Below are 57,671 nucleotides of genomic sequence, written 5' to 3' on the forward strand. Positions count from 1 at the left end.
CTGTGCGGCGTTGGCGGGCGCCGAACCCGCCGGTGAAGCGTGGTTCGTGGAGCGCTCATTATCCAGATCGAGGGGATCGAATGCCACCTCTTCGACGATCCAGCCACTGGTATCGGTGATCGGCGACGACTCGCCGCGAACCACGGGGTCGACATCGTCGAGGGTGGCATGATCGTCGTCGATCTCCGACAACGAATCGCCGAGTCCCAGCGGATCGTCGGGAAAATCAACCACCGGCTGACCCAGTTCCGGCTCGCGCCGTTCGGGCTCGACGTCGAGACTCGGCGGCCGGTAATCGATGACCCGGCCGTCATCCAGATCCACGCCGCTGGCCACGGCCGCATCGGCCAGCCCCGACAGCGCCTCGCCCTGTGCCTCCTCTTGCAGCTCTTTCTGCACTTCTTCCTGCATCTCGGCATGAGGCCCGACGCGCGGACAAGTCGGCTGAAGCTCGCCGGAGCCCGGCGCACTCGCTGCACTGACGTCGGGCGCCTCGCTCTCGGAGGTGGCAGCCGAGGCTTCGGGCACCAGCCGTGCGAGGATCTCGCGCGCCTCGGCACGCTGCTGTGCGTCGCCGCGGGCATCGAGATAGGCGGCTTCCTGTTCGGCCGCGTCGTGATCGCCCAGCGCCACGCAGGCAGTAAGCAGCTTGAGACGCAGGTCGTGACGTTGGGGATCGGCGGCGAGGCTCTGTACCAGGCGCTCGCGAGCCTGGTCGTAACGGCCATAGGCGAGATAGATCTCGGCTTCGCTGATGGTTTCCGCTTCGGGGGCCGAGTCGAGCGGCGAGCCTGTCGGCGACGGCTCGGGCGGGGTCGCGGAAACCGCCGAGGCGGGCTCGGACGGCATCTGGCGAGCAGTCGGCGTCTCGACCATCGATGGCTCGTTGCGCCCCGGCGCTCCCCCACCCATGCCACCCATGCCACCCATGGCGGTATAACCCGAGGCCGAGTCGGTGGCCTCCTCGGCGCGCCGGGAACGCCGCCGCACAACCGCCCACAGCGCCAGCAGCAGCGCCAGTGCCGCGCCGGCCAGCAGCATCAGATTCTCGTTGAACCAACGCCAGGCAGCCTGACCGAACGATTCGGCGGACGGCTTTTCAGCCTGAACCCGTGGCATGGGCTCCGCCACCGGCTGAGCGCGGACGGTGGCCTGTCGAATCGCCACCAGCCCTTCCAGCTGCGCACGCAGGCCCTGGATATCCTCACGCAGCGTGCCGACCTGGCCGGCCAACTGGTCGCGTTGCTCGTTTGCCTGGGCCAGAGCCTGGCGGGTGTCGTCGAGCTGCGTCTCGAACTCGGCCAGCCGTTCGCGGGCCTCGACCGGCAGCACCGCCGGGGCCGCATCGGCCTCGCCCGAAACCTGCGGCGCGTCGAGCACGGTGTCGTTGAGCAAGGTCAGCCGCGATTGGCCGTCTTCCGGGCCATCCCCGCCAGTTGCCGCTGCCTCGGGCCTGGTGGCCTCCTCGCCCGCCGTCGCCGGCCGCTGATCGGTCTCGCCGCCGCGCTGGGCCTGCCATTGGCGATTCTGGGCCCGAACGCGCTGACCGGCATTCTCGCCGCTGGCGAGAATCGCCTGACGGTCGGGCACGTCGAGCGTCGCGCCGGCGCTCAACCGGTTGATGTTGCCGCCGGGAAACGCCTCGGGGTTGGCCCGCTGCAGGGCCAGCATCATGCGCTCGATGCTCACCCCTTCGGGGCGCACGCGATCGGCCAGTACCCACAGCGTGTCGCCGCTGGCGACCCGGATCTGCCCGGGCGCGGTGGGCTCGCGAGGCGCGAGCGTCGGCGGCGCTGACGATTCGTCCGCTTGCGCCTGGCGCAGCGGGCGAGTCGTTCCCGGTTGCAACGCCGGCATCTGCGCGTAGCCCGGCGGGTCGAGCAGCAGGTTGACCTCCTGGCGCTGCTGGCCGCCGGGCCACTCCAGCGTCAGCAGCAGGCTGAGATAGGGCTCGCGCACGGCCTGGGAAGTGCTCAGCACCACCGTCAAGCCACCGGACTCGCGGGCGATCGTGGCATTGACGCTTTCCACCAGCGAGGTGCGCGGGATGCCGGCCCGGGCGAAGGCATCGGCGGTGGAAAGACGCGCCTTGATCAGCCCCGGATCGAGCTCGCCGATATCGGTGAGCGGCAACCTGGCCTGCAACGGCGCACCAAGAGTGGATTCGACCCGGGGTGCCGCCAGCCCCAGGGCCAACGCCATGGGGCTGGCCGTCAGCAACGACAACAGCGTGCCCCAGGATAATGTGCGTCTCATCGATGCTCCCCGCGCCAGGCGCCGCGCCACCTCCGCATGAGAGGTAACGTCATTTGTTTGTCTCAATTACCGCTCATTCTTAATTACCATAAATTTGCCCAATGCGGCAGAACATGGGGCAAACGGCAGCACGATCCACCCGCTTTCAACGCAACGACGCCTCCCGAAGGGGGCGTCGCGGTACGGTTCACCAAGCAACGCTAGCTTAGCGTTCGCGCAGAATCGCCAGCATCCGCTTGAGCGGTTCGGCGGCCCCCCACAGCAGCTGGTCGCCCACCGAGAAGGCGGTCAGGTACTCACCGCCCATCGCCAGCTTGCGCAGGCGCCCTACCGGCACGTTCATGGTGCCGGTGACCGCTGCCGGCGTCAGCTCGCGCAGGGTGGCTTGCTTGTCGTTGGGCACGACCTTGACCCAGTCGTTGTGCTTGGCGATGTGATCCTCTATCTCGTCTATCGGCACATCGCGCTTCAATTTGATCGTGAATGCCTGGCTATGCGAGCGCATCGCGCCGATCCGCACGCACAGACCGTCGATGGGGATCGGGTTGGCGCCGTGGCCGAGAATCTTGTTGGTCTCGACGCCGCCCTTCCACTCTTCCTTGCTCTGGCCGTTGTCCATCGCCTTGTCGATCCACGGCAGCAGGCCGCCGGCCAGCGGCGCGCCGAAGTTCTCGATCGGGAAATCGTCGCCGCGCATCGCCGCGGAGACCTTGCGATCGATGTCGAGGATCGCGCTGGCGGGATCGTCGAGCTCGTGCTGAACGCTGTCGCGCAGCGAACCCATCTGGCCGAGCAATTCGCGCATGTGCTTGGCGCCGGAGCCGGAGGCCGCCTGGTAGGTCATCGAGGTCATCCACTCGATCAGGTCGGCCTCGAACAGCCCGCCCAGGCCCATCAGCATCAGGCTGACGGTGCAGTTGCCGCCGACGAAGGTCCGCGTGCCGCGGTCGAGCTGAGCGTCGATCACGTGACGGTTGACCGGGTCGAGCACGATGGTCGCATCGTCGTGCATGCGCAGCGTGCTCGCGGCGTCGAGCCAGTAGCCCTTCCAGCCGGACTCGCGCAGCGGTTGGTAGACCTCGCCGGTGTAATCGCCGCCCTGGCAGGTGACGATGACGTCGAGCGCCTTGAGCGCGTCGAGATCGAAGGCGTCCTTGAGCGGCGGAACCTCGACGCCCACGTCGGGGCCCGGCTTGCCGACCTGCGACGTGGTGAAGAACACCGGCTCGATGCCGGTGAAGTCATCGGTCTCGCGCATGCGATGCATGAGCACGGAGCCGACCATGCCCCGCCATCCCACAAATCCGACTTTCAACATGAAAACGGTCCTCCTCGTGTTCGGTAACTTATGTTCGGTGACTTATGTGCGGTGACTGACCCGGGATTCCGGACAAAACGCTGGGCGAGCAGGCTTCATTCTAACAAATCGGCCCGACGCCCGCTTCGCCGGGGCGATCGCGTCCGGTTAGCCTGGTGATCGACTAGCCTTCGTGAAAGGCCGTCACCACGGCGTCGCCCATCTCGGCGGTGGTCACCTGACGCGTGCCCGGGTAGGCGATGTCGGCAGTGCGCAGGCCCTGGTCGAGCACCCGCCCCACGGCACGCTCGATACGCAACGCCAGGGCGTTCTCGTCGAGGCTGTAGCGCAGCAGCATGGCCACCGAGAGGATCGTCGCCAGCGGGTTGGCCAGCCCCTGGCCGGCGATGTCCGGCGCGCTGCCGTGGCACGGTTCGTACATGCCCTGGCCATGCTCGTTGAGCGACGCCGAGGGCAGCATGCCGATCGAGCCGGTGAGCATCGCCGCGGCATCGGAGAGGATGTCGCCGAACATGTTGCCGGTGACGATCACGTCGAACTGCTTCGGCGCGCGCACCAGCTGCATGGCGGCGTTGTCGACGTACATGTGCGAGAGCTCGACGTCGGGATACTCCGGCGCCAGACGATTGATCACCTCGCGCCACAGCATGGTGACCTCGAGCACGTTGGCCTTGTCGACGCTGCACAGCTTGTTGCCGCGCTTGCCGGCCATCTCGAAGGCCACCCGGCCGATGCGCTCGATCTCGGCCTCGGAATAGACGTAGGTATTGAAGCCCACGCGCTGGCCGTCACGTTCCTCGATGCCGCGCGGCTGACCGAAATAGATGCCGCCGGTGAGTTCGCGCACGATCATGATGTCGAGCCCCGAGACGATCTCGGGCTTGAGGCTCGAGGCCTCGGCGAGCTGCGGGTAGAGAATCGCCGGGCGCAGGTTGCCGAACAGGTTGAGCTCCTTGCGCAGGCCCAGCAGGCCCTGCTCGGGGCGCTTGCCGATATCTTCCAGGCCATCCCACTTGGGGCCGCCGACGGCGCCCAGCAGCACCGCGTCGGCGGTCCTGGCCTTGTCGAGAGTCGCCGCCGGTAGCGGCGCGCCGAAGGCGTCGTAGCCGGCGCCGCCGACCAGCCCCTCTTCGAGGGTCACATCGAGGCCCTGCACGCGGCAGACATCGAGCACCTTGACCGCCTCGGCGGTGATTTCCGGGCCGATGCCATCGCCCGGCAGAACGAGAATCTTGCGACTCATGAGCGTTTCCTAGCGTGCCCGGCGCTTCGCGAGCCCGGGCGTTCGTGAAAGAGGCGCTGTCCCTGCGCGACCGCCATGGCGGTGTCCTAGGACCTGTTGACGTTTCGGCGCGAGCCGCGTTGCTGCGCCAAAGGGCGCCAGGCAAGGCGCGGGGCGCAGGCAATGGTTGTTCCCTTGCCAAGGCCCGCAACGCCGCATGGCGTCCTTTGACGCGCAACCCGAAGGGACGGGGTCCATTGGGTGCAGCACTGCGTTGCTCGTCGCTCATTGGGAATAACCCAACCATGCTCCTCACGCCTTGTTCTGCACCCAATGGACCTCCGTCGCGACCGCGACGAAACGTCAACAGGCCCTAAGTGCGTCCAGCGTTGTGGTTATGTGCCGTCGTGCGGCGCGACAAGAGTCAGCCCGCCTGGCGAAACAGCCACGGCCGCTCGGCGCGATGACGCTGCTCGAAGTCGCGGATCGCGTCCTCGTGCTCGAGCGTCAGGCCGATGTCGTCGAGGCCGTTGAGCAGGCAATGCTTGCGGAAGGCATCGACCTCGAAGTGCAGCACCTCGCCGTCCGGCGTGGTGACGCTCTGTGCCTCGAGATCGACGGCCAGTCGATAGCCTTCGTTGGCTTCGACGGCCCGGAACAGCCGCTCGACGGTGGCTTCGTCGAGAGGAATCAACAGGATGCCGTTCTTGAAGGCGTTGTTGTAGAAGATGTCGGCGAAGCTCGGCGCGATGACCACCCGGAAGCCGAAGTCCTCGAGCGCCCAGGGCGCGTGCTCGCGGGAGCTGCCGCAACCGAAGTTGCGTCGGGCGAGCAGCACGCTGGCGCCCTGATAGCGCGACTGGTTGAGGACGAACTCCGGATTGAGCGGGCGCTGGCTCGCATCCTGACCCGGGTAGCCCTCGTCCAGGTAGCGCAGCTCGTCGAACAGGTTGGGGCCGAAACCGGTGCGCTTGATCGACTTGAGAAACTGCTTGGGAATGATCAGGTCGGTATCGACGTTGGCGCGATCGAGCGGCGCCACCAGGCCCTGGTGCTGTTTCAGTGCGTGCATGGTTCAGGCCTCCTGCGGCTGGGCGTGGAATTCGCGAACGTCGACGAAATGCCCGGCCAACGCGGCGGCGGCGGCCATCGCCGGGCTGACCAGATGGGTGCGCCCGCCGTAGCCCTGGCGGCCCTCGAAGTTGCGGTTCGAGGTCGAGGCGCAATGTTCGCCGGACTCGAGCTTGTCGGCGTTCATTGCCAGGCACATCGAGCAGCCCGGCTCGCGCCACTCGAAGCCGGCCTCGATGAAGATCCTGTCGAGCCCCTCGGCCTCGGCCTGGCGCTTGACCAGTCCCGATCCCGGCACGACCATCGCCAGCTTGATCGAATCGGCCACCTTGCCGCCGCGCGCCACACGGGCCGCCTCGCGCAGGTCCTCGATGCGCGAGTTGGTGCACGAGCCGATGAATACCTTGTCGAGGCGGATGTCGGCGATCTTCTGGCGCGGCGCCAGGCCCATGTAGGTCAATGCGCGGCGAATGCCGCCCTGCACGGTCTCGTCGGCCTCGGCGTCGGGGTCGGGGACCGTTCCGGTGATCGCCGCGACCATCTCGGGACTGGTGCCCCAGGTGACCTGCGGCGCGATTTCGGCGGCGTCGAGCATCACCTCCTTGTCGAACACCGCATCGTCGTCCGAGACCAGCGTGCGCCAGTCGGCCACCGCGGCGTCCCAGAGCTCGCCCGCGGGGGCGTAAGGACGCTTGCGCAGGTAGTCGATGGTAGTGTCGTCGACGCCCACCAGGCCGACCCGAGCGCCGGCCTCGATGGCCATGTTGCAGATGGTCATGCGGCCTTCCATCGACAACTCGCGGATCGCGCTGCCGGCGAACTCGATGGCGTAGCCGGTGCCGCCGGCGGTACCGATGCGCCCGATCACCGCGAGCACGATGTCCTTGGCGGTGACGCCGGTGCCCAACTGGCCCTCGACGCGCACCCGCAGGTTGTTCATCTTCTGCGCCAGCAGGCACTGGGTGGCCAGCACGTGCTCCACCTCGGAGGTGCCGATACCATGGGCCAGCGCCGCGAAGGCGCCGTGGGTGGCAGTGTGCGAATCGCCGCAGACCACCGTCATCCCCGGCAGCGTGGCGCCCTGCTCGGGGCCGACCACATGGACGATGCCCTGGCGGGCGTCGTTGATGCGGAACTCCTCGATGCCGAACGCCTCGCAGTTGTCGTCGAGGGTCTGGACCTGGATCAGCGACACCGGGTCCTTGATGCCGGCGTTGCCTTCGGCACGCTCGAGCAGCGTAGTCGGCACGTTGTGATCCGGCGTCGCCAGATTGGCGTCCAGCCGCCATGGCTTGCGCTTGGCCAGGCGCAGCCCCTCGAAGGCCTGCGGCGAGGTCACCTCGTGCAGCAGGTGACGATCGATGTAGATCAGCGCGCTGCCGTCGTCGCGCTGCTTGACCAGGTGCTGCGACCACAACTTGTCGTAAAGGGTCTGGCCTGCCATGGGTCTCCTCCAGCGTGCTCTTCGAGCCCGGGCGCCGCGGCGCCGTTAGTCGATCTGTTTGTCAGTCGGTCCTGATTCTGAGTAGCGGCACTCTTGCTTGATCTATTTCATGTACTTCACGGGGGCGGTGCCTTGCTGTACCCAAGGTTAATGGCCCCTTACCCATGAATGCAATTCATGTTATTTATTCCTTGAATTCCAAAATGGAATGGTGGCATGGATACTCAGAGTCTGCAGGCATTCGTCGCCGTGGCCGATCACGGCTCCTTCTCGCTGGCCGCCGAGACGCTCTACCTGACCCAGCCGGCAGTCAGCAAGCGCATTGCCACCCTCGAGGATCAGCTCGGCGTGCGGCTGTTCGATCGCATCGCCCGCCGCGTCTCGCTGACCGAGGCCGGCCGACTGCTGCTGCCGCGAGCGCGCGAGATCCTGGTGATGGTCGACGACAGCCGCCGCGCCCTGGCCAACCTGGCCGGCGACGTCGGCGGCAGCCTGACCATGGCCACCAGCCATCACATCGGCCTGCATCGCCTGCCGCCGCTGCTCAAGGCGTATACCCAGGCGCACCCCGACGTGCGCATGGACATGCGCTTTCTCGACTCGGAGCAGGCTTATCAAGGGGTGCTGGACGGCGAACTGGAGATTGCGGTGGTGACGCTGGCGCCGTCGCCGGATCCGCAGCTCACGGTGGTACCGGTATGGGTCGATCAGTTGCGCTTCGTGTGCGGCAACGATCATCCGCTCGCCGGGCAGCGCACGCTCTCGCTAGCGGCGCTGACCGGCTTCGATGCGGTGCTCCCGGGTCACCTGACCTTCACCCGCGGGATCGTGGTCGAGACCTTCGCCCGCGAGGGGCTCAAGGTCGACGTGGCGCTGTCCACCAACTATCTCGAGACCCTCAAGATGATGGTGGCCATCGGGCTGGGCTGGAGCGTGTTGCCGGAATCGCTGATCGATGACGAGGTCACCGTGCTGCCGATCGCGCACCGGCCGATCGAGCGCCCGCTGGGCTACATCGCGCACAAGAGCCGCACACTGTCCAACGCCGCCCGCTCGATGCTGGCCCTGCTCGACGAGGCGGCCGGAAGCTGATCCGGCTCGCCCGGTCACTGCGTTGCCTGGCCGAGTTCGGCGCCGCTGGATTCGGCGACGGCGTCCTCGTCGTGGGCCTCGGCGTCCGCGAGCATTCCCAGCACCTGGGGGATCGACTGGCGCACGTAACGCCCCGGCGCCGGCTCGATCGGCTTCAGCTCGCCATCGCCCGGATTCCGCGCGGGTACTTTCTTGCTGGCATTGGCATACCCGTTGTCGACCATCCACGCCTGCCAGTGCGGCCACCAGGAACCCTCGTTGTGGGTAGCGCCGGCGAACCATTCCTCGGGGGTCGGCGGAAGCTCGTCGTTGGTCCAGTAGCCATACTTGTTCTTGTGCGGCGGATTGACGATGCCGGCGATGTGCCCCGAGCCGCCCAGCACGAAGGTCACCGGCCCCTTGGGATATTGCGTGCCGTAGTAGGTCGAGTTCCACTTGGCGATATGATCGTCGCGCGCCGAAACGAAATAGCTCGGCGTGGAGATCTTGCGCAGGTCGATCCTGACGCCATCGAGCTCGATGCCACCCGGCTCGACCAGGCGGTTTTCCAGGTACATGGTGCGCAGGTACCAGCCGTGGGTCGCCGCCGTCAGGTTGGTGCCGTCGGTATTCCAGTACAGCAGGTCGAACGCCGCCGGCGTCTCGCCCTTGAGATAATTGTTGACAAAGAACGACCAGAACAGGTCGTTCTCGCGCAGCAGGTTGAAGGAGAACGCCATGACCCGGCCGTCGAGATAGCCATCGGCCTCGAGCTGGCGTTCAAGGCCCTGCAGTATCGGCTCGTTGATGAACACGCCGATCTCGCCGGGATCACGAAAATCCTGCAGCGTCGCCAGGTAGCTGACCGAGCGCACCTTGCGCGCCCGCCGGGTGCTGGTCAGGTAGGCCACCGTCGAGGCGGCGAGCGTGCCGCCCACACAGTAGCTCATGAGGTTCACCGATTTCTCGCCGCAGGCCTGCTCGATCGCGCCCATGGCGGCGATCGGCCCCAACTGCATGTAATCGGCCCAGGTCAGGTCGCGCTGCTCGGGGCCGGGATTGCGCCACGAGATCAAAAACACCGTATGGCCCTGATCGACCAGCCAGCGCATCAGCGAGTTGTCCGAGCGCAGATCGAGTATGTAGTACTTGTTGATCCACGGCGGAACCACCAGCAGCGGCGTCTTGAACACCTGCTCGGTGGTCGGCGCGTACTGGATCAACTGGATCAGTTCGTTCTCGTAGATCACGTCGCCGGGAGTGACGGCGATGTTCTCGCCGATATGAAAGGCCTCGCGATCGGTCATCGCCACGTTGAGCCCTTCGGCGGAATTGGCCAGGTCATCGCGCAGCCGCTTGAGTCCGTCGACCAGGTTCTGGCCCTGGGTCTCGCGGGTGATGCGCATCACCTCGGGGTTGGTGGTGACGAAATTGCTCGGCGACATGGCGCTGACATATTGTCGGGCGTAGAACGCCAGGTTCTGCTGCTGTTTGTCGTCGAGAGCGTCGACGCTCTCGACCAGCGACTCGACCCACTGGGCGAAAACCAGGTATTGCTGAAGCACGAAGCGATAGAAGGGATCCTGCCGCCAGGCGTCATCCTTGAAGCGACGATCCTTGGGGTCGGGCTCGACGACCAGCCGCCCGGTATCGCCATCGCCGGCCAAATCCCGCATGGCCTGCTGCCAGATCTGCCACTGCGCCTCGGCAGCATGCAGCTGTGCCTGATAGAGCGCTTCGGGCCTGCCGGCCAACGCTTCGGCGCCAGCACGAACGCTCTGCTGCATGTCCGCGTAGATGGCGGAGGCAGCCTCGCTCGGCCAGATCCGCTCGATCATCTCTCCCATCAGAGTCTGGTATTCCAAGCCGATCGCTTCCAACTGAGCCGTCAGCTGCGGGTCGGCCAATGCCTTCCACTCACTCGGCCACTCTCCACTCGACCACTCTGATGCCATGCAACCTCCTCGGGATTCTGTACGGCGTTTCTATAATGCTCATCGCCAGCGACGGGACGCGCATTGGTCGCCGATGCCGGCGAAGGACGCAGAGCCGACCGGTTGACGACAACGCCCACCAGGCTCGAACAAGCGGGCCGGGTACGAAACCCGGCCCGCTTGCAGCGTCAGCTGGACTTGCGTGACGAGCTGCTGCTGGAACTGCTGGAGGAGCCGGTAGCGGTCGACTTGGCGGATGCCGATTCGGTAGCCGACTTGGCCGACTCGCTCGCCGCCTTGGCGGTCTGGTTGGCCTGATCGGCGGCCTTCTGGCCGGCTTCGCTGAGGCTCTGTTCCAGTTCGTTCCTGAACGACATGCTCAACTCGGTCATGGCCCGCGCATCTTCGATCATCTGCTGGGAGAGCTCGTTCATCAGCTCGGCCTGGCGCGTCGTGAAGTCGCGCAGGTCATCGGCGCTCTGGATCTCCGAGGCGGCGCGCATGCGCTCGGTACCCATCTGAGTGTAGCGCTTCATCGACTCGAGCTGGTACTGGGTCATCTTTTCCATGTTATCCAGCATCATGCCGTTGATCTTGCGCATCGGCTCGAAGAAGCTCTTGGCCTGGTCGGCAAAGCTATTGAACATCTTGTCTTGCTGCATCTCGAATCCCTCCTGGAGGAACGGCGTAGACAGGTTGGCGCGGCTATAGAGCACAGGTCGTATGCTGCGCCGCACAAAGCGTAGCCGGCCACATGCCAACTTGCAATAGACCTACGCTCACGACTTGCGGTTCTGCCGCGAGCTCGCCGACGCAGTGGCGGAAGAGCGATTGGCCGAACCGCCCGCCTTGTCGTCGGTTGACGCCTTCTCGGCGGAAGACGGGCTGCCCGCCTTGCGCAACATATCCAGCATCATCTGCTGGTAATTGCCGAAGTGGGTCATGCCCTGAGTCATGCCCTGCTGCAGGAAGGGCTGCATCAGATTCCACGGGTCGTAACCTTCGACGCCGGCTTCCATCTGCTGCTGAATGCGCGACATCATCTCGCGCTGAAAGGCATCGACATCGGGCAACCCCAGCGCCTGACGAAACTCGGCCGGGGTCATGTCGAATTCGACGTTTATCTTCATGGCAGGACTCAAGTCGGAACGTGTCGATTTGAGTGTAGCAGGCAATCCGCCGTCGCCGGTCGGCAAAAGCAGTGCCAGGAAGTCGGGGCAATGAACGGCCATGGATAGCCAGGCGCCGGTGAGCACCGACGCATGGCCCGGTCAGCTCAGCTCAAGCGCGGCGTCGCCACCGAGACGCCGGTATTCTGGGCGCGATGGCGCAGCAGATGATCCATCAAAGTCAGCGCCATCATCGCTTCGGCAATCGGCGTGGCGCGAATGCCCACGCAGGGATCGTGACGGCCCTTGGTGACGACCTCGACGGGGTTGCCGTGAGTGTCGATCGAACGCCCCGGCCGGGTGATGCTCGAGGTCGGCTTGAGCGCCAGATGCGCGATCAATGCCTGGCCCGAGCTGATTCCCCCGAGCACGCCGCCGGCGTGATTGGAAAGGAAGCCCTCGGGCGTCATCTCGTCGCGATGTTCGCTGCCGCGCTGGGCGATGGCGGCGAAACCGTCGCCGATCTCCACGCCCTTGACCGCGTTGATGCTCATCAGGCCATGCGCCAGCTCGGCATCCAGGCGGTCGAAGACCGGCTCGCCCAGGCCCACCGGCATACCCTCGGCGACCACGCTGATCCTGGCGCCGACCGAATCCTGATCGCGGCGCAGCTGATCCATGAACGCCTCGAGCTCGGGCAGCTTGGCCGGGTCGGGACAGAAGAAGGGATTGTCGTCGACGCCGTCCCAGGACTTGAAGTCGATGACGATCCGGCCGAGCTGACTCATGTAGCCGCGCACCACGATGCCCTGGCTGGCCAGGTACTTTTTGGCGATCGCCCCGGCGGCGACCCGCATCGCGGTCTCGCGGGCACTCGAGCGGCCGCCGCCGCGATAGTCGCGACGGCCGTACTTGTGGTGATAGGTATAGTCGGCATGCGCCGGACGGAACTGGTCCTTGATGTTCGAGTAGTCCTTGGAGCGCTGATCGGTATTCTCGATCATCAGACCGATCGGCGTGCCGGTGGTCTCGCCTTCGAACACCCCCGAGAGGATGCGTACCTGATCGGGCTCGCGGCGCTGAGTGGTATGCCGCGACGAGCCCGGACGCCGACGGTCGAGATCGCGCTGCAGGTCGGCTTCGCTCAAGGCCAGCCCCGGCGGGCAGCCGTCGACGATGGCGCCCAGCGCCGGGCCATGGCTCTCGCCGAAGGTGGTTACGGTGAACAGCTTGCCGAAGGTGTTGCCGGACATGCAGCGATCCTCGAAATGGAGTCGGGCGAAACGGAATCAGACGAAACGGGCGGCATGCTCATCGAGCTCGCCGGCGGTCAGCGCGAACACACCGTGACCGCCGCGCTCGAATTCCAGCCACAGGAACGGCACCTCGGGGTAGGCGGCTTCCAGATGACGATCGGAGTTGCCGACCTCGACGATCAGCACGCCGTCGTCGTTGAGGTGCCCGCGCGCCTCGCGCAGCAGGCGACGCACGATGTCCAGACCGTCGGCCCCGGCGCCCAGCGCCACGGCCGGCTCGTGACGGAACTCGGCGGGCATGCCCGCCAGATCGCGGGCATCGACATAGGGCGGATTGACGACGATCAGGTCATAGCGCCGGCCTTCGAGGCCATCGAACAGGTCGGAGAGTACCGCCCTGACGCGATCGCCGACCTCGTGACGGGTGATATTGATCTTGGCCACCGCCAGCGCCTCGGCGCTGACATCGGCCAGGTCGACCTCGGCGGTGGGCATGTACAGCGCGCTGGCGATGCCGATGCAGCCCGAGCCGGTGCACAGATCGAGGATGCGCGCCGGCGGCGTCTCGGGGAACCAGGCGGCGAAGTCGTGCTCGATCAGCTCGGCGATCGGCGAGCGCGGAATCAGCACCCGCTCGTCGACGGTGAACGGCTGACCGGCGAAGAACGCCTCGCCGAGCAGGTAGGGCAAGGGTTTTCGGGTCTCGATGCGCGCCCGTACCAGCGCGACGATCCGCTTGCGCTCGATGTCGAGCAGCCGCGCGTCGAGCACTGCCGGGTCGACGTCCCAGGGCAGGTGCAGCGCACCGAGCGTGAGCGCCACCGCCTCGTCCCAGGCGCTCGCCGTGCCATGCCCGAAGTGCAGGCGTTGCACATGAAATTCGCTGGTCGCCCAGCGCAGGCAGTCGCGCAGCGTATAAAGCTGCGCGGCGAGTTGCGCATCGTCGAGCGTCAGGGTGGTATCGGCCGAGCGGATTGCGGCCGGCGGGCCTTCGCCCGGATTGGGGGAGGCGTTACGGGGAGCGGTCACGCGTCGTCCTGTGCTGGTACTGGGTAAGGCTGGTTGACGACGATTGTACCTGCCCCGCGCCGCGCTTCACAGTCGCGCCTCAGCCGCTATACTGGGCGCTCGCTTCGCCCCATCACCCGCCATTGGAGAGAGTGTCGCATGAGCCGTCGGCGCAGCCCGCCCGAGGAGGAGGTCGCGCTGTTTCGCCAGGCCCTGAAGGAAGCCGGCGTGCAGCGCCTGATCAGCGATCGCGCCGACCCCGGCAAGCCGCGGCGCGACGACACCCAACGCTTGGCGGCGAGACGCGAAGCAGCTATCTCGGCGGCGGCCGACGCCCCGCAAAGCCGTACCAGCGACGGGCGCGTCGAACCGGTTCGCCCGAGTACGCCGCTGGATTTCGCCGTCGCCGATCTCCCCTACCGCACCCACAGCGCCCTCAAGCGCGGCCAGATCGACTGGCAGGCCGGGCTCGACCTGCATGGCTACACCCTCGACGAAGCCCGCGAGCAGCTCGAACGTTTCCTCCACGACGCACGCGCCGATCGGTTGCGCTGCGTGCTGGTGGTGCATGGCAAGGCCTGGAGCGGAATGGCCGACTACCCGGTGATCAAGAGTCACGTCAATGCCTGGCTGCGCGAGTGGCCCAGCGTACTGGCGTTCTGCTCGGCACGCGACGCCGACGGCGGCACCGGCGCGGTCTACGTGCTGCTGCGCCGGCGCGGCAAGGAGCTCTGAGCCCGCCGCCGGTACTCACGACTATCTATTGCTTATTTCGCTTGTTGCGCGCGTTCGGCACGCCTGCGGGACTCGCCTTCTCGGCCGGAGCCGTCGAAGGCTCGTGCGTCACGCTCGGATGACGTCGCGCTTCGAGCGCTTCGCCGGTCGCCACCGTCAGGTCGCGCTTGCCCTCGTAACGGTCCAGGGCCTGGGCGGCCAGATGACGGCCCAGACAGATCAACGCCTCGGCACGATGAAACTCGTAGGCGCTGCATACCGTCTTGGGAATCTCGACCAGTACGTCCGGCGGATAGCCGGCGATCTTGTACTTGGCCAACGCCGCCTGGGTGATCTCGAACGAGGTCAGCATGATGTCGAGCTTGCTCCAGGCACGCTCGGCGGCGCGGGTGCCGCCTTGGTTTTCACTGGCGTTCTCGCTGGCCGGCTCGTTGTCGTTGACGAACAGGCGCTGGGCGCGGCTGCGCATACCGTTGAGCCAGAACGAGAGGCCCTGCCCTCTAGCATCGCGCTCGGCTTCGCGCTGCTGCTCCTCGGCGGCCTCGGCGGGCGGCAGCAGTTCTTCCAGGGTCACCGGCTTGTGGGTCTGGGCAGTGGCATTGACCGCCAGGATCAGGTCGGCCTGGGCGGAAACGGTGGGAATGATCGGCAGTGGATTCAGCAAACCGCCGTCGACCAGCACCTGATCACCGATATGCACCGGGGTGATGATGCCGGGCACGGCGATGGAGGCGCGGATCGCCTGCAACAGCGGCCCGCTCTGGAACCATACTTCGCGCTGACGACCGATATCGGTGGCTACCGTGGTCAACGGGATCGGCAGGTCCTCGATCCGGGTATCGCCGACCAGTTTCGAGATGCGCATCATTACCTTGCTGGCGCGCATCGCGCCCATCGGGTTCCAGGTCACGTCGACCAGCCGCAGGACGTCGAAATAGTCGAGCTGGGTGACCCAGTCGCGATAGCCCTGGAGCTCGCCGGCAGCATACACGCCGCCGATCACCGCCCCCATCGAGCAGCCGGCGATCGCCACCACGTCGTAGCCGCGCGCCTCGAGCTCCTCGATGACACCGATGTGCGCATAGCCCCGGGCGCCTCCGCTGCCCAGTACCAGCGCGACCCGCTTGCTCATGACCGCCCCCTTCAGGCTCTTTCGGCGCTGTCGGCCGTGTTCGGTTCCTCGCTGTACGCACCGATCGCCGCGGCCACCGCGACCACCGCATCCGGCTCGAGATGCAGATGGTGCCCGCCGGGGAGCACGCGACGCTCGAGTGTGATCAGCGCCTGCCGGGCGCGGCGGGCGAAGCTGCGCTCGCCGAGGATGCCCTGCTCGCCCTCGATCAGCAGGGTCGGTGCCTGGATGGCCCCGAGCAGCGCCAGAGTCTGCTCGGGGCAAAAGCGTACCAGCGAAGGACGCAGCAGCCGGCCATCGGTGCGCAACCGGCAGCCACCCTGGGCATCCCGCTCCACGTTGCGCGCCACCAGCGGTTCGGCGGTCGCCGTGTCGATGGGCGTCACCCCACCGCCGACCCGCGCGGCGATGGCGCTCTCGATGTCGGCATAGCGGGGCGACGAGGAGGGCCGCCGCCGCTGGGCGACCAGCCCCTTGCGCAGTTGCGCCGCGGTGTCCTCGCTGGGCGTGGTCAACGTACCCAAGCCATCGATCAGCACCAGGCGTTCGACCCGCTCGGGCATGGCCGCGGCCACCAGGCAGGCGACCCCGGCGCCCATCGAATGGCCGAGCAGCGTGGCGCGCTCGAGGCCCAGCGAGGCGAGCGTGTCGAGCACGTCGTGGGTATAGTCCCAGATGGCATAGTCGACGCCCGCCGGATAGCGGGCCGAATGACCGTGACCGGCGAAATCGATCGCCACCAGGCGAATGTCCAGCGCCTCGACAAGTCGCGGCGCCAGGCGCGAAAAGCTCGCCGCATTGTCCAGCCAGCCGTGCAGCGCCAACCAGGTCGGCGCGCCGGCCTCGCCCCAGGCCAGCCCGGCCAGCCGGCCATCGGCCAATGAGATCTCCTCGGCTGCTTTCATCGTATTCCCTTCAGCAATTGATCGATGGTGGCGACGAGCGCCTCGCGCGCGGCCTGCGGCGGCTGGGCCTAGCAGGCTAACGGGTTTATCATGCCACAGTTGTCGCGGCCAGCCAGCGCCGCCGTTCCGGCCCATTGTGCCGGCAATCCTGGATTGCCGCCCAGCCCGGGCCCTATCCGACAGGAGCTTCCGTGTCCCGATCTTCCCGCCCCCGTAACACCCGCCTGCGCAACAACCTGTTCTTCGCCACCGTGGTCGCCGCGCTGATCGTCGGCTTCTGGCTGATTCGCTAGGAGCTACCAGCATGAACCTGCTGGATGTCTTCCTGCACACCCTGAACGTCACGCTGCCGGTCTTCGCGATGGTCTTCCTGGGCATTGTGTTCAAGCGCATCGGCTGGATCGACGCGCATTTCATCACCACCGCCTCGATGCTGGTCTTTCGGGCGACCATGCCCACGCTGATCTTCTTGAGCATCCTCCGCGCCGACCTGGACGTCGCCCTGCAGCCCGCGCTGATCGGCTATTTCCTGGGCTTCTCCGTGCTCAGCTTCTTCCTGGCCTGGGGCTGGGCGCAGTGGCGCTGCCCGTTCGAGGATCGCGGCGTCTTCGCCCAGGGTGCGTTTCGCGGCAACTGCGGGATCGTCGGGCTGGCGCTGGCCGCCAGCCAATATGGCGACTACGGCTTGTCGCTCGGCGGGATCATGGTCGGCGGGATCATCCTCATCTACAACGTGCTGTCGGCGGCGGTGCTGGCCTACCACAGCGCCAGCGCCAAGTCCGGCATGTTGGCGATCATCCGCCACGTGACCAAGAATCCGCTGATTCTCAGCGTACTGCTGGCCATTCCCTTCGCCTACTTCGCGATCGACTTGCCCGAGTGGGTAATGGCGTCGGGCAACTATTTCGGCGCCATGTCGTTGCCGCTGGCGCTGGTGTGCATCGGCGGCACGCTGTCGTTCACGTCGGTCAAGCGCAGCAGCAAGCTGGCCCTCGACGCCAGCCTGTGGAAGATAGTCTGGTTGCCGGCACTCGGCGTGCTCGGCGGTTTCGCGCTGGGCTTTCGCGGTGCGGAACTCGGCATCCTGTTTCTGTTTCTCGGCAGTCCCGGCGCCGCCGCCAGTTTCGTCATGACCAAGGCGGTCAACGGCAACGCTCAGCTGTCCGCCAACATCATCGTGATCACCACCTTCGCCTCGCTGTTCACGATCAGCGCCGGCGTGTTCCTCCTCACCGCGCTCGGCTTGATCTGACGCCACCCCTTTACAACGCCTGCAACGCCGCTGCCGTTCATGTGGCGCCTTCGCACCGTTGCATGAACGTCACGTTGGGAGCCGACCGCCGGGCTCTCGCTGCAGTCGCGCATCTTTCATCGAACCGATGACACTCGACCCTCGGCCATGCCCTTCATGCCTGACTAAAGTCGCATCGCCATATGCCGAACCATTCTACCATACTAGACTACAAGACAAGCTTCGGGCCGATCATCAATGACGACTTCACTACATGCGCTCTGGGAAGAAACATCGCCGGACGTCAACGTTCGCCAGCGCCTCTATCAAGCGCTGCGCCAGGCGATCATCCGCATGGTGCTGGCCCCCGGACGGGCGTTATCCGAAAAGGAGATTGCCGACACGTTCGACGTGAGCCGACAGCCGGTACGCGAAGCGTTTATTCGCCTTTCCGAGTCGGGGCTCCTGGAGGTACGCCCACAGCGAGGCACCTACGTGGTGCGCATTTCGGAGGGTGCGGTCATGGAGGCACGCTTCGTCCGGGAAGCCGTCGAGGCTGCCGTCGCCAGATCCGCCGCCGAAAACGGCTTGAGCGGGAACGTGCTCGGCGAACTCGACGAGCTGATCGAGCGCCAGCGTCGCTGTGCCGTGCCGCAGGACTACAGCCGGTTCTTTCAGCTCGACGAGGCCTTTCATCGGGCCCTGGCCCTGGGCGCGGGTCATACCTCGGCCTGGCGCGTCACCGAAGAGGTCAAGGCCCAACTGGATCGGGTGCGCTACTTGAGCATCCCCGAGTCGACGCCCATCCCCAAGCTCGTCGATCAGCACCAACTGATCGTCGATGCGATCGCCCGGCAAGACCCCAGCGCCGCAGAACAGGCCATGTGCATCCATCAGCGTGAAATTCTGCACTCCCTGCCTGAGCTGATGCGGCGCTTTCCCGCGATGTTCGATGCCTCGGCCCCGACGCGTACGCCCAGCAAACGCGAAACGGCATAACGCCGAGCTCGAACGCAAGGGGCTCGCTTTACGAACCCCTGCATTCAAACAAGCACAACATGCATGTCAGGAGAAATCATGAAATCACAGCTAGCCATACCCGCCCTCGCCCTCGCCTTTGCCAGTGGCCTGGCCCATGCCGATTACGAGCTGAACCTGTCCTCGGCCCTGAGCACGCAGGATCCCATCGTTCAGGCCATGCAGGACGCCAAGCAGTCGATCGAGCAGCGCACCGATGGCGAACTGACGCTCAACGTCTTCCCCAACAGCCAGCTGGGGTCCGACGAAGACGTCGTCGAGCAGATCCGCAGCGGCGCCAACATCGCCATCCTCATCGATGCCGGCCGACTGTCGGAGTATCAGCCGGAACTGGGCATCCTGAGTGCGCCCTACCTGGTGGAAGACTATACCCAGTACGAGGCCATTACCCAGACCGATCTGTACAACCAATGGGTCGAAAGCCTCGCCGACAACAGCGGCCTGCGTTTGATGAACTACAACTGGTTCCAGGGCGCCCGCGAGATGCTGACCAAGGAACCCGTCGAAAAGCCCGAAGACCTGCAAGGCCTACGCATCCGCACCATCAACTCGCCGGTCTGGCTCAAGACCATCGAGGCCATGGGCGCCACTCCGACACCGCTGCCCTGGTCGGAGGTCTATTCGGCGTTGCAGCTGGGCTCGATCGATGGCGCCGAGGCGCAGTTGACCGCCGCCGATGGCCAGCGCCTGCAGGAGGTCATCAACAATGTCGCCCTGACCCACCACATCCAGCTGATGAGCGGCATCGTGACCTCGGAGCAGTGGTACCAGTCCCTGCCCGAGAACCTTCGCAGCATCCTCGACGAGGAGCTCAAGAAGGCCGGCGCCGAGGCCAGCCAGGCGACCGTCGACGCCCTGGATGCGACGCGCAAGCGCATGGAAGAAGCCGGCGTGACCTTCACCGAAGTGGATACCGAGCTGTTCCGTCAGCGCGTCGACAGCGTCTACAAGGAACTCGGTTACGACAAGTACCGCGAGCAACTGGTTTCCGGCACCGCCGACTGATCGCCCGTCAAGCCAATGCCGGGCCGGCCCGTGCCGGCCTGCGCGCTTTCAGGTTTAGACAGCCCTGTGCAAACGCTGCGAGGAACCGTTATGTGGCGCTGGTTCGACAAGCTCGAAGATATCCTGGCCATTGTACTGCTGGGGTGTACCTCACTCACGATTCTGGCCAGTGCCACCATGCGCGCGATCGGTCATCCGTTCGCCGGGGGTGCCGAACTGGCCCAATTCTTCTTCATCTGGACGGCCGTATTAGGCGCCGACATCATGCTGCGCCGCGGCGGCCAGGTGCGCATCGATGCCCTGGTCGTGCTTATGCCCCCCAGGGTGTTGCGTGCCATCACCGCGGTCATCCTGGCGATGATGCTGGCGTTTCTCGCGCTGCTGGCGTGGTACGGAATGCCGCTCGCGCTGTCCAACTGGCAGCGCCCGATGGGCTTTGCCGGATTGAGCTACGGCTACGTCACCCTGGCCCTGCCGGTGGGTGCCGCACTCATGTTCGTCTCGCTGCTTCGGCGCGTTCTCGACAAGGGCATCACCCGCAGTCTCGAGCCCGACGACGATGTCGTGGAGGAAACGCTATGATCACCGCCCTGCTGCTGGTGCTCGGGCTGGTGCTGATGGCCATCGGCATGCCCGTGGCCTTCGCGATCGGCATCGCCGGCTTTCTGTATTTCCTGTTGCCGGGAACGTTTCTTCCCGTCGGCATCGGTCCCCAGCGCATCGTCTCCGCTACCCAGTCCTTCCCCCTGTTGGCCGTTCCGCTGTTCATTTTCATCGGCCATCTGATGAATGCCAGCGGCATCACGCCGCGCCTGCTGCGCCTCTCGACCCTGCTGGCGGGCTGGATGAGTGGCGGTCTGGCCCAGGCCAGCCTGGTACTCAGCACCCTGATGGGCGGGGTGTCGGGTTCGGCGGTGGCGGATGCCGCCATGCAGTCGCGTGTGCTCGGCAAGGGCATGGTCGGCGAAGGCTATACGCCCGGTTTCGCCGGGGCCGTGCTTTCCATCGGCGGGTTGATCACTGCCACCATTCCCCCCAGCATCGGCCTGATCCTGTACGGCTATCTCGGCGAGGTCTCGATCGGCCGCCTGTTCATCGCCGGGGTGGTGCCGGGCGTGCTGTTGATGGTCGCGCTGATGATCACCACCTGGCTGGTTTCCCGCCGGCGGGGCTATACCCCGGTCCGCGACAGCCTGCCCAGGTTCGCCGAAGTGGCCAGCGCCACCCGCAGCAGCATCTGGGCCTTACTATTCCCGCTGTGGCTGTTGGTGGGCATCCGCTATGGCCTGTTCACGCCCTCCGAGGCCGGCGCCTTCGCGGTGGTCTACGCCCTCGTCGTGGGCTGCTTCATCCACCGCGAAATGGGCATAGCGGAAATCATCGAGGCGATGCGTGCCAGCGTGCGGGACATCGGCATGATCATGCTGATCATCATGTTCTCGGGGATCATCGGCTATGTGGTGTCCTTCGAGCGCGTGCCCCAGACCATCGCCGAGCTCACGCTGGGGGTATTCTCCAGCCAGACCGCCCTGCTGCTGACCCTGGCGGTCCTGCTGGTATTCCTCGGCATGCTGCTCGAGGCGACGGTGGTGGTCATGCTGCTGGCCCCGATCCTGGTACCGGTGATCAAGACCGCCGGGATCGATCCCGTGCACTTCGGGCTGCTGATGATGACCTTGGTGACCTTCGGCGGCATGACCCCACCGGTGGGGATTTCCATGTACACGGTATGCGGCATCCTGCGCTGCCCCTTCACCGATTACAGCCGCGAACTCGTACCCTTCGCCGTTGCCGTTTTAACCGTCGTGCTCGGCATCATCTTCTTCCCCACCATCGTGCTCTTCCTGCCCAACATGCTCATGGGCTAAGTGCTAAATGCAGCCATCCAAGGGTGAGTGACATGATTTTCAACGACAAGATCGACTTCATGGGGCCGGATTTTCTGCTGGAAACCAACGCGGCCCGGCGCCTTTACCACGACCATGCCGCGCCGATGCCGATCTGCGACTACCACTCGCACCTGAGCCCCGTGGAGATCGCCGACAACCGCCGCTTCGACAACCTCACCGAGCTGTGGCTCGACGGCGATCACTACAAGTGGCGGGCCATGCGCTTCACCGGCATCGACGAGCGGCGCATCACCGGCGACGCCGAGCCCCGCGAACGCTTCCAGGCCTGGGCCGAGAGCGTACCCGACTGCCTCGGCAATCCGCTCTACCACTGGACCCATCTGGAATTGCGCTTCCCGCTGGGCATCGAGAATACGCTGCTCTCCCCGACGACTGCCGAAGAGATCTGGACACGCTCGCGTCAACGCCTGGCGACGCCCAAACTTCACGCTCAAGGGATCCTGGACAGCTTCCAGGTGCGTACCGTGTGCACCACCGATGACCCCTGCGACGATCTCGATGCCCATCGCCGGCATGCCGAGAACGGCTCGCGACTCGCCCTGCTGCCGACGTTTCGCCCCGATGCCGTGCTCAAGATCGAACAGGCGGGCTACGCCGATTACCTGACCGCGCTGGAAGCCGCCAGCGGCGTCGCCATCCGGCGCTATGACGACCTGCTCGCGGCGCTGCATCAGCGCCTCGACTATTTCGCCGCCAATGGCTGCTGCCTGTCGGATCACAGCCTCGAGAAGCCGACCTTCGTCGCGCCGCCGTCGAGCGCCGCGCTCGATCGCATTCTTGACCGACGCAGGCGCAGCGAATCGCTCAGCAAGGAAGAATCCACCGGCTTCACCACGGCGCTATTGCTATGGCTGGGCCGGCAATACGCCGAACGCGGCTGGGTCATGCAGTTGCACCTGGGCGCGGCGCGTAGCGTCAGCCGCCGTGGCCTGGCCGAGATCGGCGCCAACAGCGGCTTCGACGCCATCGGCGATGTGGTCTATGGCGAGTCGCTGGCAATGATTCTCGATGCGCTGGACCAGCAACGGGCCCTGCCGCGCACCGTGCTCTACAACCTCAACCCGCGCGACAACGAGATGCTCGCCAGCCTGGCCGGCAGCTTCCCGAGCGACGGCATTCCCGGCAAGGTGCAGTTCGGCGCCGCCTGGTGGTTCAACGACCAGCGCGACGGCATCGAGCGCCAGCTGACCACGCAGATGCAGTTCGGACTGTTGCGTCACTTCGTCGGCATGCTCACCGATTCGCGCAGTCTGCTGTCGTTCTCCCGTCACGATTACTTTCGACGCATCTTCTGCAACATGCTCGGCCAGCAGATGGCGCGTGGCGAGCTGCCCAACGACATCGACCGCATCGGCCAGCTGGTGCGGGCCGTGTGTTACGACAATGTCCAGCGTTACCTGTTCGAGCGTTGAGCGACGCGCCCTCATTTTATCTATCAGCAATGGATTCATCATGAAAATCAGTGATGCCTACCTCATCGTCACCTCTCCCGGGCGCAATTTCGTCACGCTGAAGATCGTTACCAAGTCGGGCACCTACGGCATCGGCGACGCCACGCTCAACGGCCGCGAAATGGCCGTGGTCGCCTATCTCGAGGAGCACGTCGTGCCGGCACTGATCGGTCGCGATGCCGGTCGCATCGAGGACATCTGGCAATATCTGTATCGTGGCGCCTACTGGCGGCGCGGCCCGGTGACCATGGCGGCGATCGGCGCCGTCGACATGGCGCTGTGGGACATCAAGGCCAAGGCCGCCGGCATGCCGCTCTACCAGCTGCTGGGCGGCAAGAGCCGCGAGCGGGTGATGACCTATGCCCACTGCACCGGCAAGGACATCGACGCCTGCCTGGCCGAAGTCGACGCACACCTCAAGCTCGGCTATCGCGCCGTCCGGGTCCAGACCGGCGTACCCGGCATCGCCACCACCTACGGCGTCGCCAAGCGCGAAGGCGAGCGCTACGAGCCGGCCGACTCGGAGTTGCCCGCCGAGCACGTGTGGAGCACCGAGAAGTACCTCAACCATGTGCCCGCACTGTTCGCCGCGGTCCGCGAACGCTTCGGGCACGACATCCATGTGCTGCACGACGTTCACCACCGTCTGACCCCCATCGAGGCCGCCCGCCTGGGCAAGATGGTCGAGCCCTATCATCTGTTCTGGCTGGAGGACTGCGTGCCGGCCGAGAACCAGCAGAGCCTCAAGCTGATCCGCGAGCACACCACCACGCCGCTGGCCATCGGCGAAGTCTTCAACTCGATTCACGATTACCGCGAGCTGATCGAGAATCAGTGGATCGACTATATCCGCACCCCGCTCACCCACGGCGGCGGCATTACCCACCTGCGCCGGATCGCCGACCTGGCGGCGCTCTACCATATTCGCACCGGCTTTCACGGTCCCACCGATGTGTCGCCGGTGTGCCTGGGTGCGGCGGTTCACTTCGACACCTGGGTGCCCAACTTCGGCATTCAGGAACACATGCCCCACGAAGCGATCACCGACCAGGTCTTCCCCCACGACTATCGTTTCGAGGACGGCCATTTCCTGGTCGGCGAAACGCCGGGGCACGGCGTTGACATCGATGAAGAGCTGGCCAGACAGTATCCCTACAAGCGCGCCAGTCTTCCGGTCAACCGGCTCGAAGACGGCACGCTCTGGCACTGGTAGGAGGTGACGCGATGACCCAAGTGACAACACAGGCCAGCGACTACGCCGATGCCCCGGTCGGCATCGTCCACATCGGCCTGGGCGCGTTCCACCGCGCCCACCAGGCGGTCTTCGTCGAGCGCAACCTGGCGCGCCACGACGGCGGTGAGTGGGGCATCAGTAGCGCCAACATCCGTTCCAACCAGCGTCTGGTCGAGCTGCTGCGCGATCGGGGCCAGCGCTACCATGTCGCCGAATACGCCGACAGCCAGACGCTGACCCTGCGCGAGATCGCCGCCATCCGCGAGGCGCTGTACGCCGGCGAGAATGGTGAGGATCATGAAGCGCTGCTGGCGCGTCTGAGCGATCCCGCGGTGCGTATCGTCACCCTGACGGTCACCGAGAAGGGCTACTACCTGAGCCCCGCCGAAGGCACGCTGATGGTCGACGCGCCCGCCATCGCCCACGACATCGCCCAGCCGCACGCGCCCCGGACGGCGCCGGGCCTGCTGGTCGAGGCGCTGGCCCGGCGCCGCGCCGCGGGCATCGCACCGTTCACGGTGCTCTGCTGCGACAACATGCCGGACAACGGCAAACGCACCCGGCGGGCGGTCGTCGAGCTGGCTGGCGAGCGCGACCCGGCGCTGGCCGAGTGGATCGCCGCGTCGGTGGCCTTCCCTTCCAGCATGGTGGATCGCATCGTGCCGGCGATGACCGAGGCCGACTTCGCGCGTCTGCGCGAACTGGGCGTGGACGACCCCGCCGCGGTGACCTGCGAAGCCTTCATCCAGTGGGTCGTCGAGGACGACTTCCCGCAAGGACGTCCCGACTGGGAACATGAAGGAGTGGAGATGGTCGCCGACGTCGCGCCCTTCGAGACCATGAAGCTACGCATGCTCAACGGCAGTCATTCGCTGCTGGCCTACCTGGGCGCGCTGGATGGCGTCGAGACGGTCTTCGACGCCGTCAGCCGGGCCGACTTCAAAGCGTTGCTCAAGCGCTACATGCGCCAGGAGGCGGCGGCGACGCTGACCATGCCCGAAGACACCGATCTGACGACCTACGCCGACAGCCTGCTGGCGCGTTTCGCCAACGACAGCCTGCGCCATCGCCTGCATCAGATCGCCATGGACGGCTCGCAGAAGCTGCCCCAGCGTTGGCTCCAGGGGGCACGGATGCGGCTCGACGACGCCGGCGATATTTCCTGCACGGCACTCGGCGTGGCGGCGTGGATCCGCTATACCGCGGGCAGCGACCTGCACGGTCGTCCCCACGCTGTCGACGACCCCCTGGCCGACACCTTCGCCGCGCTGCATGCCCGCCATGGCGACGCGGAGGAGAGCCTGATCGGCGCCTTCCTGGCCGAGGACACCGTGTTTCCGCGCGGATTGGCCGACGACGCACGCTTCTCCCAGGCGGTGCTGGGGGCCTACCGCTCACTGCAGGCACGCGGTGTCACCGCCAGCTTGGCGGCGTTGAACGAGGGACAGGGTTGATCGTCGACACCAGGCTTCGTCTCGTTGACCTTGACCGGCCGCGAGCAAGAACAACACGATAAAACGATAACAGGGCGACTCTCGGGTCGCCCTGTTCGCGTGGCTGTCACGGCTCGCGCCGCTCAGCCTTCGCGCCTTCCGTCGTAAAGCCGCTTGAGGCCCAGCGGATTGGCCTCCTTGAGCGCTTCGGGACGCAGCGCGTCGGGCAGATTCTGATAGCACACCGGACGCAGGAAGCGATAGATCGCCGCGGTGCCCACCGAAGTGCTGCGCACGTCCGAGGTGGCCGGGAACGGCCCGCCGTGGACCATCGCGTGGCTGACCTCGACGCCGGTCGGCCAGCCGTTGACCAGGATGCGCCCGGCCTTGTGCTCGAGCGTCGGCAGCAGCGCGCGGGCCGCGTCGTGATCGGCGTCGTCCATCTGCAGCGTGATGGTCAACTGGCCTTCGAGACGGTCGGCGACCCGCTTGACCTCGGCGGCATCCTGACATTCGATCACCAGCGAGGTGGAGCCGAACACCTCTTCCTGCAGTGCCTCATCATTGAGGAAGGCCTCGGCCGAGGTGACGTACAGCCCGGCCTGGCACTGGTTGGGCGTCTCGCCGACCTGGCCGCGGGCGATTTCACGCACCTGGTCGTGGCTGGCCAGCCGCGCCACGCCCTGCTGGTAGGCGTCATAAATGCCCGGGGTGAGCATGGTCTGCGCGGCACTTTCCTTGAGCGCCGCGCCGGCGGTGGCGACGAAGGCGTCCAGCGCCGCGCCCTGCTCGGCGATCACCAGCCCGGGGTTGGTGCAGAACTGCCCGGCGCCCAGGTTGAGCGAGGCGACGAAGCCCTTGGCCATCTCCTCGCCGCGGGCCTCGAGCGCCGCCGGCAGCGGGAACACCGGGTTGATCGAGCTCATCTCGGCGTAGAAGGGGATCGGCTCGGCACGGTTCTGGGCGACCTTGAGCAGCGCCAGGCCGCCGCTGCGCGAGCCGGTGGAGCCGCCGGCCTTGATCCGCGGATCGGCGACCAGCGCGGTGCCCACTTCGCGCCCGGAGCCGAACAGCAGCGAGAACACCCCCTCCGGCAGGTTGCATTGGGCGATTGCGCGCTGGATCGCCCGGCCCACCAGTTCCGAGGTGCCGGGATGGGCGGAGTGCGCCTTGACGATCACCGGGCAGCCCGCGGCTAAGCTTGATGCGGTATCGCCGCCGGCCACCGAGAACGCCAGCGGGAAGTTCGAGGCGCCGAATACCGCCACCGGGCCCAGCGCGATGTGGCGCTGACGCAGGTCGCCCCGCGGCATCGGCTGACGCTCGGGCAGCGCCGGGTCGACGCGCACGTCGAGCCACTCGCCGGCGCGCACCACCTGGGCGAACAGCCTCAATTGGCCGCAGGTACGCCCGCGCTCGCCCTCGATGCGCCCCCGGGGCAGGCCGGATTCGGCCACCGCGCGCTGGATCAGCGTGTCGCCGAGCGCCTCGATCTCGGAGGCTACCGTCTCGAGGAACGTCGCGCGTTCCTCCAGCGAGGTCTCGCGGTAGCGGTCGAAGGCCGCCCAGGCGAGGCCGCAGGCGCGATCGACGTCGTGGGCGGTGCCGCCGGCATAGGCCGGCTCCAGGCGTTGATTGGTGCTCGGGTCGATGGCCTGAATCGGCTCGCTGGCCCCAGCGACGGCCTGCTGGCCGATGAGTAGTTTGCCTTCCAAGGTCATGACTTCCTCCTGAGTTGCGCGGGCCGAAAAGCGGCCCGTCGTGGCTAGGCTTTCGGGTGCTACGATTCCTGATACTTGGCGTACATGTTCCTGGCCCGGTTGAGGTGCTGGTACATCATCTCGCGGGCCGATTCGCCGTCGCGGGCGAAGATCGCTTCGAGCACGTAGGTGTGCTCCTCCTCGACACGGGCCAGGTACCTGTCGGTCGCCGAGGTGTTGATCTCGATGCTCATCAGCTTGGCACGCGGAATGACGCTCTGGCTGAGTTGTTCGTAGAACGACTTGAAGAAGGGGTTATGGGTCGCCGCGGCGATGGCATAGTGGAACTCGTAATCCTCGACGCGCGCCTGAGAACTTGCGGCGCGTGCGCGAACGAACACATCGTGCTTGTCACGCAGGATGCGCCGGTCGTCGTCGTCATGACGCAGCGCCGCCAGCTCCGCGGCGGCCGGCTCGATGTTCAGGCGCAACTCGAGCACATGCAGGATGTCCTCGACCGTGGTCGGGCTGATGCGATTGGCGGGCATCGCCTCGACAATGGCATTGCGCAACACCGTGGTGCCCACGCCGCGGCGGGTCTCGACGAGCCCCAGCGACTTGAGGTGGGTGATCGCCTCGCGGATGACCGTACGGCTGACCCCGAAGGAGTCGCACAGGCCATTTTCCGTCGGCAGTTTTTCGCCGACGGCAATCCCGCCGTTGACGATCAGCGCCTCGAGCTGGTCGGCCACGTGCAGCGAGAGGCTGCCCTCCCGCGAAATGCGTTGTATGTTCAGCGTCTTCAAGCCATTCATTACGTCGTTCTTGCCTGCCATATCGGTTTCCACTGCGCCACGGGTTGAGAAGCTTTCGAGCCTGGCCGTCTGGCACCAGTGCGGATCGCCTGGGACGCTGTCACGGCAATCCGCTCACTGGACCACGCACCGACACGCTCAATCGTCGGGGTGGCCGAAGGTGGCAAACGGTCCACCCTGGTAGATGACCGTCGGATCCTGGGGGTCGATTTCGGGGGCCGCACCCTCGACCTCTTCGCGCCAGGGCTCGGAACTGTCCTTGGGCACCCAGCCCAGGAAGGAGGCCTTGCTGTTATCCCACCACTGTTCGGAGTTGTTCGAGGCCCCGTAGACGACGGTATAGCCCAGCTTCGGCGCCGAGAACGCGCGTAGCGCGAGGCTGACGAAGTCCTCACCGCTCATCCAGATCGCCAGCTTGCGGGTATCGGTCGGCTTGGGATGGCACCAGCCGATGCGCACGCTCAGGGTCTCGATGTCGAACTTGTGATAGTAAAGACAGGCCAGGTCTTCGCCGAAGCACTTCGAGACGCCATAGATCGAGTCGGGGCGATGCGGGACCTGAGTATCGAGCTTCTGCGTGCGCTCGTAATAGCCCGTCGTGTGATTGGAACTGGCGAAGATGATGCGCGGCTTGCCATGCTGCCGGGCCGCCTCGTACAGATTGTAGGTGCCGATAATATTGGCCTGGAGGATGCTGTCCCAGGGTTTCTCCAGCGAGACGCCGCCCAGATGAATGATGGCGTCGCAGCCTTCCACCAACGCACTGACGGCCTGGGCATCCGCCAGATCGCACGTCACCAGCTCTTCATGGCTGGCGGCCTCGCCCAGATCGCCGATATCCGACAGCCGCACCTGCTTCGCCAGCGTTGCGAGCTGCGGCCGGATGAGACGCCCCATCCCGCCGGCGGCACCGGTCATCAGAAGACGATTGATCATGTATTCCTCCCTCGTTCATGGCCATCGCAATGCACAACGATGGCGTTACCTTGTAGGCACATGGCCCGACAATCAAATCAGTCGAAGCCGTATAGCGTTGCCGGGTTGTCGACCAGAATTTTTCGCTGCACCTCGGGACTCGCCCAGTCGAGCAGCACGTCGAGCTGTCCGGCATCGTCGGGATACTGCTCGCGTGGCACGCCGACGTGCGGCCAGTTGGAGCCCCATAGGATGCGCTCGGGGGAATGCGCGATGACCCGCTTGGCGATCGCCCCGATATCCGCGTAGTCGGGGCCGCCGGTCCGGCTGGCTTCGTAGCCAGCGCAGATCTTGAACCAGGCGTTGCCGCGATCGAGCAGCCGCAGGATCTCGTCGACCCGGTCATCGTCTGCCGGCACCGGCGGCATGAACTTGCCGATATGGTCGATGATGTACTCGCCTTCGATGCGTCGCAGGTCGTCGAGATAGTCGTTCAGGTTGCAGCCGTTGAACTGCACCATCAGATGCCAGCCCAGCGGGCGGATGCGCTGCTCGACGGCCAGCATCTCGTCGTTGGTGACCGCGCCGCCCGGCAGGTTCATGATCCGCGCCCCGCGCACGCCCTTTTCGTGCCAGGCCCGCAGGTCGCTGTCCGGCGTATCGGGCGTCACCGCGGCGACGCCGCGGGCGGTTTGCGTGCCCAACTGATCGAGCGCGGCGAGCAAGGCGCGGTTGTCGCGCTGGTAGGCGTTGGGCTGGGTGACCACCACGCGCTCCAGCGACAACCACTGCTGAAGCTTGCGGTAATCCTCGACCGTCGCCAGTTCCGGGATCTTCGGGCCACCGGGCTGGGCCTCATAGCCCGGCAGATAAAGGTGAATGTGACAGTCGGTGGCCCCGGCCGGCGCCTTGAGCCTGGGCGCCGGGCCGTCGAGCGGACGGGTGTTGACGGGAATCTCGGACACTCATGCCTCCTTCAAAGCGAATTGGCGCAATGCATCGCGATTGATCTCGATACCCAGGCCGGGACCGTCCGGGATACGCACGACGCCCTGGTCATGCTCGATCGGCGTTTGCACGACGGCCTGGCGGAACGGGTTCCTGGTGCGATCGAACTCCATGATCGGCTCGATGGGCTTGCGGCGCGGCGGATTGGGCGGCAGTGCCGCCATGAACTGCAAGCTGGCCGCGAGACACACCGCCGTGCCCCACACGTGCGGCACCAGGCGCACGCCGAACATCGCCGCCATGTCGGCGACGCGGCGCATTTCGGTGAATCCGCCCACCCCGCAGACATCGGGCTGGGCGATATCCACCGCGCGACTCGAGAGCGGCTCGAGCATGGCGTAGCGGCCGTGCCAGTTCTCGCCACTGGCCACGGGGATCGGCTGGCCGTCGCGTACCGCGCGGTAGGTGGCGATCTGTTCAGGGAGCACCGGCTCCTCGAACCAGTCGATGCGGTACTGTTCCGCCCGCTTGCCGACCTCCAGCGCTTCCAACAGGTCATAGCCGTGGTTGGCGTCGATCATCAGCCGACGCTCGGGGCCGATCGCCTCGCGCGCCGCGGCAATCGAGCGCAGATCCTCTTCGACATCGAAGCCGATCTTGATCTTGACACCATGAAAGCCTTCGCGGGCGTAGCCGGCCACCTCGTCGGCGACATCCTGGACCCGGTCGATACCGTCGCGGCGAAACGAGCCCGTGGCGTAGGCACGCACGCTGTCGCGAAAGCGTCCGCCCAGCAGCTCGCTGACCGGCGCGCCGTAATGCTTGCCCTTGATGTCCCACAGGGCGATATCGATGCCGCTCAGCGCCGTCACGGTCAGCCCACGCTGGCCCTGGTCGCGCAAGCGATTGTAGAGCTCGAGCCAGAGCTTCTCGGTTTCCAGCGGGTTCTGACCGATCAGCGCCGCGGCGTAGATGTCGACCACCGCCGCATTGGCCTTGGCCGGCCCCAGGCACTCGCCCCAGCCCACCGTGCCGTCGTCGCAGACCACCTCCACCAGACAGTGCTGGCGCCGTTCGAAGCGCATCGAGGCGCTTTCGAAGGCTTGGTCGAGTTTATGGTCGAGGAGGTGCGTGTGTATCTTTTCGATCTTCATATCGGACAGCCAATGATCGTATGGAAGTAAGCGCTATTCGAAGAAACCCGGCAACGTCAGCGAGATCGCCGGCACGTAGGTCACCAGCATCAACACCACGAACAGCGCCAGGTAGAACGGCCAGATGGTGCGTACCGTCTGCTCGATCTTGATCTTGCCGATCACGCTGCCCACGAACAGACAGGTGCCGACCGGCGGCGTACACAGCCCCAGGCCGAGATTCATCATCATGATGATGCCGAACTGGATCGGATCTACGCCGAACTGGGCCGCCACCGGCAGGAAGATCGGCGTGATGATCAGGATCAGCGCCGCCATGTCCATGATCATGCCCAACCCCAGCAACAGCAGGTTGAGCATCAACAGCACGACGTAGGGGTTGTCGGAGATGCTCAGCAACGTATCGGTCAGCAGTTGCGGCACACTGTACAGCGCCAGCAGATACGAGAATGCCGAGGCGCAGCCCACCAGGATCATCACCAGCGACGTAGTGCGCACGGCCTGATAGACCGCCCGCTTGAACGACTCCCAGCGCAGCTCGCGATATACCAAACTAGTCACCACGATGGCGTAGATCGCGCCGAAGGCGCCGGATTCGGTCACCGTCAGGATCCCCGAGAGCACCCCGCCGACAATGATCACGGCAGTCAGCAGTCCGGGTAGCGCCGCCGCGAAGCTGACGATCAGCGCCATCCAGCCGGGGAACGGCTCGCCCCCGTAACCCCGCTTGACCGCCACGATGTAGGCTGCCAACGCCAGGACCAGACACATCAGCACGCCCGGCACGATACCGGCGATGAACAGTTTGGTTATCGAGATGCCGCCGCCCGCGGCGACAGCGTAGAGGATCATGTTTTGGCTGGGCGGAATGACCACCCCGGCGATGGAAGACGTTACGGTCACGTTGACCGCGTAGTCGGCGTCGTAGCCCTTTTCCTTCATGGCCGGGATGAGGATCGAGCCGAGCGCCGAGGTATCGGCGACCGCCGAGCCGGAGATGCCTCCGAACAACATCGACGAACTGACGTTGACCATGCCCAGCCCGCCACGCACTCGGCCCACGGCCGCCGAGGCCAGTCGCACCAGCCGGCTGGAGATCCCGCCATGCAGCATCAGTTCGCCGGCAAAGATGAAGAACGGTATGGCCAGCAGCGAAAAGACCGAGATACCGGAAAGAATTCGCTGAAAAGCCACGAACAATGGCAGGCCTTCGTAGAGAAAAGCTCCGACCGCCGCCAGGCCAACGGCGAAGGTCACCGGAGCGCCGACGATAAGACCCAGAAAGAACAGGCCGAACAGGATCGTAAGTCCCATAAGATCAAACCTCTCGTGACTTGAGCAGGCGCTGAGCGATATTGACGCAGGAGAACAAGACCATCAGCACACCGCTGATCACCAGCGGTGCCGCACGCCAACTCTCGGAAAAGCCGATTATCGGAATGGGACGACTGAGATTTTCCATGACCAGTTGCCAGCCCTGCCAGGTCATGAAAAAACCGAAGAAAGTGACGAAAAGATCGGCAATATAGCGCATGATTTCACGTGGAAATGCGGGCAGTCCCTCGCGTACGAAATCGATGGCCAGGTGACTGTTATTGCGCACCCCGGCGGCTGCGCCGAGGAAAGTGATGTAGACGACAATAACCAACGATGTCTGCTCGACCCAGGTTGGCGTATCGTTGAGTACATAACGTCCGAAGACCAGCCAGCCGAAGGTGATGACCATGAAAACCATCAGCACGCCCGCCACGATGATGCAGAAATGGGCGATACCATCCAGAAATCTATCCAGCAGTGTCTTCGGAGTTGCTTCTGCATCCTGATCACTGATTTGATCGAAGTAGGAACTCACGGAGGTTAATCCTTTCAAGCCCCCCCGGGTCGATACCGGCCCGGGGGAGTTCATGGATTGATACGATTACTGCTGCGCGGCCTGGATATCGGTGACCAGCGACTCGAGTTGCGGGTTCTGCTTGACGAACTCGGCGTAGATGGGCTGCATCTTTTCCTGGAATGCCGCTTTGTCGGTCACTTCGTTGACCTCCACGCCAGCGCTGACAATTTTCTCGCGGCTAGCCTTGGAGCCCTCGGCCCAGAGTTGCCGCTGTTTCTTGGCGGCGTTCTCTGCAGCCTGACGAACGATCTGCTGATCTTCTTCGCTGAGATCTTCCCAACTGGACTTGGCGATACACAGACACTCCGGCAGGATCAGATGCTCGGTCAGTGAATAGTACTGGGCAATTTCGTAGTGGCCACTAGACTCGTAAGAGGGATAATTGTTCTCGGCGCCGTCGATAACCCCGGTCTTGAGCGCCTGATAGACGTCACTGTAGGCCATGGGTGTCGCATTGCCGCCCAGGTTATCGATCATCTCCACGTACAAGTCGTTGTTCATCACGCGGACCTTGAGCCCTTGGACGTCCTCGGGCGTTTCCACCGGACGAGCGGTGTTGTAAAGACTGCGCGCGCCGGAGCCGAACCAGGACAGGGCGATGAGGTTCTTTTCGGCGAGCGCATCGGCGAAGCGGTCGCCTATTTCACCGTCCATGACCTTGTACATGTCTTCAACGCTATTGAAGATGAACGGCAGCGATAGCACGTTGGTGGCCGGCACGATCGGCCCCATCGGGCCCATGTTGAAGTTGGCAAAGTCCAGCGCGCCGCTGCGAGTCTGCTCGATGGCGTCCGGCTGGTTGCCCAGAACCCCGCTGTTATAAACCTTGGGCTCGACACGACCCTCGGTCTTCTCGGCGACCTCCTTGGCGAAACCTTCCAGCGCTACGGTATTCGGGTAGCCCGGTGGCTGGATGTTCCAGCCCCGCCACTGCTCGGCCTGGACCGGCATGGCCATGGCGGTCAGTGCACCCGCAATCGCGGTGACTTGCAGGCAACCGGCTACACTAAAGCGCTTACTTGTTTGCATGATATGACTCCTGTTGTATCGCTGGTTTTGTCGTTATAGCTGATGGGCTGTTTCAACCAATCTTTCGAGTTGCTGACGCTCGTCCAGGCTCGGCATGACAAGCGGAGAGCGTACGTTTCCGGCAGGCTTGCCGATGATGTCGGCGCCCGCCTTGATCAGGCTTACTGCATAGCCCTTCTTGTTATCGCGAAGTTCGATGAAGGGAATGAAGAACTTCTGGGTAATGTCTCGAACCACCTCCTTATTGCCTTTCCTGAGCTCCCGGTAGAACTTCACCGCCATTTCCGGCACGAAGTTGAATACCGCCGAGGAGTAGGTGTTGACGCCGATGGACAGATACGCCTCGGCGAAGATCTCGGCGGTGGGCACGCCGCCCACGTAAACCAGGCGATCGCCGACCGTCTTGACGATCTTGTTGAGCGCCTGGATGTCACCCTTGCCGTCCTTCAGGCCGATCAGATTGGGGCAGGCATCGGCGAGCTTTTGCACGGCGTCGGCCTCGAGAATGCCGTTGCCGCGGTTGTAGTAGATGACGTTGATCGACGTCGAATCGCAGATCTGGCGGGCGTACTCCACCAGGCCGTCCTGCGGGCATTCGGTGAGGTATGGCGGCATCAGCAGGATACCGTCGGCGCCCGCTTCTTCGGCGGCCTTGGCGTAGGCCTGGCCGGCGCCAACGCTCAGCCCGGCGCTGGCGATGACCGGCAGCTTGCCGCCCACCGCCTCGACGGCCTGGGAAACGATCGCGCGGTACTCGTCCAGCGTCAGGTTGAAGAACTCGCCGGTCCCGCCGGCCACGAATACGGCGGAGATGTCATGACTGACGAACCACTCGAGGCGCTTGCGATAGCCCTCGGCATCGAAGGCGCCGCTGGCGTCGAAGTCGGTGATGGGGAACGAAAGCAGGCCATCGCCGACCGCTTTCACGACATCGTCTCTTGAAAAACTCACGTTCGTTCCTCTTGCTCGAGCCCCGAAGGCTTTTGATTGACAAAGCGGGTAAATGGACAGCAACGGCTCTGTGATCGAACTTGGCTTTGCCACCTGCTTGTCATACATCATACAAGTTCCAAAGGTAGGCAGTTGGGAAAGGCATGGCAACAGCGACCATGGTCTAACGAACAAAAGTCTATAATCCGCTTCACTCACAAAGACTCTGATCCAGCGTTGTAAAGCTTCTTGCTGGCGGTCACTCTCTTCAGTGATCTGTATCTCCGGCGTAAGGTAAACGTTCATTCCACGACGTGGTTAACCATCTCACGGAGAGGCTTCAATAACTCCGGCGAGACCTTGTATTGTTTGGTGCCGTCCTCGGTCAGCACAATCACGCTCTTGCGGTTGAACCTGGTGACGATCCCCACGATGGGTGAGACGGCATAGGCTGCAACAACCAGCGCAAGCGCCCGAGCTATCCACGGTGTGCGCGAATCGCGCGCGGCTAACCAGACTGCATGTACATCCCGCTTGATCGTTCGCGCCCATTGTTTGGCGTTCCAGATTAGGGCCTGTTGACGTTTCGTCGCGGCCGCGACGAAACGTCAACAGGCTCTAAGATTTCGTTAAGACTTTATCTCCATAGTCGCCACTCCCCGATTCCCGGAGAGGCCTTGTCATGTTCCTGCTCACCCGTCTACGCCGCCACACCGCCATGCGCCAGCTGGGCAAGCGTTTGGAAAAACGTGCCAAGGCGTGGCTGTAGCGCTGGCTCGGCCGCCGTGCTGTCGCGAAAAGCGATGCTTCCCTCCAGCCCGGCGGCATGGGCGTCGCGATAGCGTGACGGGGACGCGACAATATCTATCCTTCCCTCTCCGGAGTCACCGTGTCACCCGATATAGCCCTGCTGCATGCCATCAACGGCTTGGCCGGCCAGTTTCCCGCGTTCGATACCTTGATGATCGCCCTCACCCAGTTCGGCGTGCCGCTGATGGTGCTGGCCGTGGTGCCGCTGTGGTGGGCCCGCTCGCAGCGTGACCGGGCGCGTCACCTGGCGGCCTCGGCGGGTCTGGCATTTCTCGGCGGGCTGGCGCTCAACCAGCTGATCGTGCAACGCCCCCGTCCTTATACCGAGGGCCTGTCGCATCTGCTTATCGCGCCGAGCGCCGATCCATCGTTTCCTTCCGACCATGCCACCGCCGTCACCGCCATCGCGGCGACCTTCCTGCTACAACGCCGCTTGCGCGCAGGCGGTACCTTCGCCCTGGTCGCTCTGCTGGTGATGATCTCGCGCGTCTATGTCGGCACCCACTATCCGAGCGATATCCTCGGCGGTATGGCCACGGGCTGTCTGGCGGCGCTGGTGATCAGAGGTTTCTATACACGCGAGGGCTGGCTGAATCGCCGCCTGGTACGCTTGCTATAATCCCGAACCCCTGGCCGGAGCCGCTATCCGATGCTGGAAACCCTCGTCACCGACATCACGCAACTGGCTTCGCAGCACAGTGCCATCGCCTATGCCATCGTGGGCCTGTCCGCCATGGCGGAGGCACTACCGGTTGCCGGCACCCTGGTCCCGGGCTCGATGCTGATCGTCGGCATCAGCGCCCTGGTCAGCAGCGGGGCGCTGGGCACCGTACCATTGATCCTCGCCGCGCTGGCGGGGGCAATCGCCGGCGACGGCATCTCCTTCTGGCTCGGATACCGCTACGAGTCACGCATTACCGGTATCTGGCCGCTGAGCCGTTACCCGCAATGGGTGGCGCGGGCCGAGGTGTTCTTTCAACGTCATGGTGGCAAGGGCGTGTTCCTGGCGCGCTTCGTTCAGGGGCCGCGCGCCTTCGTGCCGCTGGCAGCGGGCATGAGCGGCATGCCGCCGGGGCGGTTCTATGTCGTCAATATCGCCTCGGGGATCATCTGGGCCACCACCCATGTGCTGACCGGGGTGCTACTCGGCGAGTCGCTCCACGTGGTCGCTCAGATCGCAGGGCGCCTGGTGGTGCTGTTGGTGCTGGTGGCGCTGCTGGTCTGGATCGTCATCTGGCTGACCCGCCGCGTACTGCTGACCCACGGGCTTCAGGCGCTGCAGACCGGCATGACGCGTCTGGAACACTGGTGCGCGCCGCAGGCGTCGGCCCCGCAGCGCGGCGTGGCACGTCTGCTGGCCACCGTGCGGGGCGAGGGGTTGATGCTGGTCACTGCCATCGCGGTGCTGCTCGGCTGCCTGTGGCTGTTCCTGGGCATCCTCGAAGATCTACTCACCGGTGACCAGCTGGTGCAAGCTAACCAGGCAATCTTCCATGCCTTCCAGGCACTGCGCACCCACTGGGGCGACACCCTGATGTTGGCAATCACCGAGTTCGGCGACAGCTTCGTGACCACCAGCCTCTCCGTGACGGTCGCCGCCTGGTTGCTGGCGCGCCGTGCCTGGTCCAGCGCACTCTACTGGCTGGCCGCGGTGGGTGGCGCGGCGCTGTTCACACCGCTGATCAAGGCGCTGGTCCACTGGCCGCGTCCCACCGCCGGGCTCTACAGCGGCTGGGAGGCCTTCTCTTTTCCCAGCGGTCACGCCACCATCAACACCGTGCTGTACGGCTTCCTGGCCTATCTCGTCGCTCGGGCCCTGCCCGCCCGCCGGCGCGTCTGGGTGGTCAGTGCCGCAGCCCTGACGGTGATCTTGATCTCCGTCTCGCGCCTATATCTGGGCGCTCACTGGCTGGCCGACGTCAGCGCCGGCATCGCCATCGGCACCGTCTGGGTGATCCTCCTGGCGATCAGCCACCAGCGTCGCCACGCGCCGCTCCGGGAGACACGCGGACTGTCGCTCGTGGTGCTACTGACCGTGGCCGTGGTCTGGCCGTATAACATCAATCAGCAGCTAGCCACCGATCGTGAGCGCTACGCGCCCCAACCCACGCTTCAGCAACTGGCTTGGCAGGACTGGTCGCAGACAGCCTATCAGCAGTTGCCGGCGCGTCGCATCGACCTGGGTGGCGAGGGCGAGGAGCGCATGGTCCTGCAATGGGCGGGGCCACTGGCTAGCCTGCGTCAACGCCTGAGTGACGCCGGCTGGCAGGTCGATGTGCCCTGGACGCCGGTCAGTACCCTGCACTGGCTGAGCCCCGGCCATGCGGTCGCGGGCCTGCCGACGCTGCCGCGTCTCAACAATGGCCAGCCCTCCGCCCTGCGCGCCACACGCCCGATCACCGGACAGCCGGGCCGCCGCCTGGTCCTGCACGTCTGGCCCACGGAATTCACCCTGAGCGATACCTGCCAAGCCTCGCCCCAACCACTGTGGAGCGGCTCGCTGAGAGTCCAGCAGCGCCGCGACCTGCTCGGCCTGCTGGCCCTGGAACGCGACGTCTCCGGCGTCACCGATACCCCGGCCCTGTTGAAGCAGGCTCTGCAGGCACCGGACGCGGCTATCCGTCTTCTGACCCCGTCCGCCGACGCGCCGTTGCTGCTTGCCACCCCTGCGAGCCTCGTGCCGCCATGTAGTAGCAACTGAAGACCTGGGCCGGCGCCGTCTACCTGGCGACGCGCGTGGTCATGGTCTTGCACCCTGGTCGATGAGCCACGTGCCAAGGGACCCGTCTCAGGCCGCGTGCGCAGAGCTTGGAATCGCGCCGCCGGGTACGTGGCTATCAGGACATACACCGGCCGTCGGGACAGGCCCAGCGCTTGAGCAGCGGCGGCCACATGCGACACCAGCGACACGAAATCGAATGACGCACCTTGCAGACCAGACAAGGAAGGGTTCCAGATTGACGCGCTACAATTCGGATTTTATCCGTTTCCTCAGTCCCAGCTAAGTGTTCACCGGTAACGTGCATCGTGCAGTCCTTCAACTCACGAGGTACAGATATCATGTCCAAATATCCAAAACTTATCCTCATCAGCTTTATTCTCGCCGGCCCAGCGGTCGCCGCTCAGGCGAAGGAGATATCAGGCAATGATGCCAGCAGCATCAGCCAGGCCGCCATTCCCCTGACCCAGGCCGTGAAGGTTGCCACGGATAATAGCGGCGGCAAGGCGACCCACGCCGAGTACGAGCAGACCAAACAGGGTCCGGCCTTTGATGTGGAGGTAGTCAAAGGCGACCAGACCTGGGACGTCCGGGTGGATGCTGAAACCGGGCAACTGATCTCGTCAGTCAAAGACGTCGCCGATCACGACGACCAAAACGACGAAATTGACTGATCGGCGCACTGCCTGGCTGATACCGCATACACCCGGTTGTCAGCCGGCTCTGCTGTAAGCGGCAATGGCGGCATTCTCCGGGCTCAGGCCCGGGCTTGCCGCCTTGTCCCCTACCGCGATGCCAAGTCAGCCGTTGCACTGGCCCACTTCATCCACGCATCCACGGTTTTTCGATCTGCCGTTCAGCCGCGGCTGGGTGACACAGTCAATTCAAAATCACACGGATGCCTTCAACAAACGGAGCTTAACGCTATGTCTGCCAAACCCGACACCAACTCCCGCTCGACAACCGTCGGTCAGCCCGAGCATGAATCACCGTTCCCGTCCCTGATGAGCAAGGTCCCTGAGATCACCCTGCTGTTCTGGATCATCAAGATGATGTCCACGACCGTCGGCGAAACGGGGGCCGATTTTCTGGCGGTCGATATGGGCTTCGGCCTGGTCGGCACTTCCCTGGTCATGGGGACCATTTTCTTCGCAACTCTGCTTGCCCAGATCAAGGCGCGAAGCTATATCCCCTGGCTTTACTGGACGACAGTGCTGCTTATCAGCGTTTTTGGAACGCTGATCACCGACATCATGACGGATCAATTCGGCGTGCCGCTGACGGTTTCCTCGGCCGTTTTCAGTGTGGCGCTTATCATCACATTTGCAATCTGGTATCGGGTCGAGCATACCTTGTCGATTCACTCCATCTTCACCCGGCGCCGAGAACTGTTTTACTGGGCAGCTATCCTGTTTACCTTTGCACTCGGCACTGCTGCAGGCGATCTTGTCTCCGAGGGCATGGGCGCCGGCTACCAGCTTTCACTGTTCCTGTTTGGTGGTCTGATTGCAGTGACGGCACTCGCTTACTACACGTTTGGGGCCAATGCCATACTGACATTCTGGATTGCCTACGTGCTGACCCGCCCTCTGGGTGCCTCTCTGGCAGATATGCTGACCAAGCCAACGGCCGAGGGTGGTCTTGGCCTCGGAGCCACGGGTACCAGCGAACTCTTCCTGGTAACTATCGTGGTACTGGTCGGCTATCTGACCGTAACCCGAAAAAGGTCCACTACGCCAATCGTGGGAAGCACAGACTGAAACAGCCTTGGACCTCGAATCTATGGCATGGTAACGACATGTCAATTCAGATGCGGAACGACGACATGGTTTCGCCGGCACGGACAGGATGAACGATGCGGATACTGGTCGTTGAGGACGACAGCATGATTGGCGAGGCAGTCGTTGAAACCCTTAAGGAGGCGGCGTATGCGGTTGACTGGGTACAGGATGGCAGACATGCCATAAGCGCCGTCACGACCGACCACTATGATATGGTGCTGCTCGACCTGGGCTTGCCGGGCCGCGACGGTATTGAGGTACTCCGTGCCATTCGCGCCGCCCGGCTGACCGTCCCGGTCATGATCATTACCGCTCGTGACCGGCTGGAAGATCGGGTAACGGGGCTGGATGAAGGTGCAGACGATTATATGCTCAAGCCATTTGATCTGGCGGAGCTGACGGCCAGAATGCGCGCCCTGTTCCGGCGCAGCAATGGTCAGGCCGAGCCGGTATTGAGCAATGGCCATGTCTCGCTTAACCCCGCCACCCGAGAGGCACAGGTTCCGGGGGTCGAAGCGGTTCGCCTTTCGAACCGCGAGTTTTCACTATTGCAGGCTTTATTGTTGCGCCCGGGAGCAATCCTCTCGAGAAGTGCTCTGGAGGACCGCCTGTACGGCTGGGGCGAGGAAGTCGAGAGCAACGCGGTTGAATTCCTGATTCATTCGGTACGGAAGAAGCTGGGCGCTGACACCATCAGAAACGTCCGAGGTGCGGGATGGACGATCCCGAAGAACCCGTGAAGCGAACATTGCAATTTCGGCTGTCAGCGTGGCTCTCGGGAACGATCGTGGCAGTGGCGGCTGTTGCCGGTACATTCTCGTTCTTCTCTGCGCTGAATGAGGCCAACGAACTGCAGGATAACTTCCTCAGACAAACTGCGGCCATGTTTGATCGTTACCCGGATCTCATTGTCACGGATCCCAACCACCGCCCAAGCACGGATGAAGAATGGGAAGACTATGTGTTTGTTCAAAGCCTCAATTCCGGCTCACCACTCCATCGGGATAAACCGGCTCTGCCCGAGACACTTCCCGAGGGCGTACAGACCCTTACCCTGGAAAATAATTCCTACCGGATTTTCGTTACCACACTGGACACCGGCGTACGATTGGCCGTTGGCCAGAGAACCGCAGTCCGCGACGAAATTGCCAGGGGCGGTGCATTCAGGACCCTATTACCCTTTCTGATTCTGGTGCCCATTTTGGTATTGCTGACGGGAGATATCATTCGTAAGATATTTCGTCCCCTGACCGCGATGGCCCATCGACTTGACCAAAGCCAGGATCAGACTCTGCGGGCGCTGGACGAACCTGATCTGCCTCCGGAAATCGAGCCCTTCGTTGTCGCCATCAACCGGCTTCTGGATCGGGTGGCTCAATCGGTCGCGCTCCAGAGACGTTTTATTGCCGATGCGGCCCATGAATTGCGCACACCCTTGACGGCCCTGTCTCTTCAGGCTGAACGTCTGTCCGCGACCCCTCTGGGTCCAGCAGGCCGGGAGCGAGTGGCAATCTTGCGCGGGGGCATCCGGCGCACTCGCAATCTGCTCGATCAACTACTCACCTTCACCCGCTTGCAGGAAACCCGCACTGAGCACCCGCAAAAGACTTCGCTTGGCGCAGCGCTGCAAACCATCATCGAAGACATGATACCGCTGGCCGAGTCCCGTCAGATCGATTTCGGCCTGGTTACATCCGTCGACGGCGTGCCGCTTTGGGTGGCGGCTGGAAATGCCGATGTCCAGATTCTGCTGACCAACCTGATCGGCAATGCCCTGAATTACACCCCCGCGCAGGGCCGGGTCGATATCAGTGCCCGGGAGCAGAATGAAGGGATCGAGCTGGTGATTGCGGATACCGGACCGGGCATTGACCCGGCTGAGCGCCAGCGGGTGTTTGATCCGTTCTACCGGGTACTGGGGCAGTCCGCCAACGGTTCGGGGCTTGGTCTGGCCATCGTCAAGTCCATAGCAGACAGACTCGGCGCGCGCATTTCACTCGACAATGCCTACCCCGAACCGCCTTTTGGCTTGCGGGTCACCGTCATTTTGCCTGCGAGCGAATCCGGGGCGTCCGATGTTATGCCGAGTAGGTCGTAATGCCCCATCAGCCTGGTCGCGCAACGGAATCAGTGCCTGGTTGACACACAGGAGACTCGCCGGTAGGAATCAGCCAAGCTATCCAGCGAAGTCGGCGGGATGACGAAACCCGCGCAGCTCGGCACAGCCCGCCGCCCAGATGTCGGCTTCGAGCACGGCAATGGCTGCGGTGGGCATCGGCAGTTGACTGCGAGGGTCGCGCTCCACCAGACGAGCGGTCAGGCTGCCCACCAGCGGCATATGGCTGACCAGCAGCCAAGCGGTCCTTTCGGCCTCGGCTTGCAGCCAGTCGATCACCGCCTCCACCGAATCGTCCGGGGTGATCAGCTCCAGCGTCTCGACGCGCTTGCCGAGCCGCTCGGCGACGATGTTCGCCGTCTGCTGAGCGCGCACGTATGGACTCGCCGCGATACGCAGCTCGCTGGCCTGAGCCGGAGTCAGCGAGCGTGCCAGCCAATCCGCCATGAGCGCGACCTCTTCACGGCCCTGCGCGGTAAGCTCGCGCTGCTCGTCAGGCCGACCGTTGGCCGCCTGGCCGTGGCGCATGACCCATAGCGACTGGCTCATGAGCCCTCCTCGCGCCGCTTGGCCTGCACGACCTCCTCGCGCGCCAGGGTGAACTCCACGTCGCTGCTCTGCTCGCCCTGCATCAGCAGCCTGGCCATGTCGCGAGCCGGAACGCCGTTGAACAGGACCTGATAGAGCCCTTCGCAAAGCGGCATGTAGATGCCCTCCTCGTGGGCCTTGCCGCGCACCAGGCTCACCGTGTTGACGCCCTCGGCCACCTGCCCCAGCGCCTCGATTGCCTCGTCGAGGGTCCGGCCCTCGCCGAGCGCCTGGCCCACCCGGTAGTTGCGCGACAGGTTCGACGAACAGGTCACGATCAAATCGCCGACGCCGGCCAGGCCGAGGAAGGTCATCGGGTTGGCACCCAGCGCGACGGCGAAGCGGCTCATCTCGGCGAGCGCCCGGGTCATCAGCATGCTGCGGGTGTTCTCGCCCATGCCCAGCGCCGCGGCCATGCCGGCGGCGATGGCGTAGATGTTCTTGAGCGCGCCGCCAAGCTCGACGCCGTAGCGGTCGTTGCTGGCATAGACGCGAAAGTAATCGCAGCCCAGCGCATTCTGGACCCTGGCCCGGGTCAGCGCATCGTCGCTGGCGATAACCGTCGCGGTCAGTTGCTTCTGAGCGATCTCCGAGGCCAGGTTGGGGCCGGAAAGCACGCCGATATGCGGCGAGTCGGTCTCCTCCTCGAGGATCTGGCTCATCAGCTTGAAGCCGTCGGCCTGGATACCCTTGGTAGTGCTGACGAGTATCTGCCCGGGCTGCAGCCAGCGGTTGGCCTGGCGGATCACACTGAGAAACGCCTGGGAGGGGATCGCCACGAACACCAGGCTCGCGCCTTCGATCACCGCGCGCAGATCGCTCGAGGCGACAACCCTTGGGTTGATGGCGAAATCGGCAAGATAACGCCGGTTGCGATGGTCGCGATTGATCGCCGCCACCTGGTCGTCGTCGCGCAGCCACTGATTCACGGCGGCACCGTTGTCGGCGGCGATGCTCGCCAAGGCCGTGCCGAAACTGCCGCCGCCCAGCACGGCCACCTGAAGTCGCGGGTCGCTCATGGTCCATCCATTGACGGTGAAAGACGCCCCAGTGTAACCAAAAACACCCCGTTCGGGGCGTTGTATGCAACGATGGACGAAGCAGCCCCGGGCGGCCGGCCAGCGGCGACCGTCCGGGTAGCACTCACTCGATCAGCGGCACCAGAGTGTCGATGCTGGACTTGGCATCGCCGTAGAGCATCCGGGTGTTGTCCTTGAAGAACAGCGGATTCTCGATGCCCGAGTAGCCGGTTCCCTGGCCGCGCTTGCAGACGAACACCTGCTTGGCCTCCCAGACCCGCAATACCGGCATGCCGGCGATGGGGCTGTTGGGATCTTCCTGGGCGGCCGGATTGACGATGTCGTTGGAGCCGATGACGATCACCACGTCGGTCTCAGCGAAGTCGTCATTGATCTCGTCCATCTCCATGACGATATCGTAGGGCACCCTGGCCTCGGCGAGCAGCACGTTCATGTGCCCGGGCAGACGCCCCGCCACCGGGTGAATGCCGAAGCGCACCTGCTTGCCGGCGCTGCGCAGCTTGCGCACCAGCTCGCTGACGGCATTCTGCGCCTGGGCCACTGCCATGCCGTAGCCCGGCACGATGATCACGCTGTCGGCGTCGTTCAAGGCGCTGGCCACCCCATTGGTGTCGATGGCCACCTGCTCGCCCTCGATCTCGGCGACCGGGCCCTGGCTGCCGCCGAAGCCCCCCAGGATCACGTTGACGAAGTTGCGGTTCATCGCCTTGCACATGATGTAGGAGAGGATCGCACCGGAAGAGCCGACCAACGCGCCGGTGACGATCAGCAGGTCATTGGACAGGGTGAAACCGATCGCCGCCGCCGCCCAGCCGGAATAGCTGTTGAGCATCGACACCACCACCGGCATGTCGGCGCCGCCGATGCCCATGATCAGGTGCCAGCCGATGAAGAACGCCAGCAGCGCCAGCAGCAGCAGCGTCCAGAAGCCGGCACCGTTGAGGTAGGCGATCGCCAGCAGCAGGCACAGCAGCGCCGCGCCGGCATTCAGCCAGTGCCCGCCCGGGTACTGACGCGCCTTGCCGTCGATCTTGCCGGCCAGCTTGCCGAAAGCGATGATCGAGCCGGTGAAGGTCACCGCGCCGATGAACACCCCCAGCACCACTTCGATCTGCAGGAAGGTCAACTCGGCCGGCGTCTTGGAGGCCAGCGTGGCGGCGAAGGCCGACAGGCCGTCCAGCGACTCGCCCGCGGCGCGCAGAGCCAGTACCCGGGTACGCTCCAGGTCGGCATTCCAGCCGACGAACACCGCCGCCAGCCCGACAAACGAGTGCAGCGCCGCGACCAGCTGCGGCATCTGCGTCATCTCCACCCGCTTGGCCACCACGGTACCGATGATCGCGCCGATGATCATCATCGGAATCATCAGCCAGTAACCGCCCACCCCCGGCCCGAACATGGTGAACAACACCGCCACGGCCATGCCGACGATGCCGTACCATACGGCCCGCTTGGCCTTTTCCTGATTGCTCAACCCGCCCAGCGAGAGGATGAACAGTACACTTGCCGCAATTGCCGCGGCCGAAACGAATTCATTACCCAACATTGTGTGCCCCCGCGGCTTTAGGATTTCTGGAACATGGCCAGCATCCGGCGTGTCACCAGGAAGCCACCCACGATATTGATGGACGCGACCAGCACCGAGATCCCGGCGAGCAGGCCGACCAGCCAGTTGCCGGAACCGAGCTGCAGCACCGCGCCGAGGATGACGATGCCGGAAATGGCATTGGTTACCGCCATCAGCGGGGTATGCAGCGAATGGCTGACGTTCCAGATCACCTGGAAACCGACGAAGCAGGCCAGCGCGAAGACGATGAAATGCTGCATGAACGAGGCCGGTGCAACCTGACCGAGCAACAGCATCACGGCACCGCCCACCACGAGCAGCCCCAGCTGGCGCGTGGTCTGCGCCTTGAAGGCGGCGTGCTCGGCGGCCTTCCTTTCCTCCGGCGTCGGCTCCTTCTCCCTGGGTTTGGGCTTGGACGCGCCGATCGCCTTGACCTTGGGCGGCGGCGGCGGAAAGGTGATTTCCCCCTGGTGGGCCACCGTGGCGCCGCGAATGACATCGTCTTCCATGTCGTGAACGACCTTGCCGTCCTTTTCCGGCGTGAGATCGGTGAGCATGTGGCGGACGTTGGTGGCGTACAGCAGCGAGGCCTGGGTGGCCATGCGCGACGGGAAGTCGGTATAGCCGACGACGATCACGCCGTTGTCGGTGACGATGCGCTCATCGGGCACGGTCAGATCGCAGTTGCCGCCCTTCTCGGCGGCCAGATCGACGATCACCGAGCCGGGCTTCATGGCCTTGACCATATCCTCGAGCCACAGCTTGGGCGCGGGCTTGCCGGGAATCAGCGCAGTGGTGATGACGATGTCCACCTCGGAGGCCTGCTCGCGGAACAGCGCCAGCTGCTTCTCGCGGAACTCGGGGCTCGACGGCGCCGCGTAGCCGCCGCTTTCGGAACCCTCCTGACTCTCGTCGAAATCGAGATACAGAAATTCGGCGCCCATCGACTCGATCTGCTCGGCCACTTCGGGGCGCACGTCGAAGGCGCGCACCACCGCGCCGAGGCTGGTGGCGGTGCCGATGGCGGCGAGCCCGGCCACCCCGGCGCCGACGATCAGCACCTTGGCCGGCGGCACCTTGCCGGCAGCGGTCACCTGACCGGTAAAGAACCGCCCGAATTGGTTGCCCGCCTCGATCACCGCGCGATAGCCGGCGATGTTGGCGGTACTCGACAGGGCATCCATCTTCTGCGCCCGCGAGATGCGCGGCACCATGTCCATGGCAATCACGCTGGCGCCCTTGGCGCGGCAGCGCTCGAGCATCGCCTCGTTCTGGGCCGGCCAGAAGAACGCGATCAGCGTCTGGCCCTGGCGCAGGCGGTCGGCCTCCTCCTCGGAGGGCTCGCGCACCTTGATGACGATCTCGGCCTCGCGCCACAGCGCCTCGGCGCCATCCACCACACTGACCCCCGCGTCGCGGTAGGCATCGTCGTTGAAACCCGCCGCCACGCCGGCTCCGGACTCGATCAGGCATTCGTGCCCCAGCTTCTGGATATGCTGCGCGCTCTCCGGGGTCAGCGCGACTCGCGCCTCGCCCGCGGCGCATTCCTTGGGTGCTCCGATCTTCACGACAGACCTCCCGCCTGGCGGCGCTGATGATGGTTCATGGCTACATTCGTACGTTCAGTCCACATTCGCCTCGCTCCTTGTATCGGCCCGGTATTCCCAAACGATTTCGGTGACATAAAAGACACGGGAAAACGGCAAGCGGTCAGCTCGTTATCGCAGCCTGACTATCAGTCTCTTCGCAAAGCCCTGTAAAGATCAATAAATTGTTATAAAAAGCTAATTATAATCATGCACTTATGCACGCCATAACGTGCCGCTTATGCAACGACAAAGTTATAAGCCAGTGATTTAAATAGTATTTTCGGAAAAAATCAAACCGTGTCTTTGAGTTATAAATGCCATAAGCAATTCGTTATTCTTACCGGCCCGCCGCGAATGAAGCGCTACAGCGAGTGACGTCCTCACCCACCATCGAGCATAAAGTGATCGTCGAAATCTGAGATTTTTCCGCCATTCGCAAGCTCCGGACATGAAAAACCCGGCCTGCCAGAACGGCAGGCCGGGGCGGCATGGCTCAAATCGATCGCTCAGGCAGTCAGCATGGCGTTGAGCCGCTTGACGTAGGCCGCCGGATCGTCGAGATGCCCGCCTTCGGCGATGATCGCCTGATCGAGCAGGATCCGCGCCAGATCGCCGAACGAGGCGTCGTCGACGCTTTCCAGACGGCTGATCAGCGGATGATCGGGGTTGAGCTCGAGAATCGGCTTGACCTCGGGCAGCGGCTGGCCGGCCGCTTCCATGATGCGCCGCATCTGGAAGCCCATGTCGTTCTCGGAGAGCACCACGCAGGCCGGCGAATCGGTCAGCCGATGAGTCACACGGACTTCCTGGACATGCTCGCCGAGCGCCGCCTGCACACGCTTGACCAGATCCTCCTTGGCCTTGGCGGTTTCCTCCTGGGCCTGCTTCTCCTCCTCGCCCTCGATCTCGCCGAGATCGAGATTGCCCTTGGCGACGTCGGCCAGACTCTTGCCGTCGTATTCGGTGAGATGGCTGACCAGCCACTCGTCGATGCGGTCGTGGAGCAGCACCACCTCGACGCCCTTCTTGCGGAAGATCTCCAGGTGCGGGCTCGACTTGGCCGCGTTGAAGCTGTCGGCGACGATATAGTAGATCTTCTGCTGGCCTTCCTTCATGCGCGACACGTAGTCGGCCAGCGACTGATCCTGGGTCGCGCTATCGGTGTGGGTAGTCGAGAAGCGCAGCAGTTCGGCGATCTTGTCGCGGTTGGCGAAGTCTTCCGCCGGGCCTTCCTTGAGCACCGCGCCGAAGGTGTTCCAGAAGCGCTGGTAGGCGTCGTTGTCCTTGGCCAGCTTCTTGAGCATGTCCAGCGCGCGCTTGGTCAACGCCGACTTCATCTTGTCGACCTGCGGGTCCTTCTGCAGCAGTTCGCGGGAGACGTTGAGCGACAGGTCCTTGGTGTCCACCACGCCCTTGATGAAGCGCAGGTAGAGCGGCAGGAACTGCTCGGCATCGTCCATGATGAACACGCGCTGCACATACAGACGCACGCCCCGCGCGCCGTCGCGCTCGTAGAGATCGAACGGCGCCCGCTCGGGCACGTAGAGCAGGCTGGTATATTCGAGCTTGCCCTCGACCTTGTTGTGGCTCCAGGTCAGCGGATCGCTGAAATCGTGCGAGATGTGCTTGTAGAACGCCTGGTACTCGTCGTCGCTGACCTCGCTCTTGGGCCGCACCCACAGCGCCTGGGCCTCGTTGACGGTCTCCCAGGTAACCACCTCGCTGCCCTCGACCTCGTTGCCGTCATCGTCGGTGGCGGTCTCGGTCCTGGGCATGCGCACCGGCACATCGATGTGGTCGGAATACTTGCGCACCAGGGCACGCAGCCGGTAATCGTCGGCGAACTCCTTGGCGTCGTCCTTGAGATGCAGGGTAATCTCGGTGCCGTGCGCGTTCATGTCGATATCGGCAACGGTGAACTCGCCCTCGCCGCGCGAGCGCCATTCGACGCCGGCATCGCTGCCCGCGCGCCGGGTGCGCACGGTGACTTCGTCGGCGACGATGAACGCCGAATAGAAGCCCACGCCGAACTGGCCGATCAGCTTGGCGTCCTTCTGCTGTTCGCCGGAAAGCTGCTTGAGGAACTCGGCGGTGCCGCTCTTGGCGATGGTACCGAGGTTGGCGATGACGTCCTCGCGGGTCATGCCGATGCCGTTGTCGCGCACCGTCACGGTGTTGGCCTCGGCGTCGTGCTCGATCTCGATGCGCAGGTCGCTGTCGCCCTCGTAGAGCGCGTCGTTGTCCAACGCCTGGTAACGCAGCTTGTCGCCGGCATCGGCGGCATTGGAAATCAGCTCGCGCAGGAAAATCTCCCGGTTGGAGTACAGGGAGTGGATCATCAAATGAAGTAGCTGCTTGACTTCGGTCTGGAAGCCAAGGGTCTCTTCATGGGTGGCGGTGGTCATTTAGCGGCCCCTCATGGTGTTGAACTCATGGTCTTGAACGACGGTTCCGTCACCGATATGGGGCCCCGGGCAGGCATTTCAAGCGTTTGCCGGCGCAAAGCGCGACAAGCTCAGCGCGGCGGCGGGCGTCGTACCGGCATGTCGATGCCCTTCCAGCGCCGATAATCGGCCAGTGCCGCGTCCACGCGGGTCAACAACCAGCCGACGATCACCACGTCGTCGAGGACCCCGACCAGCAGCAGCACATCGGGGATCAGATCGAGCGGTGAAACCAGATAGATCACCGCCAGCGCCATCCAGCCGATCGCCGACCAGGGCACCGGGCGATAGCGTCCTTTCAGGACATCGCCGCACATCGGGACGAACAGCCGCATCGCCCGCGCCATCTGCGCCAGCGCGCCGCCGCGTCTTTTGAGTCGCGCGGCGATATTCCAGGCCTTGAATCCCGCCATTTCGCTCTCTCCCCGTGTCGTGTAATACCCGCCAAGAACGCTGAACACTTGTACATGGATACCAAACAACACTACTCAAGTGCAGCGCTATCGGCGAGGATGAGGCAGTCCCTATCCGCTAGGCAAGCATGCACTAGGAGTCGCCGATGCCCATTCGAGTTCCCCGCCGTGGGCTCGCGCTGATCAGCGCACTATTACTGAGCCTACCGATGCTGAGCCTACCAGTACTGAGCCTACCGGCCCTCGCCGACGAGGCCGCCGATCGTGCCATGCGCAACGCGCTGGAAGCCGCCCGCAACCAACAGTGGAACCGTATCGATCAAGCCGCCATCGACGATCACGTATTGGCCGGGTACGTCGAATATCACCGGCTGCGGGGACGGCTGCCCGACCTCGACCCGGCGACCGTCAACGCCTATCTGACGCGTTATGCCGACTCGCCGCTCAGCGACTGGCTGCGCGGCGTCGCCGAAATCGAGTATGGGCAGGCAGGGCGCTTCAGCGATCTGCTGGCGATCAGCGATGGTGAACCCCGCGGCACGATCCGCCAATGCTACTACTATACCGCCCTGCTCGACCGAGACCCGGCGGCGGCGGCCGCAGGCGGGCGCGAACTGTGGCTGACCGGGCGCTCCCAGCCCAGTGAATGCAATGTGTTGTTCGACACGCTGCGCGCGCGCGGCGAGATCGGCGGACAGGCGATCTGGCAGCGCCTGATGCTGGCCTGGGAAGCCGGCGAGACCGGGTTGATGGACTACCTGGAAGGCGAGCTGCCGGCCGGCTGGAGCGGCGCCAAGCAAGCCCTCGAGCGGCTGCGCAAGGATTATTCGGCCATCACCCGGGTGCCCCGCGATGTCGGCCCCGACGGCGCCGCCGCGGCGCTGTTCACGGCAGCCATGGCCCAGTTCACCCGCGCCGATACCGAAGCCGCGCTCGAAGCCTGGCGCAAGATCGCCCCGCAGCTGTCGCTCAGCGACGCCCGGCGTCAGCGCATCGCAAGGGACCTGGCGTTCTATTCGATGGTCCGCGAGATCGACAACAATCGCGCCTGGGTGGACGCCAACCTGACCCGGCTGGCCGACGGCGATCTGCTCGAATTGCGGGTACGCCGCGCGCTGGCCGAGCGCGATTGGCGCGGCGTCATCGACTGGGTTCATGCGATGCCCGACGACCCGCGCCAGGATGCCCGCTGGCAATACTGGCTGGGCCGCGCGCTGGATGAGCTCGGCGATGAGCAGACGGCCAGGAAGGCCTTCGCCGCCGCCGCCGATCAACGCAGCTTCTACGGCTTCGCCGCCGCCGATCGGCTCGGCCAGCCCTACGCGCTCAACCGTGACCGCGCCGCATTCAACGACGCCTATCGTCAGACGGTCGACGATTGGCCGGCAGTCCAGCGCACCGCAGCGCTGATGCGCATCGACGAGCCGGGGCTGGCGCGCAGCGAATGGTACTACGCCTCGCAGCAGGCCAGCGACGAGGAGGCCCGTGCGCTGGCCGACTACGCCCTGCGCCGCGGTTGGTACGCACTGGTAGTCCAGACCACCATTCTCGCCCAGCAGTGGGACGCGCTCGATTGGCGCTTCCCGCCGGCCTACCGGGCCAGTTTTCGCGAGTGGGGCGAGCGCGCCGACGTCGATCCGTTTTTGTTGATGGGCATTGCGCGTCGCGAGAGCGCGTTCAATCCCCAAGCACGCTCGCCGGTGGGTGCGCGTGGCTTGATGCAGCTGATGCCGGGGACCGCCGAGGACGTCAGCGATCGCTACGGCTTTAAGACCCCCACCCCCGAGGAGCTTTACCAGCCCGAAAGCAACATTCGCCTGGGCAGTCGCTATATCCGCGAAATGATCGATCGCTACAGTGGCAACCGCCTGGCTGCCGTAGCGGCTTACAACGCCGGCCCCGGCCGGGTCGATCGCTGGCTGCGCGAGGCCCCGCGCGAGTTCGACCTGTTCGTCGAGAGCATTCCCTACCGCGAGACACGCGACTATGTACAGGCGGTGCTCGCCTACCGGGTGATCTTCGCCAGCCTGGCCAACGATGGGGAGACGACAGGCATTGCCATGCTCGACGACAGCGAGCGCCAGAATCGCTACGATGCGTCGTTGCTGGCCCGCAATTGACGCTCGAGGGAAAGGCCTGTGCCGAGCCCGGATCGCGGCTCGGCACAGGCCCGACAAAAAACGGGGGGGGGCAAGTAACCGCGCTGCTTGTAGCGCTCGGCCTGGCGCTGATCGCTCGGCCGCCGCCGACCATGCGAGCCGTTGGCGACCTTGCCACGCCGGCTGCGAATATCGCCTTTGGCCATCTGTCACCTCCTTCTACCGCTGAAGTGTCGAACCACCCTTAGGAAACACTGCATAAATGCCTGCGCGAGCAAATCGCTGCGTTGTGCGGTGCTCGGAATCCTCACATATACCTCATATGCTCCGGTTCCTGTGCTCCGTACGCCTTGCGCTTTATTTCGCTCGCCTATTTATTCAGCGTTTCCGTAGGCGATTACGCCTCAGTGTGGTAACCGCTCGGCGTCTAGGTCAAGCGTCAGGGTCAAGTCGCAGCCGGCATTGGCCTCAGGCTCGCGAGCGACGGCGAATCGGCGCGTCATCGCTGTTGCGGCGACGCGCCGGACGCTCGGCACGCTCCGGCGCGCCCTGGTCCTCGGCGATCTCCAGCGCCTGACCGGCGACCCGCGCACGCGCCATCTTGGCGAGGATCGAGGTCGGCAACGAACTGGGCAGTTCGACCACCGAGAAGGCGTTGCGGATATCGATGCGTCCGATACGCGCCCCTTCGATGCCGCCTTCGTTGGCCAGCGCGCCGACCAGCTGACCCGGCTTGACGCCATCCTTGTGGCCCACCGAGACGCGATAGCGCGTCATGCCCTCGCTGGGACCGCTGTCACGGCGACGCGGCGGCTTGCCGTCGCGCGGTGCGCTATCGCGATCGTTGCGTGCGCCCGGCTTGGGCAGGCGACCGATGGGCGCCTCGTCGGCGCGCGCCATGGCGGCGAAGGCGCAGGCCAGCTCGACCGGATCCTGGCCTTCGTCGATCAGTCGTTCGATCAGGCTGCGCTGCGCGTCGGCGCCGGCGGTCAGCGCGCCGATCACGCGCTCGCGAAAGCGCTCGTCACGATGGGCGCGGATCGCCGCTTCGTCGGGCAGTTGCGTATCGGTCAGCGTCTGGCCGGTGGCCTGCTCCAGCCAGCGCACCTTGCGGGTCTCGCGGACACCGGCGAAGGTGATCGCCACCCCCGAACGTCCGGCACGACCGGTACGCCCGATACGGTGCGTATAGGCCTCGCTGTCCTGCGGCAGATCGTAGTTGACGATGTGGGTGATACGCGGCACATCGAGGCCACGGGCGGCCACGTCGGTCGCTACCAGCACGTCGATCTTGCCGCGCTTGAGCCGGGTCACCGTGCGCTCGCGCAGGCTCTGATCCAGGTCGCCCGATAGCGCCGCGGCATTGATACCGCGCAGGGTGAGCTGCTCGACCAGCGTCGTGCAGGCGGCACGCGTGCGCACGAAGACGATCGCCGCATCCACCGGCTCGACTTCGAGGATCCGCGACAGCGCTTCCAGCTTGGCGCCGCCATCGACACGCACCAAGCGCTGGTCGATGCTCGCCGCGGTGTCGGCCTTGGACTCGATGGCCACCTTGACCGGATCGACCAGGTAGCGATTGACGATACGCTCGATCTCGGCCGGCAGCGTCGCGGAGAAGAACACCCGCTGGGCGTCCTTGGGAGTATCGGCGACCACGCGCTTGACATCGTCGATGAAGCCCATGCGCAGCATCTCGTCAGCTTCGTCGAGAATCAGCGCGGACAGGCCGTCCAGCTTGAGGCTACCGCGATCGAGATGGTCGATCACCCGCCCCGGGGTACCGACGATCACCTGCGCGCCGCGGCGCAGCGCGCCGAGCTGCTCGCGATATTCCTGGCCGCCGCACAGGCTGGCCACTTCCAGACCCTTGAGGTTCTGGCCGTACTTGGTGAACGAAACGGCGACCTGCTGGGCCAGCTCGCGGGTCGGCGCCAGCACCAGCACCTGCGGCTCGCGGCGGGTCAGTTCGAGTTTCGACAGTACCGGCAGCGCGAACGCCGCAGTCTTGCCGGTACCGGTCTGGGCCTGGCCCAGCATGTCACGGCCTTCCAGCAGCGCAGGAATGGTCTGCGCCTGGATCGGCGACGGATTCTGATAGCCCAGGGTTTCCAGGGCGGAGAGCACAGCAGGCAGCAGTGCCAGGTCGCCGAAGCTCGGCGAGGCGACAGAAGTCGAGGTCATATCACACCTTGAGTGGCCGGCAGTCACCGGCGAGAAATTGTCGTGGCACCGCGTCGCTTGCTGGTTGCCGTTGAAATCACTGGGCAACGTGACGAGATACCGGTCGCACCTGCATCCTGTCCGCTTCTCTAGCGTCACCGCGGAATGCGGAAACGGACGAACAGTGTGGCGACCTTGCACGCCGGGGCCGAGTCGGCAACTGTGGCGTTCCATCAATGCACCTGGCGCTTCACATCAGCCGCTCGTAACGAGTCGAACTGTGCGCCTTGCGAGAGAGACGTCCCCTGCCCGTTGGCAGTCGATGGGGGCGAATCAGCTGGATGGTGGGGTCAACACATGCGAGGAGCGGGCATGCTACCATCGTCGGATAGGGTTTGCCTAGTTTCTTTTCATTCACCGCTTAACCGACCGATCGGGAGTTGTCGATGCCCAGCCTGTGGGTCGATGCCGATGCCTGTCCGCGCGCCGCGCGGGATATATTGATTCGCGCCGCCGAACGTACTCGGACCAGCGCCTGGTTCGTCGCCAACCATCAGGTGCCGTTACCGCCTTCGCGCTGGGTCAAGCCGCTGGCGGTGGCCAGTGGCTTCGATGCCGCCGACAACGAGATCGTCCGCCGCATCGAACGCGGCGACCTGCTGATCACCGCCGACCTGCCGCTCGCCCTGGAGGCGATCGACAAGGGTGCCGAGGTCATGACCAATCGTGGCGAGGCGCTGACCCCGGACAATATCCGTGCCCGTGTGCAGATGCGCGATTTCATGGAAACTCTGCGCGCCAGCGGCGAGCACACCGGCGGCCCGAGCGGCTATGGCGATGTCGAACGCCGCGAGTTCGCCAATGCCCTGGATCGCTGGCTGGCCAGGAATCGCGGCTAGGTTAACCATGGGCAGGAAATTGTAAGAGCAAGCTCTTCGCGACCGGGTTGGTTCGGCGCCACCACTATCGGGAATAAATTCCCTCCCACAAGAGCTCACAGCCAACTGGTCTGGTTTTCGATAGGGGTCGGGAAGGCTTCGCCTCCCCGCCCTCCGAACCGTGCGTGCGGTTCTCCCGCACACGGCTCTCCAGTCGATGGTTTCAACATCGTGATTGGCTCGCTTGCTGCCAGGCTTCGGCTAGGGTGAAAAGCCCGGCAGCGGCGAAGAACCTATTGGGCCAACGTCGCGTGTCTGTTCCGGTGTTGCCACGCCCAGGGCGTTTCTCCTGCTTGCGCAGGATGGCGCGAAGCCGTCGGCGGATGAAGCCATCCAACGGCCGGAACGTTGTCCGATAGGCGTGTCGGAAGTAGCCGAACCAGCCTCTTAGCAGAGGATTGAGTGAGGCGATGATCTGCCGCAGACTCTTGCCTTCCGTCCGCCGCGTCTTGCTTCTCACCTTGTCCTTGAAGGCTCTGAGACTCTTCCTACGTACCCAGCGCTTTCCCGCCTCGAAGCGGTAGCCCAGGAAGTCGAAGCCCTCGCCGCGTTGTCGACAGTCACCGATATGGGGCTTGTCGGGGTGCAGGGTCAGGCCATTCGTCATCACCCAGTCCTGCACGTGGGCCAGGGCCTGCCGGGCCTCCTGCTCGCTGTAACAGAGGATGACAAAGTCGTCGGCATACCGCACCATGCGATAGCCGCGCTGGGTCATCTCCTGGTCCAGCGGGTGCAGGTAGAGATTCGCCAGCAAGGGGCTGATGATCGCTCCTTGCGGCGCTCCCGCGGTGGGGCTCCAGCAGTTCATCTCGCTAACGATGTCCTGCGTCAGCCAGGCACGCAGCAGTGACAACAACCGACCATCGCTGAGCCGTTCCTCAACACGGCTCATGAGGCGGTCATGCGGGATGCTGTCGAAGTAACCCTGCAGGTCGGCGTCGACCCCCCAGGTCATGCCGGCCTTGAGGCCATCATCGACGGCCCGCAAGGCGTCCTTGCAGCCTCTTCCTGGTCGGAAGCCATAGCTCATCGGCAGGAACTCGTGCTCGAGAATCGGTTCGATGACACGCTTGAGCGCCGCCTGAACGATGCGGTCCTTGACGGTAGGGATACCCAACGGGCGTGTCTTGCCGCCGCCCTTGGGGATCTCGATCCGCCGCACCGCCTGTGGGCGGTACCGCCCCGCCGCCAGGTCGGCCTGGAGCTCCTCAAGGTGGCGTCCGGACTGCGCGGCGAAGCGTGACACGCTTTGCCGATCGACCCCCGCTGCACCCTGGTTGCGGTAGACCTGTAGCCAGGCACTCGCTAGGGTCGACGAGCGGTGTACCTTGTCGATCAGGCTGAACCATTTACGTCCTTTGACGCCGTTATCCAGCGCCGCCAACATGCGGTCCGTCCAGATTGAGCGGTCAACCCCCGCCATAGCGGCGGGTGATGACGCACCTTGCTTAGTCCCACGGGGGGACACTATCGATGCTGTGCTGTTGCGTTCGCTCATCTCTGGTCGTCTCTCGCATCCATCTTCCTGCCTCCCTTCCCTCGGCACAGGTTCTGTTCTCTGCGCCTCCTGTACGGCGTCTTGGCGGTAGGCAGAGTTAGCACTCCCGCATCTCTAGATCCCTGCTTTCGCCGGGATGAGCCGTGGCCAAGGCGTGATCCGCACGCCGGTACTATGAAGGCTCTGACCCCTGGCCGCCGTCACCTCGGTGACCAGGACTCCCCGCTTATCTCGTGCACCCTTCCTGACGTTCCGCCTCCAACCACCTGGCAGGTCCCGCCGTCGCTTTAGCCGCCACCCCAGCGCGACGGGTGCGTTTCAGGCTTCGCTGTCTCCCAGCAAGCTCGCCACCTGACCCGGCCGAATCGAGTTCGTCATCCTACGGACCGCCAGTTCGCCTCCGGTTGCTCTCCACCCCGCCTCGCGGCGACGCAGTTACCTTCGACTACGGGGCCATGGCTTACCCCGACTCGGACTTCCACCGAGTTGTGTGCACGCCTTCACGGGCGCACTGGGAGCGAATTTATTCCCGATTCGCTTTGGCTGACTTATCGCGAATAAATTCGCTCCCACTATTTCTTGCCCTGGCCGAGTTCAGCCAGCAACCGGCGGATCCCCGCGCGCAGCCCCGCATCGGACGCTTCCCGCCCCGGGCGCCCGGGCGCCGCATCGGCACGCCGGGCATATTCGAGCGCCGCGGCGTCACGGCCCTGCTCGCGCAGGAAGTCGGCATAGAAATACAGCGTGTCGATGCCTTG

Annotated in this window: 49 protein-coding genes (2 of these 49 only partly in view); 18 read left to right on the forward strand and 31 right to left on the reverse strand. The window is 64.6% G+C overall.

What is annotated here, in order from left to right; all coding sequences use genetic code 11:
* The 5 genes from HALZIN_RS0111955 to leuC all read right to left on the reverse strand — a co-directional run.
* Nucleotides 1–2,256: the 5' portion of a type IV pilus assembly protein FimV gene (locus tag HALZIN_RS0111955; protein ID WP_031384441.1), read on the reverse strand. 138 nt of this gene lie to the left of the window's left edge; only the first 2,256 of its 2,394 coding nucleotides appear in the window; its start codon is at nt 2,254–2,256; the stop codon falls past the left edge of the window.
* 205 nt (nt 2,257–2,461) lie between these two features.
* On the reverse strand, nt 2,462–3,574 hold the full coding sequence (gene asd / locus HALZIN_RS0111960; protein WP_031384442.1) for an aspartate-semialdehyde dehydrogenase: 1,113 nt from the start codon (nt 3,572–3,574) through the stop codon (nt 2,462–2,464).
* A gap of 163 nt (nt 3,575–3,737) precedes the next feature.
* Nucleotides 3,738–4,817 (reverse strand): 3-isopropylmalate dehydrogenase, encoded by a 1,080-nt coding sequence (gene leuB / locus HALZIN_RS0111965; protein WP_031384443.1) that lies wholly within the window; start codon nt 4,815–4,817, stop codon nt 3,738–3,740.
* Nucleotides 4,818–5,220: 403 nt separating this feature from the next.
* Complete coding sequence (gene leuD / locus HALZIN_RS0111970; protein WP_031384444.1) at nt 5,221–5,868, reverse strand: 3-isopropylmalate dehydratase small subunit; 648 nt, start codon at nt 5,866–5,868, stop codon at nt 5,221–5,223.
* A 3-nt stretch (nt 5,869–5,871) separates the two neighbouring features.
* On the reverse strand, nt 5,872–7,311 hold the full coding sequence (leuC, locus tag HALZIN_RS0111975) for a 3-isopropylmalate dehydratase large subunit (protein WP_031384445.1): 1,440 nt from the start codon (nt 7,309–7,311) through the stop codon (nt 5,872–5,874).
* 216 nt (nt 7,312–7,527) lie between these two features.
* On the opposite strand from leuC, the gene HALZIN_RS0111980 reads away from it, so the two are divergent.
* Nucleotides 7,528–8,403 carry a LysR family transcriptional regulator gene (locus HALZIN_RS0111980; protein WP_031384446.1) on the forward strand — a complete coding sequence of 292 codons (876 nt, stop codon included), beginning with the start codon at nt 7,528–7,530 and terminating at the stop codon, nt 8,401–8,403.
* Between the two features lie 14 nt (nt 8,404–8,417).
* Here HALZIN_RS0111980 and phaC read toward each other — a convergent pair whose 3' ends face one another.
* The 5 genes from phaC to prmB form a co-directional block, all read right to left on the reverse strand.
* Complete coding sequence (gene phaC, locus HALZIN_RS0111985; RefSeq protein WP_422723646.1) at nt 8,418–10,229, reverse strand: class I poly(R)-hydroxyalkanoic acid synthase; 1,812 nt, start codon at nt 10,227–10,229, stop codon at nt 8,418–8,420.
* A 275-nt stretch (nt 10,230–10,504) separates the two neighbouring features.
* Nucleotides 10,505–10,978, reverse strand: coding sequence for a phasin family protein (locus HALZIN_RS0111990; protein ID WP_031384448.1), 474 nt, complete (start codon nt 10,976–10,978; stop codon nt 10,505–10,507).
* Nucleotides 10,979–11,095: 117 nt separating this feature from the next.
* Nucleotides 11,096–11,446: a hypothetical protein gene (locus tag HALZIN_RS0111995; RefSeq protein WP_031384449.1), complete on the reverse strand. Its 351-nt coding sequence runs from the start codon at nt 11,444–11,446 to the stop codon at nt 11,096–11,098.
* Nucleotides 11,447–11,592: 146 nt separating this feature from the next.
* The gene (aroC, locus tag HALZIN_RS0112000) at nt 11,593–12,678 is read right to left on the reverse strand and encodes a chorismate synthase (protein ID WP_031384450.1); all 1,086 of its coding nucleotides are present in this window, start codon (nt 12,676–12,678) and stop codon (nt 11,593–11,595) included.
* A 36-nt stretch (nt 12,679–12,714) separates the two neighbouring features.
* Nucleotides 12,715–13,656 carry a 50S ribosomal protein L3 N(5)-glutamine methyltransferase gene (gene prmB, locus HALZIN_RS0112005; protein ID WP_031384451.1) on the reverse strand — a complete coding sequence of 314 codons (942 nt, stop codon included), beginning with the start codon at nt 13,654–13,656 and terminating at the stop codon, nt 12,715–12,717.
* Between the two features lie 192 nt (nt 13,657–13,848).
* Between prmB and HALZIN_RS0112010 the strand changes: the two genes are divergently transcribed.
* The gene (locus HALZIN_RS0112010; protein WP_031384452.1) at nt 13,849–14,424 is read left to right on the forward strand and encodes a Smr/MutS family protein; all 576 of its coding nucleotides are present in this window, start codon (nt 13,849–13,851) and stop codon (nt 14,422–14,424) included.
* Between the two features lie 25 nt (nt 14,425–14,449).
* On the opposite strand, the gene HALZIN_RS0112015 is transcribed toward HALZIN_RS0112010, so the two are convergent.
* Both HALZIN_RS0112015 and HALZIN_RS0112020 read right to left on the reverse strand, forming a co-directional pair.
* On the reverse strand, nt 14,450–15,556 hold the full coding sequence (locus HALZIN_RS0112015; RefSeq protein ID WP_084173556.1) for a patatin-like phospholipase family protein: 1,107 nt from the start codon (nt 15,554–15,556) through the stop codon (nt 14,450–14,452).
* An 11-nt stretch (nt 15,557–15,567) separates the two neighbouring features.
* Nucleotides 15,568–16,461 carry an alpha/beta fold hydrolase gene (locus HALZIN_RS0112020; RefSeq protein ID WP_051907498.1) on the reverse strand — a complete coding sequence of 298 codons (894 nt, stop codon included), beginning with the start codon at nt 16,459–16,461 and terminating at the stop codon, nt 15,568–15,570.
* 304 nt (nt 16,462–16,765) lie between these two features.
* Here HALZIN_RS0112020 and HALZIN_RS0112030 point away from each other — a divergent pair, with 304 nt between their 5' ends.
* The 8 genes from HALZIN_RS0112030 to HALZIN_RS0112065 all read left to right on the forward strand — a co-directional run bounded on the left by HALZIN_RS0112030 (nt 16,766) and on the right by HALZIN_RS0112065 (nt 25,784).
* Nucleotides 16,766–17,713, forward strand: coding sequence for an AEC family transporter (locus HALZIN_RS0112030; protein ID WP_031384455.1), 948 nt, complete (start codon nt 16,766–16,768; stop codon nt 17,711–17,713).
* Nucleotides 17,714–17,950: 237 nt separating this feature from the next.
* The gene (locus HALZIN_RS0112035; RefSeq protein WP_031384456.1) at nt 17,951–18,691 is read left to right on the forward strand and encodes a GntR family transcriptional regulator; all 741 of its coding nucleotides are present in this window, start codon (nt 17,951–17,953) and stop codon (nt 18,689–18,691) included.
* Between the two features lie 78 nt (nt 18,692–18,769).
* The gene (locus HALZIN_RS0112040) at nt 18,770–19,735 is read left to right on the forward strand and encodes a C4-dicarboxylate TRAP transporter substrate-binding protein (protein WP_051907499.1); all 966 of its coding nucleotides are present in this window, start codon (nt 18,770–18,772) and stop codon (nt 19,733–19,735) included.
* Nucleotides 19,736–19,825: 90 nt separating this feature from the next.
* Nucleotides 19,826–20,317, forward strand: a complete 492-nt coding sequence (locus HALZIN_RS0112045) for a TRAP transporter small permease (protein ID WP_031384458.1) — start codon at nt 19,826–19,828, stop codon at nt 20,315–20,317.
* Nucleotides 20,314–21,603, forward strand: a complete 1,290-nt coding sequence (locus HALZIN_RS0112050) for a TRAP transporter large permease (RefSeq protein WP_031384459.1) — start codon at nt 20,314–20,316, stop codon at nt 21,601–21,603. The genes HALZIN_RS0112045 and HALZIN_RS0112050 overlap by 4 nt, the downstream gene beginning before the upstream one ends.
* Before the next feature lie 32 nt (nt 21,604–21,635).
* Nucleotides 21,636–23,057 carry a glucuronate isomerase gene (gene uxaC / locus HALZIN_RS0112055; protein WP_031384460.1) on the forward strand — a complete coding sequence of 474 codons (1,422 nt, stop codon included), beginning with the start codon at nt 21,636–21,638 and terminating at the stop codon, nt 23,055–23,057.
* Between the two features lie 40 nt (nt 23,058–23,097).
* The gene (gene manD / locus HALZIN_RS0112060; protein WP_031384461.1) at nt 23,098–24,309 is read left to right on the forward strand and encodes a D-mannonate dehydratase ManD; all 1,212 of its coding nucleotides are present in this window, start codon (nt 23,098–23,100) and stop codon (nt 24,307–24,309) included.
* A gap of 11 nt (nt 24,310–24,320) precedes the next feature.
* Complete coding sequence (locus tag HALZIN_RS0112065; RefSeq protein ID WP_031384462.1) at nt 24,321–25,784, forward strand: mannitol dehydrogenase family protein; 1,464 nt, start codon at nt 24,321–24,323, stop codon at nt 25,782–25,784.
* Nucleotides 25,785–25,906: 122 nt separating this feature from the next.
* On the opposite strand, the gene HALZIN_RS0112070 is transcribed toward HALZIN_RS0112065, so the two are convergent.
* The 9 genes from HALZIN_RS0112070 to kdgD form a co-directional block, all read right to left on the reverse strand.
* Nucleotides 25,907–27,484, reverse strand: a complete 1,578-nt coding sequence (locus HALZIN_RS0112070) for an aldehyde dehydrogenase (NADP(+)) (protein WP_031384463.1) — start codon at nt 27,482–27,484, stop codon at nt 25,907–25,909.
* Between the two features lie 59 nt (nt 27,485–27,543).
* Nucleotides 27,544–28,299, reverse strand: coding sequence for a FadR/GntR family transcriptional regulator (locus HALZIN_RS0112075; protein WP_031384464.1), 756 nt, complete (start codon nt 28,297–28,299; stop codon nt 27,544–27,546).
* Nucleotides 28,300–28,416: 117 nt separating this feature from the next.
* Complete coding sequence (locus tag HALZIN_RS0112080) at nt 28,417–29,214, reverse strand: NAD-dependent epimerase/dehydratase family protein (RefSeq protein WP_031384465.1); 798 nt, start codon at nt 29,212–29,214, stop codon at nt 28,417–28,419.
* Between the two features lie 77 nt (nt 29,215–29,291).
* Nucleotides 29,292–30,158: an amidohydrolase family protein gene (locus HALZIN_RS0112085; protein WP_031384466.1), complete on the reverse strand. Its 867-nt coding sequence runs from the start codon at nt 30,156–30,158 to the stop codon at nt 29,292–29,294.
* Nucleotides 30,159–31,295 (reverse strand): mandelate racemase/muconate lactonizing enzyme family protein, encoded by a 1,137-nt coding sequence (locus tag HALZIN_RS0112090; RefSeq protein ID WP_031384467.1) that lies wholly within the window; start codon nt 31,293–31,295, stop codon nt 30,159–30,161.
* A 33-nt stretch (nt 31,296–31,328) separates the two neighbouring features.
* Nucleotides 31,329–32,609 carry a TRAP transporter large permease gene (locus HALZIN_RS0112095; protein WP_031384468.1) on the reverse strand — a complete coding sequence of 427 codons (1,281 nt, stop codon included), beginning with the start codon at nt 32,607–32,609 and terminating at the stop codon, nt 31,329–31,331.
* Between the two features lie 4 nt (nt 32,610–32,613).
* Entirely contained in the window at nt 32,614–33,147 is a 534-nt protein-coding gene (locus tag HALZIN_RS0112100) for a TRAP transporter small permease (RefSeq protein ID WP_051907500.1), read from the reverse strand.
* A 66-nt stretch (nt 33,148–33,213) separates the two neighbouring features.
* Nucleotides 33,214–34,218 (reverse strand): TRAP transporter substrate-binding protein, encoded by a 1,005-nt coding sequence (locus tag HALZIN_RS0112105; protein WP_031384470.1) that lies wholly within the window; start codon nt 34,216–34,218, stop codon nt 33,214–33,216.
* Between the two features lie 33 nt (nt 34,219–34,251).
* On the reverse strand, nt 34,252–35,169 hold the full coding sequence (gene kdgD / locus HALZIN_RS0112110; RefSeq protein ID WP_031384471.1) for a 5-dehydro-4-deoxyglucarate dehydratase: 918 nt from the start codon (nt 35,167–35,169) through the stop codon (nt 34,252–34,254).
* Nucleotides 35,170–36,037: 868 nt separating this feature from the next.
* Here kdgD and HALZIN_RS0112120 point away from each other — a divergent pair.
* The 6 genes from HALZIN_RS0112120 to HALZIN_RS0112145 all read left to right on the forward strand — a co-directional run bounded on the left by HALZIN_RS0112120 (nt 36,038) and on the right by HALZIN_RS0112145 (nt 42,556).
* Nucleotides 36,038–36,577, forward strand: coding sequence for a phosphatase PAP2 family protein (locus HALZIN_RS0112120; RefSeq protein WP_031384472.1), 540 nt, complete (start codon nt 36,038–36,040; stop codon nt 36,575–36,577).
* Between the two features lie 30 nt (nt 36,578–36,607).
* Nucleotides 36,608–38,659 carry a bifunctional DedA family/phosphatase PAP2 family protein gene (locus tag HALZIN_RS0112125; RefSeq protein WP_051907501.1) on the forward strand — a complete coding sequence of 684 codons (2,052 nt, stop codon included), beginning with the start codon at nt 36,608–36,610 and terminating at the stop codon, nt 38,657–38,659.
* A gap of 359 nt (nt 38,660–39,018) precedes the next feature.
* On the forward strand, nt 39,019–39,351 hold the full coding sequence (locus HALZIN_RS0112130) for a PepSY domain-containing protein (RefSeq protein ID WP_031384474.1): 333 nt from the start codon (nt 39,019–39,021) through the stop codon (nt 39,349–39,351).
* Between the two features lie 252 nt (nt 39,352–39,603).
* Complete coding sequence (locus tag HALZIN_RS0112135; protein WP_236254988.1) at nt 39,604–40,437, forward strand: COG4705 family protein; 834 nt, start codon at nt 39,604–39,606, stop codon at nt 40,435–40,437.
* A gap of 95 nt (nt 40,438–40,532) precedes the next feature.
* Entirely contained in the window at nt 40,533–41,198 is a 666-nt protein-coding gene (locus HALZIN_RS0112140; RefSeq protein ID WP_031384476.1) for a response regulator, read from the forward strand.
* On the forward strand, nt 41,174–42,556 hold the full coding sequence (locus HALZIN_RS0112145; protein ID WP_084173560.1) for a sensor histidine kinase: 1,383 nt from the start codon (nt 41,174–41,176) through the stop codon (nt 42,554–42,556). The genes HALZIN_RS0112140 and HALZIN_RS0112145 overlap by 25 nt, the downstream gene beginning before the upstream one ends.
* A 78-nt stretch (nt 42,557–42,634) precedes the next feature.
* Here HALZIN_RS0112145 and sixA read toward each other — a convergent pair whose 3' ends face one another.
* From sixA to HALZIN_RS0112175, 6 genes are all read right to left on the reverse strand, one after another.
* Nucleotides 42,635–43,123, reverse strand: a complete 489-nt coding sequence (gene sixA / locus HALZIN_RS0112150; RefSeq protein ID WP_031384478.1) for a phosphohistidine phosphatase SixA — start codon at nt 43,121–43,123, stop codon at nt 42,635–42,637.
* Nucleotides 43,120–44,181, reverse strand: coding sequence for an NAD(P)H-dependent glycerol-3-phosphate dehydrogenase (locus HALZIN_RS0112155; protein WP_031384479.1), 1,062 nt, complete (start codon nt 44,179–44,181; stop codon nt 43,120–43,122). Before HALZIN_RS0112155 ends, sixA begins: the two co-directional genes overlap by 4 nt.
* 124 nt (nt 44,182–44,305) lie before the next feature.
* Nucleotides 44,306–45,748, reverse strand: coding sequence for an NAD(P)(+) transhydrogenase (Re/Si-specific) subunit beta (locus tag HALZIN_RS0112160; RefSeq protein ID WP_031384480.1), 1,443 nt, complete (start codon nt 45,746–45,748; stop codon nt 44,306–44,308).
* A 17-nt stretch (nt 45,749–45,765) separates the two neighbouring features.
* The gene (locus HALZIN_RS0112165; RefSeq protein WP_031384481.1) at nt 45,766–47,337 is read right to left on the reverse strand and encodes a Re/Si-specific NAD(P)(+) transhydrogenase subunit alpha; all 1,572 of its coding nucleotides are present in this window, start codon (nt 47,335–47,337) and stop codon (nt 45,766–45,768) included.
* Between the two features lie 527 nt (nt 47,338–47,864).
* Nucleotides 47,865–49,763, reverse strand: coding sequence for a molecular chaperone HtpG (gene htpG, locus HALZIN_RS0112170; RefSeq protein ID WP_031384482.1), 1,899 nt, complete (start codon nt 49,761–49,763; stop codon nt 47,865–47,867).
* A 110-nt stretch (nt 49,764–49,873) separates the two neighbouring features.
* On the reverse strand, nt 49,874–50,215 hold the full coding sequence (locus HALZIN_RS0112175; RefSeq protein WP_031384483.1) for a YkvA family protein: 342 nt from the start codon (nt 50,213–50,215) through the stop codon (nt 49,874–49,876).
* Nucleotides 50,216–50,424: 209 nt separating this feature from the next.
* Between HALZIN_RS0112175 and HALZIN_RS0112180 the strand changes: the two genes are divergently transcribed.
* The gene (locus HALZIN_RS0112180) at nt 50,425–52,335 is read left to right on the forward strand and encodes a transglycosylase SLT domain-containing protein (protein WP_150113113.1); all 1,911 of its coding nucleotides are present in this window, start codon (nt 50,425–50,427) and stop codon (nt 52,333–52,335) included.
* Here HALZIN_RS0112180 and HALZIN_RS18705 read toward each other — a convergent pair.
* Nucleotides 52,305–52,520, reverse strand: coding sequence for a 30S ribosomal protein THX (locus HALZIN_RS18705; protein WP_031384485.1), 216 nt, complete (start codon nt 52,518–52,520; stop codon nt 52,305–52,307). The genes HALZIN_RS0112180 and HALZIN_RS18705 overlap by 31 nt on opposite strands.
* Nucleotides 52,521–52,782: 262 nt before the next feature.
* Complete coding sequence (locus HALZIN_RS0112190; RefSeq protein ID WP_031384486.1) at nt 52,783–54,498, reverse strand: DEAD/DEAH box helicase; 1,716 nt, start codon at nt 54,496–54,498, stop codon at nt 52,783–52,785.
* Nucleotides 54,499–54,923: 425 nt separating this feature from the next.
* Between HALZIN_RS0112190 and HALZIN_RS0112195 the strand changes: the two genes are divergently transcribed.
* A complete protein-coding gene (locus HALZIN_RS0112195) occupies nt 54,924–55,376 on the forward strand; it encodes a YaiI/YqxD family protein (RefSeq protein WP_031384487.1) in 453 nt (150 codons plus the stop codon).
* Between the two features lie 202 nt (nt 55,377–55,578).
* On the opposite strand, the gene ltrA is transcribed toward HALZIN_RS0112195, so the two are convergent.
* Both ltrA and HALZIN_RS0112205 read right to left on the reverse strand, forming a co-directional pair.
* Nucleotides 55,579–56,802, reverse strand: a complete 1,224-nt coding sequence (gene ltrA / locus HALZIN_RS0112200) for a group II intron reverse transcriptase/maturase (protein WP_051907491.1) — start codon at nt 56,800–56,802, stop codon at nt 55,579–55,581.
* A gap of 683 nt (nt 56,803–57,485) precedes the next feature.
* Nucleotides 57,486–57,671, reverse strand: the 3' portion of a protein-coding gene (locus HALZIN_RS0112205) for a TRAP transporter TatT component family protein (RefSeq protein ID WP_051907504.1). It continues 474 nt past the right edge of the window; 186 of the gene's 660 nt are visible here — the last part of the coding sequence; its start codon lies off the right edge, out of view — the gene reads right to left on this strand; its stop codon occupies nt 57,486–57,488.

The sequence above is a fragment of the Halomonas zincidurans B6 genome, from assembly GCF_000731955.1.
Classification (GTDB): Bacteria; Pseudomonadota; Gammaproteobacteria; order Pseudomonadales; family Halomonadaceae; genus Modicisalibacter; species Modicisalibacter zincidurans.

Excerpts from the sequence above, each read along its gene's own strand:
- asd (WP_031384442.1), bottom strand. The coding sequence starts at position 3,574 with ATGTTGAAAGTCGGATTTGTGGGATGGCGGGGCATGGTCGGCTCCGTG.
- leuB (WP_031384443.1), bottom strand. The coding sequence starts at position 4,817 with ATGAGTCGCAAGATTCTCGTTCTGCCGGGCGATGGCATCGGCCCGGAA.
- leuD (WP_031384444.1), bottom strand. The coding sequence starts at position 5,868 with ATGCACGCACTGAAACAGCACCAGGGCCTGGTGGCGCCGCTCGATCGC.
- leuC (WP_031384445.1), bottom strand. The coding sequence starts at position 7,311 with ATGGCAGGCCAGACCCTTTACGACAAGTTGTGGTCGCAGCACCTGGTC.
- HALZIN_RS0111980 (WP_031384446.1), top strand. The coding sequence starts at position 7,528 with ATGGATACTCAGAGTCTGCAGGCATTCGTCGCCGTGGCCGATCACGGC.
- phaC (WP_422723646.1), bottom strand. The coding sequence starts at position 10,229 with ATGGGAGAGATGATCGAGCGGATCTGGCCGAGCGAGGCTGCCTCCGCC.
- HALZIN_RS0111990 (WP_031384448.1), bottom strand. The coding sequence starts at position 10,978 with ATGCAGCAAGACAAGATGTTCAATAGCTTTGCCGACCAGGCCAAGAGC.
- HALZIN_RS0111995 (WP_031384449.1), bottom strand. The coding sequence starts at position 11,446 with ATGAAGATAAACGTCGAATTCGACATGACCCCGGCCGAGTTTCGTCAG.
- aroC (WP_031384450.1), bottom strand. The coding sequence starts at position 12,678 with ATGTCCGGCAACACCTTCGGCAAGCTGTTCACCGTAACCACCTTCGGC.
- HALZIN_RS0112010 (WP_031384452.1), top strand. The coding sequence starts at position 13,849 with ATGAGCCGTCGGCGCAGCCCGCCCGAGGAGGAGGTCGCGCTGTTTCGC.
- HALZIN_RS0112015 (WP_084173556.1), bottom strand. The coding sequence starts at position 15,556 with ATGAGCAAGCGGGTCGCGCTGGTACTGGGCAGCGGAGGCGCCCGGGGC.
- HALZIN_RS0112020 (WP_051907498.1), bottom strand. The coding sequence starts at position 16,461 with ATGAAAGCAGCCGAGGAGATCTCATTGGCCGATGGCCGGCTGGCCGGG.
- HALZIN_RS0112030 (WP_031384455.1), top strand. The coding sequence starts at position 16,766 with ATGAACCTGCTGGATGTCTTCCTGCACACCCTGAACGTCACGCTGCCG.
- HALZIN_RS0112035 (WP_031384456.1), top strand. The coding sequence starts at position 17,951 with ATGACGACTTCACTACATGCGCTCTGGGAAGAAACATCGCCGGACGTC.
- HALZIN_RS0112040 (WP_051907499.1), top strand. The coding sequence starts at position 18,770 with ATGAAATCACAGCTAGCCATACCCGCCCTCGCCCTCGCCTTTGCCAGT.
- HALZIN_RS0112045 (WP_031384458.1), top strand. The coding sequence starts at position 19,826 with ATGTGGCGCTGGTTCGACAAGCTCGAAGATATCCTGGCCATTGTACTG.
- HALZIN_RS0112050 (WP_031384459.1), top strand. The coding sequence starts at position 20,314 with ATGATCACCGCCCTGCTGCTGGTGCTCGGGCTGGTGCTGATGGCCATC.
- uxaC (WP_031384460.1), top strand. The coding sequence starts at position 21,636 with ATGATTTTCAACGACAAGATCGACTTCATGGGGCCGGATTTTCTGCTG.
- manD (WP_031384461.1), top strand. The coding sequence starts at position 23,098 with ATGAAAATCAGTGATGCCTACCTCATCGTCACCTCTCCCGGGCGCAAT.
- HALZIN_RS0112065 (WP_031384462.1), top strand. The coding sequence starts at position 24,321 with ATGACCCAAGTGACAACACAGGCCAGCGACTACGCCGATGCCCCGGTC.
- HALZIN_RS0112070 (WP_031384463.1), bottom strand. The coding sequence starts at position 27,484 with ATGACCTTGGAAGGCAAACTACTCATCGGCCAGCAGGCCGTCGCTGGG.
- HALZIN_RS0112075 (WP_031384464.1), bottom strand. The coding sequence starts at position 28,299 with ATGGCAGGCAAGAACGACGTAATGAATGGCTTGAAGACGCTGAACATA.
- HALZIN_RS0112080 (WP_031384465.1), bottom strand. The coding sequence starts at position 29,214 with ATGATCAATCGTCTTCTGATGACCGGTGCCGCCGGCGGGATGGGGCGT.
- HALZIN_RS0112090 (WP_031384467.1), bottom strand. The coding sequence starts at position 31,295 with ATGAAGATCGAAAAGATACACACGCACCTCCTCGACCATAAACTCGAC.
- HALZIN_RS0112095 (WP_031384468.1), bottom strand. The coding sequence starts at position 32,609 with ATGGGACTTACGATCCTGTTCGGCCTGTTCTTTCTGGGTCTTATCGTC.
- HALZIN_RS0112105 (WP_031384470.1), bottom strand. The coding sequence starts at position 34,218 with ATGCAAACAAGTAAGCGCTTTAGTGTAGCCGGTTGCCTGCAAGTCACC.
- HALZIN_RS0112125 (WP_051907501.1), top strand. The coding sequence starts at position 36,608 with ATGCTGGAAACCCTCGTCACCGACATCACGCAACTGGCTTCGCAGCAC.
- HALZIN_RS0112130 (WP_031384474.1), top strand. The coding sequence starts at position 39,019 with ATGTCCAAATATCCAAAACTTATCCTCATCAGCTTTATTCTCGCCGGC.
- HALZIN_RS0112135 (WP_236254988.1), top strand. The coding sequence starts at position 39,604 with ATGTCTGCCAAACCCGACACCAACTCCCGCTCGACAACCGTCGGTCAG.
- HALZIN_RS0112140 (WP_031384476.1), top strand. The coding sequence starts at position 40,533 with ATGCGGATACTGGTCGTTGAGGACGACAGCATGATTGGCGAGGCAGTC.
- HALZIN_RS0112145 (WP_084173560.1), top strand. The coding sequence starts at position 41,174 with ATGGACGATCCCGAAGAACCCGTGAAGCGAACATTGCAATTTCGGCTG.
- sixA (WP_031384478.1), bottom strand. The coding sequence starts at position 43,123 with ATGAGCCAGTCGCTATGGGTCATGCGCCACGGCCAGGCGGCCAACGGT.
- HALZIN_RS0112155 (WP_031384479.1), bottom strand. The coding sequence starts at position 44,181 with ATGAGCGACCCGCGACTTCAGGTGGCCGTGCTGGGCGGCGGCAGTTTC.
- HALZIN_RS0112160 (WP_031384480.1), bottom strand. The coding sequence starts at position 45,748 with ATGTTGGGTAATGAATTCGTTTCGGCCGCGGCAATTGCGGCAAGTGTA.
- htpG (WP_031384482.1), bottom strand. The coding sequence starts at position 49,763 with ATGACCACCGCCACCCATGAAGAGACCCTTGGCTTCCAGACCGAAGTC.
- HALZIN_RS0112175 (WP_031384483.1), bottom strand. The coding sequence starts at position 50,215 with ATGGCGGGATTCAAGGCCTGGAATATCGCCGCGCGACTCAAAAGACGC.
- HALZIN_RS0112180 (WP_150113113.1), top strand. The coding sequence starts at position 50,425 with ATGCTGAGCCTACCAGTACTGAGCCTACCGGCCCTCGCCGACGAGGCC.
- HALZIN_RS18705 (WP_031384485.1), bottom strand. The coding sequence starts at position 52,520 with ATGGCCAAAGGCGATATTCGCAGCCGGCGTGGCAAGGTCGCCAACGGC.
- HALZIN_RS0112190 (WP_031384486.1), bottom strand. The coding sequence starts at position 54,498 with ATGACCTCGACTTCTGTCGCCTCGCCGAGCTTCGGCGACCTGGCACTG.
- HALZIN_RS0112195 (WP_031384487.1), top strand. The coding sequence starts at position 54,924 with ATGCCCAGCCTGTGGGTCGATGCCGATGCCTGTCCGCGCGCCGCGCGG.
- ltrA (WP_051907491.1), bottom strand. The coding sequence starts at position 56,802 with ATGTTGGCGGCGCTGGATAACGGCGTCAAAGGACGTAAATGGTTCAGC.